This window comes from Adhaeribacter terreus (assembly GCF_042657365.1).
Lineage (GTDB): Bacteria > Bacteroidota > Bacteroidia > Cytophagales > Hymenobacteraceae > Adhaeribacter_A > Adhaeribacter_A terreus.
Map to the genome: position 1 here is coordinate 288358 of NZ_JBHSKT010000005.1, position 44622 is coordinate 332979.

A 44622-nucleotide genomic window follows, 5' to 3' on the forward strand; every position below is an offset into this window, starting at 1 on the left:
AATAAAAAGATTGCCTGAAATGTTCGTGAAGACTGCTTGTGTTTTTGACTTTATAGATCCCGGGAACGACATATTTTAAAGCAGACTTTTGAGTTTTTGGGGCTGAAAGTCTACCGTTTTTGGTGCAGCACTTCGGCCCAAAGCAGGTCTTCGGGCGTGGTAATTTTTATATTTTCGTAACTGCCTTCGGTTAAATTAATTTTCGTGCCCAGCTTTTCTACTACACTGGCATCGTCGGTAAAAGTGCTTTCTTCCGGCAATTCGTAGGCTTTTTTAAGCAATTCAGCCTGAAAACACTGCGGCGTTTGAATAAGCCGGAAACTGGTGCGATCTACAGCCTGGTTGGTTTCCCCTTGCACTTCTCTGATGGAATCTTTCAGGGCCACGCTTACCACCGCCGTGCCTTTTTCGCGCGCCACGTGAAACGCTTCGGCAATAATTCCGGCAGAAACGAACGGACGAACGCCATCGTGCACCGCTACCACGCCATTTTGTAAAACTGCTGCCAAACCATTTTTTACCGACTGAAAACGCGTAGCACCGCCCGCCACCACTTTATGCTGCATTTCAAAAGCATGCTGCGCGCAAAGTTCTTCCCAAAACGCTATCTGATTGTGCGGTAAAACTACGATCAGCTCCATTGCCGGATTATAAGCGTAAAACCGCCGGATGGTATGCATGAGAATTGGTTGGCCGGCGAGCGTTAGAAATTGCTTGGGCAGGTTGCTTTGCATGCGCGAGCCGGAGCCGCCCGCCACAATTATCGCCGTTTCGGGGTTTGCAGTCATGTGGTAAAGATAGGAGTTTTAAATTTTTATGGCGGGAATATAGATTTCCTTATTTCATTCTTATTTCATTTGTTATATTTGAAAAACAATACGTAGTGATTACCAGTTGGTAAAGTGTATTTCCGTAAAAGCGAATACCTTTATTAAATTCTTCAACTCTTACCCGATAGCATTATGAAGCGTTCTTTATTGATCCCGTTCCTGGCGCTGTGTTTGTTTTCTTGTGAAAAAGAGGAACCAAGACCCGTTGTAGAAGAGCCTGCACCCGTAGTAGAATTAAAATCTTCTATCAGCTGCGGCGATTCCTGGTCTGCCACTTGCCTGGATGCCAACTGGGATGTTTCAAAGACTTCGGCAGCCAGCCTTACTGTTGAGCAAGACGGTTATAATGGAAAGAATAGCCTGTATTTTTCTAATCCGCACGACCCTAATGAAGTTAATCCGCAGCCGCTGAGGATCAATACTTATATTAAGAACATTAAAAAAGATACGCCCTATAAGATCAGTTTCTATGCTAAAATAAAAGGGTATCCTGATATGCGGAGTAATCCGTCGCTGGCGGCTTATGTATTTACGAAAGATGCCTGGTACGGCGAAATGTATTATGGCAGCGAAGGGGGTGAATATCATACGAAAGATTGGAGCAAGTATAGTTTCACTATTATAGGCAAAGATGAGCCAACGGTAAACTTTGAGCTTTACTCGCTTTATGACAATACCTGGATCTCTGATCTGAAAATAGAGGCGATGTAATAGCTGGGTTTTGAAATGCTTGAAACAACAAAAAAGTCTGCTTCTTTCCAGAAGCAGACTTTTTTGGCTTAAAAGCATAGCGTTTTTTCTTACAGAATCAGCATGGTATCGCCGTAGCTGAAGAAGTTGTATTTCTCTTTAATGGCCATTTCGTACGCTTTCATTACCAGGTCGTAACCACCAAAAGCCGCTGTCATCATCAGTAACGTAGATTCTGGCATGTGGAAGTTGGTAAGCAGCGAGTTGGCAATTTTGAAATCGTAAGGCGGGAAAATGAATTTATCGGTCCAGCCTTCGTTCGGTTTCAAGCGATTGTGTGCCGATACCGAAGATTCCATGGCGCGCATGGTGGTAGTTCCGATCGCGCAAACGCGTTTTTTATTATCGAGCGCTTTGTTTACCATTTTCGCAGTTTCCTCATTAATAAAGAACTGCTCCGAATCCATTTTGTGCTTGGTCAGGTCTTCTACATCTACCGGACGGAAAGTGCCTAAACCTACGTGCAAGGTAATTGGCGTTACATCTACACCTTTAATCTCAAGGCGTTTCAGCACTTCTTTGGTAAAGTGAAGGCCAGCCGTTGGAGCTGCCACTGCGCCGGTATGTTTGGCATAAACGGTCTGGTAACGCTCTTTGTCTTCCGGTTCGGCTTCGCGCTTAATGTATTTCGGCAGCGGCGTTTCGCCCAGGTCGTGAATCGTTTTGTAGAATTCCTCGTCGGTGCCATCGAATAAGAATTTAATGGTACGGCCGCGGGAAGTGGTATTGTCAATTACTTCGGCTACCAGGTCGCTGTCGCCGAAATAAAGTTTATTGCCTACGCGGATCTTACGGGCCGGATCAACCAGCACATCCCACAGGTGAATATCTTTGTTTAGTTCGCGGAGCAGGAAAACTTCAATTTTAGCGCCGGTCTTTTCTTTGTTGCCGTACATGCGCGCCGGGAAAACTTTGGTATCGTTCACCACCATCACGTCGCCATCGTCGAAGTAATTCAGAATGTCGCGGAAGATCTTGTGTTCAATTTCGCCGGTTGCACGGTTAAGCACCATCATACGCGCTTCATCGCGTTGTTTAGCCGGGTGCGTAGCCATCAGGTCGGCCGGTAGCTCGAATTTAAATTCTGAGAGTTTCATTTAATAATTACGGTTATTAATGAGTGAATTAATAAGGAATAATTAACAACTAGTAATAAGATGTAAGACATCGGCAGCGCTATTTTGTTTATAAACTTACAGCAAGCGTGTATTGGTTTATAAATTGCGGGCTCCGGTTCTCAATGCTTAATTATTAATTCTTAATTAAAGAAACGGCTGCAAATTTACGCGTTTTTGCCCGGATTATTCTTACTTTTAGGCAATTTAGTTGCAAAGCCTTTATAAATACCCATGATCTACCTGCGTTTAGTTCTGGAAAGTTTCCGGTTTGCCGTAGAAGCGCTGCGCGCAAATGTTTTACGCACGTTGTTGTCTTTGCTGGGCGTTACCATTGGTATCTTCTCCATTATTTCGGTTTTTACCATTGTAGATTCGCTGGAGCGGAATGTGCGCAACAGCATGAGTTTTATTGGCGAAGGCGTAATCTACGTAGAAAAATGGCCCTGGATCTTCGATGGCAATTATCCGTGGTGGCGTTATTTTAAGCGGCCTGCCCCAAGTCTGCGCGAATTCCGGGCGCTGGAAAAGCGGCTTGCGCACCAGCAAGGCGTTTCTATTTTCTGGAATAAAGGTGGCGCAACGCTAAAAAACCGCTCAAACAGCATTTTCGATATTAATGTACAGGGCGTTTCGTTCGGCTTTAATAAGGTAAGCGATGTGCCGGTAGAAACCGGGCGGTATTTTACGCCGCAGGAAATTGAAGGCGGCCGCAACGTGGCCTTAATTGGTGCAGATATAGCCAGCGATCTTTTTCCCGGTCAGAATCCCATTGGCCACGATCTGAAACTGAAAGGCCTGCGGTTCCGGGTGGTGGGAATTATGGAGCGGCAGGGGGAGAATATGTTCGGCGCCAGCAACGATAAAAATGCCCTGATCCCTTACACTGCTTTTATGCGCATCTATCCGGTCGGCCCTAATCGTCTGGAACCTAGCATTGCGGTAAAAGGTCTGGAGTCGGATATTGGTTTGCTGGATCTGGAATACGAAATACGGGGCGTAATGCGCAGCCTGCGTAGTTTAAAGCCGCGCGATGAAGATAACTTTGCCTTGAACCGGCCCGAATTACTGGCAGATATGGTAACCGGCCTGTTCGATGTGGTTGGCATTGCAGGCTGGGTGATTGGTGGGTTCTCTATTTTGGTAGGTGGTTTTGGAATAGCCAATATTATGTTCGTTTCGGTGAAAGAGCGCACTAATATTATCGGTATTCAGAAATCGCTGGGCGCTAAAAATTTCTTTATCCTTTTTCAGTTCCTCTTCGAAGCAATTTTCCTGAGCCTGATCGGGGGAGGTGTGGGTATTTTGCTGGTGTTCCTGATTACGCTTATTCCGCAGGATGCGCTGGAGATTATGCTGAGCATTAAGAATATTGTGTTGGGCTTAAGCGTATCGGTGGTTATTGGTTTGCTTTCGGGAATTATTCCGGCGGTGCTGGCTTCTAACCTTGATCCGGTAATTGCTATTCGTTCCAAATAATCATCAGCACTTTTTCGGCCTGAAACTATAGCGTTTTTTTATTTCCACTTTTGCAGGTTAAAACCATAGCGTTTTGTCTGCGGGTTCCTTGTTCCCTTTGCTGTACTTTCATGTTCTGAAAGTATACCGTTTTCTCTTTTCCGCCTTTTCAGATTCTCTTTTTTCTGAGCCGTTCCGATATTCTGTTTCCTTCCTTTCTTCCTTATTTATAAGGTCTATTTTTTTAATCTTTCAAAAATTGTGATTTTAGAAGATGATTTTTGTGTCTTTATTTTCTAATTTCCATAATTTAAAAAATAGATTTTTCCCGATATATTATTTGTAATATAATCGATAAGTGCAAATAATTGTGCAAGATCGCGCTAAGTAAAAAATATAACGAAAACCTACATCTTTATGTAATGCACTTTTGTTGCATTATAGTTTTAAACTGCTGAAATTAGTATCAGAATTAAAGCAAAGGCCTGTTTTGTTTCAGTATTACTTTCTATTTCAGAAAGTAAAATAGCAGCGGGTCTTATTAATAAATTGAGTATTTGTGGCTGGAAAGCGACACGGATTGTTGTGTGTTTTGTAAGACCAGTACAGTTTTTAAAGTTTTATGTGCTCCACGGTTCCTTGTTTTAAAATTGCAACTATTTTAAGACAGGTGTATGAATGTTAATAGGATAATAACAGGAAATTAACCCGGTAACGCAAACTGATCTCATTATGCCCGATGAAACGCCTTTAATTACGCACCTGCTTGCCGCCCGCAAGCTTACAATTCTGATTCATCTGCCACAGGTTTATTCTAAAACCTGCCCGATCTAAAAAAACAGCATACTCTTTAGTAATACAATATCCATAAATAAAGCATCTTAACCCTTAACCTTAAATATATGAGAAATTTTATACCCAACTTTAGTCAGTTCAGATCACTGGCCATTGTGTTCAGTTTAATATGTAGTGCTGCCGTTTCTGCCTGGGCACAGATCAGTATCAGCAGTGTTTCGCCAAACAGCGGCCCGGTAGGAAGAACGGTAACGATAAATGGTGCCGGTATGGCTGGCGTGAATGACGTAAGATTTAATGGTGCCGTAGCTGCTATCACGTCAGTATCGGCAGGGCAGGTTGTAGTAACTGTTCCGGCAGCAGCAACCAGCGGTAAAATATCGGTTTCGAATGGCACAAATACCGTTCAAAGCAGTTCAGATTTTACAGTTTATGTAACCTGGGTAGGTGGTTTTAACGGCAATAGCTGGGACGATACCAGAAACTGGTCTAATGGTAAAGTGCCTGACGCTACTACCAACGTAATGATTGAAGGCGGCGGCAGCCCGGTTGTAAGCAATGCAGCAGAATGTAAAAAGCTTGAACTTATCAATTCTACACTTACGCTGAACCAGGCAACATCGCAACTGATGGTTTATGGCGATTTTACGAATGCGGGCGGTACGTATGCACACACTGCAGGCACCATCAATTTTGTTGGCGGCAACCAGTTAATTCCGGCCTTAGATTATCATAACGTTGTAATTGCAGGTACTGGCACAAAACAATTATTAGGTAGCGCCTCCGTAAACGATCTTACTTTCAGCGGCACAAACTCAAATCTGGTAGCTTCTAACCCTACAACTACTACGCTTACCCTTAACGGCGCAATTTCAGGCGAAACGGCTACCCGTAACTTTATTGGCCGCTTAGAGAAAACCCGCTTGGTAGATCAGAATACTTCTTCCGATGTATTTGGTAATATTGGTGTGCATTTTAACAATGCCGGTAATGGAAACTGGGGCAATGTAATTGTAACCCGCGTAACTGGTTCGGCTATTACAAACCCTGATAACCCTACTTACCACAGCATTAACCGCTATTGGGATATCGTTCCGCAAAACCCGAATACAAACACCTTGGTTTCGCTTACTTTAACCTGGTTAACTTCCGAAAACAATAACCTGGATTTCCTGAGCAACAAAGCGCAGGCATGGCGCAGCGAAGACAGCGGCACTTCCTGGACCCCGGTAGATGTACCGCAAACGATTTCTGCCACTACAGTTAATGGCGAACGCTCGATTACAGTTGCAACTAAAACTTTCTCTAAATGGGGTATTTCCGATGAAAACAATCCGCTGCCGGTAAGCTGGTTATCTTTTACCGCGAAAGCTACCGCAAATGGAAATGTGTTGTCTTGGGCAACGGCTTCTGAGAAAAACAGCGATAAATTTGTAGTAGAGCGTTCCGTAAATGGTAAAGCCTTTGAAGCCATTGGTGCTGTGAAAGCCGCCGGTAACAGCAGCCAGATCCTGACATACAACTTTACCGATGCTATGCCAGCTGGAGCTGAAAAAACTTACTACCGCTTAAAACAAACCGATTTTGATGGCGCTTTCACCTATTCTACCATTGTAGTAGTTGAAAAAACTGTCAAAGGCCGCTCTGTTGATGCTTCAGTTTATCCGAACCCGTTTGCCGGCACGCTGAACCTGAAATTACAGGCTGCTGATGGTGTAAGTGAAGTGAAACTGATCTCGCTTGATGGAAAAGAAGTTTACCGCAAGGCAATTGTTTCTGAAGCAAATGTAACGCTGAGCGATCTGCCTGTTCTGAAACCAGGTATGTACTTACTGCAACTGCACGGCGCAAACGGCATTACTACTTTAAAAGTAGCGCGCCAGTAATAAACGCTAGGTATTTATGCTTAAAAAGTCCGGGCTGCTAAGGTCCGGACTTTTTTTGTGTATTGGATTTTGTGACAGTTATTTTGTAAGTTGGGTTCCCGGGCAGAAATAGTGTTTGGCAGAACAAAACAAACAATGTATCTTGCAGGGTTTTGTGCTCGCGAAAATATAGCACTCCGGGTATTATTTAACCATTAACTTTTAATGCGCAAAAGGTTCACTATTTTGTAACCCTTACAGCACTTTAGCCGAATAGCGCATTCTGTATTCGATTTTTATTATGACCAAACTTAGAAAAACCAGCAAAACCAAGCTGCACGAAGAAGTTGCCAATGTGGGTAGCGGTAAAACCATTATTCAGCCAAACGTAAACGATAATAAAGCCACTACGCTAACCGACATAACCGGTGCTAAACCAGATATCAGCGAAGAAGATGTGCGCATCAGACAGGCTTTTGTAGATAAAGACTGGAACGAGATCAAGATCGCCGATTCGTGGCAGATCTTTAAAGTGATGGCCGAGTTTGTAGAAGGCTTCGAGAAACTTTCCAAAATTGGCCCTTGCGTTTCCATTTTCGGTTCGGCGCGTACCAAAGCCAATAATCCGTATTACCAGATGGCCGAAGAAATTGCTGCCAAACTGGTACGCCACGGTTACGGCGTAATTACGGGTGGGGGTCCGGGTATTATGGAAGCTGGTAATAAAGGCGCGCGTTCAGAAGGCGGTAAATCGGTTGGTTTGAACATTGAGCTGCCGTTCGAACAATTCAATAATATTTACATCGATTCCGATAAGCTCATCAACTTCGATTATTTCTTTGTGCGCAAAGTAATGTTTGTGAAATACGCGCAGGGTTTTGTGGTAATGCCGGGCGGTTTCGGAACGTTAGATGAATTATTCGAAGCGATCACCTTGATCCAGACCAAAAAAATTGGCCGTTTCCCTATCATTTTAGTGGGCCGCCACTACTGGCAAGGTCTTTTCGACTGGATCCATGATATTATGCTGACGGAAGAAAGCAATATCAGCCCGGAAGACCTGAACTTGGTGAGTATTGTAGATAACGCAACCGAAGCCGTAAAAGTGATCGACGATTTCTACAACAAATATCTGCTGTCGCCAAACTTCTAATTTCAGGTGTCTGGTTGCAATTACCAGTTATCAGAATTTGAAAAACGGTATAGGAAAAGCCTCCAAAAGTATTGGAGGCTTTTTTGTTTGTGTTGTATGCTGAATTGGTCTGAATTTGAAACGGTAGGGTAAAGGACTTAAAAACTCAAAACGCTGCCAGTGAAACAGAAATTTAGCTTTTTGATGCGGGCAACGTACCGTTTTCCTGCAGCATTTCCATGATCAGTTCAAACGAAGTTACATCTAAAGGCTTTGGCACGAAGTTAAGTACCAGTGGATATTGCGTAGAGCGGGAAATTTCGCGGCCATCTACGGCGGAACTCAGAATTACTACATGGCATTTGCCGTTCAGCGTTTCTTCGTAAGCCGAAAGTTTATCTAAAAAGTCCCAGCCCGACATAATCGGCATGTTCAGATCCAGGAAGATCAGGAAATGACCTTTGGTGCTTTGCAGCATCGTTTCCAGGATCTCAGAAAATGCTTTTACCGGGTCGAGGTAACTGGCTACGCAGTTCTGATAGCCGAGGCGTTCCAGAATTGCTTCGGTCAGAAACATGCTTATCTCGTCATCGTCCACTATAAAAATTTTCTCAAGCATGCCACTATAAGCTAAAAGTAAGAATAAAAGTAGTGCCTTCGCCAGGCTGGCTTTGTACGGAAATGCGACCTCCCATAGTTTCTGTCTGCGTTTTTACCAGGTATAAACCAATGCCGCGGCCTTCGGTGCCCGGGTGAAAACGTTTGTAAAGCTGAAAAAGCTGGTTATTTATTTGCGGCAGATCCATACCCATGCCATTATCGGTGAACAAAATACTTATTTTTTGGGATTCGGTTTGCTGGCTGATCGTTATTTTTAATTGAACCTCCGGGTTACGATATTTAATGGCGTTGGTTATCAGGTTATTGAAAATGCTGTAAAAATAAGCGGTGCTGCCGGGTAAAATAAGATCCGGCGAAAGCCTGTTTTCCAGGTGCGCATTTACGGCCTCGAGTTGTTCCTGCAGGCCGGCAGTAACGGCATTTACAACAGTATAAATATTTATCGGTTCGTGCAGGCTGTTGCCGGCATTTTTAAGCGGCGAAAGTATTTTATTCAGATCCGAAATTACCATGTCCAGGTGAGTTGCCGCCGCCGAAATTTTGGTCAGCGCTTTTTCAAATATTTCGGAATCGCGGTTTTCGGAATTTATTAAACGACTAAGACCTAGTAAGTTGGCTACGGGCGCGCGCAGGTTGTGCGAAACAATGTAGGTGAATTGCTGAAGGTCTTCGTTGCGGCGCATCAGGTTCTCGGTAAGCTTCACCATTTCAGCCTCTTTCTGTTTCAGCTCGGTAATATCGTTTTCAATGGCAATGTATTTTACCAGGTTGCCGTCTTCGTCAAAAACGGGCGTAACATCTATGTGGAACCAGATTATTTCGCCGTTCTTTTTATAGTTCAGCACTTCCTGCGAAAAAGGCACCTGCGAAGCATACAAATGGTAAATGCGCGCCGAAATTTCCGGACTGGTAGCGGAGCCCTGTAGTAATTTGCTGGGAACCTGACCAACGGCTTCTTCGCGGGAATAGCCCGTTAGGCGGCTGAAACCATCGTTTACCCATTCAATTTTTCCTTCGGCATTCATAATAACTACGCCGTTTGTAGTGCGGCTGGCTACCAGCGAAAGGTCCAGTAACTCCTGCTCTTTCTTTTTCTGCTCGGTTACATCGTCGAAATAAACGGTTAAACCACCCGAAAAAGGATAAATAGCAAACCGGAGCATGCGCTGCCGGCAAAACTCGTAAAAATGGGTTGTTTTATGATTTATAGCGGCTTGCTGGCTAAATTCATAAAAAAGGCTGTTGTTCATGTCCGGAATAAGCTGCCAGAGTTCCTGGTTTTTGAAAGGAGTAACCTGCAAGCCAAAAAAGGTAATGAAAAACGGATTGGCGTATTGGATGCGCCAGTTTTTATCTATTACAAAAAAGCCTTCGGTAATGCTGCTGAATACACTGGTCAGTAATTCGGCCTGTTCTTTTATCAGGTTTTGCGCATTCTTTATTTCGGTAATGTCTTTGGCAATGCCGTGCACGCCTACAACATGACCATTCAATATTACCGGAATGGCCGTAATGTGAAGCCAGATTGCCCCCCGCGTTTTATTAATGGCCCGCAGTTCCAGCGAGGTAGATTCACCGTTCAGGGCTTTTAAAAATGCCTGGTTCGCAATTGGGTTACTGTACCCGTCGGGAGCTACAAAATCTGTGTAAGGGTGGCCTATTATTTCATTTAACGGTAAACCCAGCACAGGTTCCAGGCCAAAATTGGCCGTTTCTATAATGCCTTGCGGGTTAAGCGCAAAGGCGCCGTCGGGGTGGTTTTTGAACAGCGAACTGTAATATGCTTCATGCATGGCCAGTTGCTGTTCGGCTTCCACTCTTTTCGTAATATCGCGGGCGTTGCTTACAATGCCTTTTATATTGGGGTCGGCGGTCATATCCTTGATTACACAATCCAGCCAGCGCCAACGGCCATTCTTATCGCGGAACCGGAAAGGCGGAAGGTGGATGCTTTGCCGGAACTGCATTTCACCTAAAGCTTCTGCGGCAACCGCTACATCTTCAGGGTGAACAAATTCCAGGGCGTTTTTACCGATGAATTCTTCCGGAGCAATGCCCAGAATGGAGGTGGAAGAATTACTTACGTATTTGTAAACACCGGTCGGCGAAAGAATAGAGATCAGATCGGAACTGTTAAAAACCAGCGAAGCATAAAAATCTGGATGAGCAATGATCGGGCTATTCATTTGTGCTGGCTAAAAAATAAAGTGCATGAAGGCAATTGTTCAGTTTCAGGCTGCTTTTAGGGCAATTGTCGTCTGTGCTGCGGAAGTTATATGGTTTGTAATGATATTTAACAGAAGCCGGGTCCGGAATTTGGTGAAACAGTAGGATTTCGGGGTGAAAAGTAAATTCAGTTAAATACAGATCGTGAGTTTTTGGGCGGAAAACCCTACCGTTTTTACGATGCCAGCAGGCCCAGCTCTTTTTGCAGCTTTTTTGTGAGTTTGCTTTTTACCAGTTCGTAAGATTGTTGCAAATAGGTAAGCCATTCGGATTCGGAAAGCTGGTTCGCATCTTCTACCAGCACCCAGTGATTGCGGGCCATATAAGGCGCGGGCACAATGCCGCCGCGGCTGGTTAATTCGCCGAATTGCTCGGGCGTAACTTTAAACGAAACCGTAAAAGGTCCTTCGATTCCGGTAACGGCAAACATTTTAGCGCCCACAGAAAAACAAAGGTCATGGCCCCATTTTATATCTTCGGTAACGGCCGGAAGGCTTAAACAAAAACTGCGTAATTTTTCGATATTCACGTTTAGATCGCTTTTAAGAAAACAGATTACAAGGTACAGATTTTATGCAAAATATGCGCGGACGGCAAAAAAACGCTATTACTTTTCCGGCAAAAAGTCGTACATTCGATGGTTATTTCTGAAGCACGTTGGTTTGTATATGAAGCGATCTTTACTTTTTCTCCTGATTTCCCTGGCGTTTTCTGTCTCGGTTTTTGCTCAAACGGCCGAAGAATATTTTAACCGCGGTAACCAGAAATTCCTGAAAAATGATTTCGCCGGCGCTTTGAAAGATTACACGTCCAGCATTTCCCTGAAACCCAACCAGGCGCAAACCTTTTACAACCGCGCCCACGCCCACGAAGCCCTGAAGAATTACGCCGCAGCAATGGAAGATTACGGTCAGGCAATTCTGTTAAACCCGAAATACGCTGAAGCATACCTGGAACGCGGCCTTTTGTATTTTAGCCGTACGCATTACAAAGCCGCCATCGCCGATTTCGATCTGGCCATTGCGTTAAACCCGAAATACGCCAAAGCTTACAACAATCGCGGCTTAGCCAAATATAATTTGAAAGATTACCGCAACGCGTTAGCCGATTACAACAAAGCGCTGGAGTTTCAACCGAATTTTGCCGATGCGTTATACAACCGCGGCGCGGCCAAATACAACTTACAAGACCGCAACGGCGCCTGCTCCGACTGGGAAAATGCGCAGAAACTCGGCAACGCCGAAGCCGGAAAAATGAAAGCGCAATACTGCCGAAAGAAGTAAGAAAAGTGAATTTCCTGAAAGTAAATTTGCTGGATTTATTAATGATGCAGTTTCCTTTTCATCATTAAGATCTGGAATTTGATATAGGCATATACCCAGCCCATTACCAGAATTCCTGCCGCTAATAGCAAACTCAGCATTCCCTGAAAGAAGTAAACCAGGCCGCCTACAATACAACCCGAAAAGAAAAACGCAATAATCGTCAGCCGCAGCTTAATGGAAGAAATGAGTTGCTTCTGCTCCGAATATTCACGCCGAAAAATCACTTTTGATAGCTCTATACCAAGATCAGTGAACAAGCCTGTTAAGTGTGTGGTTCGGACTACTGAATTCGATAAACTGGTAACCAAAGCATTCTGCAAACCCATGGCGTAAAGCAAGCCACAGGCAATTAAATTTCCATTGGCTTTCACCGTTTCCGGACCTAAAAACGCTATGGCAGTCAGAATAAAAACTTCGATGGAAATGGGCAAGGCTGCACCAAATTTAAAATCGTGGCGGGAAGTGAATTCGATGAAAAAGTTGGAACTGAATGCGCCGAACAAAAACGCTATGATGTAAAGCAGAAAAACCCAGGCTTGCGCAAAATGATTCTGAGCAATTTCATCGGCAAAATAAGCGAAATGACCAGTAACGTTGGTGGTTAAAGTCTGCAGCGCAAAAATGCCCGATACATTCACAATGCCCGCCACCAGACTCAGCAGCGAAGCCAGTTGTAAATTGTGCACCAGCGTACGGCCTTTCCCAACGTGCCTGAACATTTTTTCTTAGATTTTTCGTCTGCAATGTACTTTTTTCAAAGTTGTAATTCAATGCGCGAATACGTTGAAGAACAGGAAATTGTACAGTAATTTACGATTTAAAAATGCTATGGGTATCACGCTAAAAACTCACGAACTCAAAACCTACAAAACCCCCACAAAAACGTAGGGACAAGGCATTGCCTTGTCCCTACCAAACTCCACGATAAAAAAGCCCTCCCCTGATTTAGGGGAGGGTTGGGTGGGGTCAAACAGCAAAACCTTCGCCGTCGTGATCATAATCTACTTTTGGAATGCGGTTTTGCAGTTCCTCCAGTTTTTTCTTGCCGTACGCAAAGCGGGTAATGACCACAAACAGCACCGGAACCACGAAAATGGCCAGGAAGGTTGCGGCCAGCATCCCACCTACTACCGTCCAGCCGATGGTTTGGCGGGCTACGGCGCCGGCGCCTCCGGAGAATGCCAACGGTAACACGCCCAGAATAAAGGCCAGCGAGGTCATGATGATCGGGCGTAGACGAATCTTTACGGCATCTATCGTAGCTTCCAGTAGTTCCATGCCGTGGTCCACGCGTTCTTTGGCAAATTCTACGATCAGGATCGCGTTTTTCGCGGCCAGACCAATGAGCGTAATTAAACCAATTTGCGCGTAAATGTTATTCGAAAGTTTCGGCAAAAGTATAAGCGCTAAAATTGCCCCGAAAGCGCCCAACGGCACGGCTAATAAAACCGAAAACGGTACCGACCAGCTTTCATAAAGTGCGGCCAGAAACAGGAATACCATTAAAATGGACAACGCAAAAATAATTACGGTCATGTTGCCGGAGGAAAGTTCTTCGCGGCTGAGGCCGGAGAATTCGTAACCGTAACCGGCGGGCAGCGTTTTGGCGGCGACTTCTTCCAGGGCGGCAAGGGCTTGTCCGGAACTGTAGCCGGGTGCGGCGTTGCCGTTAATTTCGGTGCTCCGGAATAAGTTATAGTGCGAAATTACCGGCGCATTTTCAATTACTTTGTGCGTTACCAACGCGCTTAAAGGCACCGGTTCGCCCTGGCGGTTATTCACGTAGAACTGGCCCAGATCGGAAATATCGTTGCGGTACATGGTATCGGCTTGCGCTACCACCCGGAAATTCCGGCCGTAAATGGTGAAATCGTTGATGTACTGCGAACCCATGTACGCGCTCATGGTCGAGAAAACTTCGGATAAATTCACGCCCAGTTTCTTTACTTTTTCGCGGTCCACTTCTACCTGGTAACCCGGCGTACTGGCGGTGAAGAAACTGAAAGCACCCGTTATTTCCGGACGTTTTCGTACTTCTGCAAGGAAATTCTGTACCGTTTTTTCGAAGGCTTTGATGTCGTCGGTGCTTTCGCGCTGTTGCAGCATGAAACTGAAACCGCCCGTTTGTCCCAGACCCGGAATTGCCGGTGGCGGCACAATTACCACGTTCGCATCTTTTATGGCCGCAAATTTACCGCGCAGGGTTCCCATAATTCCTTCGAGTTGCTGTTCTTTGGCTTTGCGGTCGGCCCACGGTTTCAGCTGCACGAAGAACGTACCGCTGTTCGATTTAATAGAAAAGTTTATAACGTTCAAGCCGGCGATGGCCGAAATATTATTCACGCCTTCGGTGGTCCTAAGCATTTCGTTCATAGTCCGTAATACTTCGGCGGTGCGGTTGCTGGAAGCGGCTTGCGGCAGTTCGAAGGAAATAAACAGACGACCTTCGTCTTCCGTCGGGATAAAACCAGTTGGCTTGGAGCTGAATAACCCGAACGTTCCGGCGTAAATACAGGCCAGTAAAATGAGCACCAGCGGCGCCGCTTTTATGCTTTTCCGAACGCCAACCGAATAATTTTCGGTGGTGCGCGCAAACCATTGGTTGAATTTGTAGAACAACTTATTCAGGCCTTTCGAACTGGCGTCGAGCTTCATTGGCTTCAGCATCATGGAGCAAAGCGCCGGCGTTAAAGTAAGCGCAATAAAGGCCGAAAGCAGTACGGAAATGGCGATGGTGATCGCAAATTGCTGATACAAACGCCCCACAATTCCCGGAATAAAACCTACCGGAATGAACACGGCTGCCAGAATTAACGCAATGGCAATAACTGGCGCGGTAATGTCTTTCATGGCTTTGCGGGTGGCTTCTTTCGCCGAAATTCCTTCGTGGTCGATATAATGCTGCACGGCTTCCACCACCACGATCGCATCGTCCACCACAATACCAATGGCCAGCACGAAACCGAATAAGGTGAGCGTGTTAATGGTGAAATCTAAAGGAATGAAAAAGATGAACGTACCGATAATGGAAACCGGAATGGCCAGAATTGGAATTAAGGTGGCGCGCCAGTTCTGCAGGAAAAGGTACACCACAATTACCACCAGCAAGAGCGCTTCCATAAAGGTTTTCAGTACTTCTTTTATAGAAACTTCCACCACCGAAACTGACTCGAAGGAAACCTTATAATCCATATCGGCGGGCAGCGTTTTTTTGATCTGTTCCAGCGATTTGTAAACCCCTTCGGCCGTTTCTAAGGCGTTACTTCCCGGTGCCTGGTAAACCAGCAAAAACGTAGCCGGCTTGCCATTCACAAACGATTGACGCGTATAGCTGAACTTGCCTAATTCCAGCCGCGCAATGTCTTTTAAATAAACAATCGACCCATCTTCCGGCCGCGTGCGCACAATTATATTCTCGAATTCTTCTTCGGAAGTAAGTTTGCCATTTACCGTAATCGGGTATTCAAAAGCCTGCGAATTATACTGCGGCGCACCACCCACGGAACCGGCGGCAACCTGCACGTTCTGCTCGCGCAAAGCGACCGCAACTTCCGCCGGCGTAATGCCCAACTGCGACATTCTATCCGGTTTCATCCAGATCCGCATACTAAATTCTTCGCCCACGGTATTGATATCGCCTACGCCGGGAACCCTTAATAAAGCGTCGCGGATGTAGATGTTGGTGTAGTTATCCAGGAATTTAATGTCGTGCGAGCCGTTCGGCGAATAAAAAGTCACCACCATCATAATGGTCGGGTTTCTTTTCCGAACCGTTAAACCTAAGCGGCGAACTTCTTCGGGCAAACGCGGTTCGGCAATGCTTACGCGGTTCTGCACGTCCAAAGTCGCAATGTCAATATCGGTTCCTACCTCAAAATTCACGTTCATGGACATCTGCCCGGTACTGGTGGAATTGGAAGTAAGGTAGGTCATGCCGGGCGTTCCGTTTACCTGCGTTTCCACAGGCGTAGCCACGGTTTGCTCCACGGTTTGCGCGTCGGCGCCGGTATAATTACCCACAATGGAAACCACCGGCGGCGTAATGTTCGGGTACTGGCTCACCGGCAAATTCAGGATGGCCAACACCCCGCAGATCACCAGTACCAGCGAAATTACGATGGAGGTGACCGGCCGTCTTATAAATACATCTGATATCATTTGTTTTTCTGTCGCTTCTTTGTTTGTTCCCCTGGTTTTTAATCAGAGGCAATTCAATTCTTTATTCTGGCACTTTTTAGGCTTAAAAGCCTAGCATTTTTGTTTGCTCTTTCGGATTTATTAATCCGGAAGCTTTCTGTGCGGGGATGTATATATCCCCGGCAGGTTGGTTCGGGATTGATAAATCCCGAACAGCGGTTTGTTTTATTGTCATTCCGAACGAAGTTGAGGAATTTTATCAGGCCGATTTCTGATGCTGGCTTTATAATTTCCCTCGGCAAGCGGTCGGGATGACGCAATAATTTTGTTTGTTTTCAGTAGCTCAGCCCGGCACTTTTTCGGGCTGAAAGCATAGCGTTTTTTAGTTTATCTGAATTAATTATCTGCCTGAATCTCCACGATGTCATCTCGACGTTAGGAGAGTCTCTTCAAATTTGCAGTAGCTTTTATTCTGGCTTCTCTACCTTCCTCCGGAGATATCTCCTTTCGTCGAGATGACCGAGTAAATGTGGAAGAACGTGAGAATCTTTCCGTAGCGCATTTTATAATTCTGCGCTACGAAAAACCAGCAAATCTTCTACTTCCCTGCCGGCGGACCTTGCGGTTGCCCCAGCGAAATCTTCGCATTCGGGCGAAGTTTTTGCGTGCCTTCTACCACAATATTATCGCCGGCTTTCAGGCCTTCGCGGATCACGATCTTATCTTGTACTTTGGTACCTAAACCGATCTTTTGCTGTACCACCGAATCGCCCTGGATTTTGTAAGCGTAATATTCGCCCATTTGCTCCGTGATGGCTTTGTGCGGAATTACCAACTGTTTCCCGATGTCAGCATTTCTGACGCGCAACACTACACTCATGCCGGCAATTAAGGCGCGGTTCGGGTTCGGGAAACTGATGCGTACGGTTATGGTTCCGGTCTGGCGGTTTACGGCGCGGTCTATGGCTTCAATTTTGCCGGGAAGAGGATAAAATGAGCCTTCGGAAAACTGGATGGTGAAAGTGGAATCTGCGGCGGAAGTTTGGCTTTGCAGTTTGGTAAAGCGCGGAATTTCCTTTTCGTTGATCACAATATCTACGGCAATCGGATCTTCAGCGGAAATGGTGTTTAAAAGCGTAGTTCCCGGCGAAACCTGCGCCCCGACTTTTACCTGCGAAATCCCTACCGTTCCACTCATGGGCGCCGTAATTACCGAATAACTAAGTTCATTGGCCGCGCTGGAAACCCCGGCTTGTGCCGAAGCAACCTGCGCTTTCGCGGACTGCAGATCGGCTAAGGCATAATCTACGCGTTGCCTGGCAATGGCGTCTTGCTTGGCCAGGTTTTCGTAGCGTTCGGCATCTTTTCTTACTTTTTCTAAATTCGCCTGCGCACTTCTTAACGTGGCTTGCGCCTGGTTGTAATTGGCCTGGTAACGGGTGCGGTCTATTTCGTAAAGCTTCTGCCCTTTGGTTACTTTCTGGCCGTCCTGCACAAAGATCTGCGTGATGTAGCCGGAAACCTGGGCGCGCAATTCCACTTCCTGCAGCGGCACTACGGTTCCGGGGTACGTATCTACGCCCACCACATTTTCTTCGGAAACGGTGTAGGCATTTACCGGAACGGGCGCGTTCATGGGGTTCTGGCCTTGCTGGGCGTCTTTTTTGCCGCAGCCGAAAAGCAGGGAAAAACTTAAAATTCCGGCGGAAAGGTTGTAAAAATTTATCTTCATTTAGCTAATTATTTCTGTTCGTAGGCAGCTACGTTTATGGTTCCGGTTACGCGTTCCACTTCCAGTTTGCTGGTGAGTACGCGGTATAGTGCGTTGTAATAATTTAGTTGGGTGGCTCTGATTTCGGCTTCCGCCAGAATCAGGTCGAGGTAAGGTTTTATGCCTTCGTCGTATTGCAGCTTAATGACGCGGTACACTTCTTCGGCCATTTCTACGTTGTGCTGCACAGTTTTCAGTTCGTAAAGATCGCTCCGATAAGTGGCCAGAGCCGTTTCGTATTCGGTGCTGATGCGGTTCTTCACGTTGGCAATATCGAGGTCGAGGCGTTTTTCGCGCAGTTGTTCGCGCTTCAGGTTTTGTAGGCGGCGTGTGCCCGTAAACAGTGGTACCGACATCCGTAAACCGATCGGCGAGTTAGGATATGACTGGTTATAAAGCTGCTGAAAATCGTTGTTCTGGTACACGAGGTTGTAGTTGAAATACGCCGAAAAAGTGGGCATAAAACTCCATTTGTAGTAATTCACCGAAAGCTCCTGGATCTGTTTCTGGGTTTGCAGTTGCTGGAATTCGATGCGATTGGTGTAGTTCAGCGTTTGCAGCGTATCGGTAAACATGCTCTGCCGCATTTTCACCGGATCGAAGGTAATGTTCAGCTCTTTTTCCGCCGGATAACCGATCAATTCTTTCAGGAAAACATACTTGGGTTTTATGGCTTCCTGCACGCGTTTGCGGGTGCTGCGCACGTTGGTAAGCGAAATATCGGCGCGCTGCCAGTCGGTTTTATCTACCAGACCCTGTTCGTATTGCGCTTTTGCATCTTTCAGCTGCTTTTCCTGCCGGATAATATCCTGGTCCAGAATTTTTAACTGTTCCTGGCTTAAAAGCACATCGTAAAACGCGCGGCTAACGGCTACAATGGTGCTGATCTTTTCGTTGTAAATTTCCTGTTCGCTTTGCAAACGCACGTACCGGCTGCCGCGGGAAGCAAAAAACAGATCGTTGCTGAAAATTGCCTGGTTGGCGGTAAGCGAAAGGTTTGAGCTGTTTATCGTTCCGATCTGGCGTGGCACCAACACGCCGGCTTCGTTCGGGAAAATAGTAACCGGCATTTTGAGGTAATGCTGCACGTTAGCATCGAGGCCCAGTTGCGGCAACCAGCCGGCCAGCGCGGCTTTAATTTCCCGGTCGGCAATTTGCTCATCTATATAAGCCTGTTGCACCGAAGGTTTGTTTTGCAGTGCGTAGGCAATGCATTGTTCCAGCGTCAGGCTATCGGCGGAAACGGTCTGGTTTTGATTTCCCTGCGCAGCTAATTCCAGCGGCAAAAACGCGACGGAAATAAGCAGGGAAAATATTCGTATCAGTAATCTCATATTCAGTTATTCAGAATAAAATAAGTTTGTTATGCGGTTTTCGTTTGGAAGTGTTTAAGCGGAGAGTTTTACGTTGTTAATTAATTATCAGCTAATTCCTGTGTCCTCCCCCTACCCCCTCCAAAGGGGGGCTTTGATCGTTGTGGCGTAAAAAAGCGATATGGTTTCGGGCTAAAAAAGTGCTTATGTTTATTTACTAATCACTATTCATTAATCACTATCACTCTCTAAAACGCTAGGGTATTACTCCAAAAAAGTCTAATGGTTTTTAATGCCGTCCCAGACCAATTGGGCTACCTGGTGAAGCTCGGCGTCGCCGATGTCTACTTTTTTGGTGAGGTAAATTTTAGCGGTAGTAACCACGCTGCTGTGCACCAGAATGCTCATCAGTTTCAGGTTCATTTGTTTCAGGGTTCCGTCGTCGATGCCGGTTTTTACGAAGTTAGAAATGATGTTCTGGCAACGGTCGTTCTCCTTTTCGGGGCAACGTTCGTAGTAAGGCGAATTCACGAATTGCTCGATAAAGTAAAGCGCGTTCGGGTTTTGGACGTAAAACTGATAATGTTTTTTCCAGAAGGCGAAAAACCGGCTTTTGTAATCCTGCTGTTCATCGTCGCTTTCTACCATTACCTTGAACATCTGGCTGCGTAAATACCCGTGCAGCGCTATAATAAGGGCATCTTTGCTTTCGAAATAATGGTAAATAGTACCAGCCGCCACGCCGGCTTTTTTAGCCACCAAACTCATAGGTGTACCATGAAAACCGTTTTCGCGCACCAACTCCAGTGTGCCTTCAAAAATGGCCTTTTTCTTCTCCGCAATAATTTCTTCCTGACTCATAATTTCACCAATTGAATGTTCATTCGGTTTGCAAAGGTAAGGGAGTTTTCTGGAAAAGGTCTATAGAAGTAGTTTGTTAGTTGGTATCATGGAGGAAACCAAAGCTTTGTTGGCCTGCTAAAATGGTAGGTTTTTGGGGTAAAAAAGTGCTTTGATAGGTATTTAAGCTAAAGCCATTTTCTTCTATTGTTCCCCTGGCTGAAGCCCATGAAGGCTTTTGAATTAGAAAGTTGAGTTTACAATTTTCAAAGTAGCGTAGGGTTTAAACCCAACGCTACGAAAGGCTATTATTTAAATAGATGCCGGAAAGAAAATTCATTGCCGTCTGCTTTAGCTGATGGAATTTTGTAGCTTCGTTTTCTCTTATGCGCGCTTTAAACACCTCCGCTAAATATTTCCTGGTCCAGAAACTGCGCCTTTCCAACAAAGAAGCTACAGCTATAATTTTAGCGAAACGCCTTTTGGTAAACGGCCTGCCCGCGCAGCTAAACCAGCCTTTAAAACCCGAAGATGAAGTAACCTTAGACTGCAAAATCCTGAAGCCTGCGCAGCAATTTCATTACCTGGCCTACTACAAACCCCGCGGCATCGAAACTACGTTGAATGAGGCCATTCCCGATAATTTAACCCAAGCCCTGAACTTCCCGGAACGCGTGTACCCCATCGGCCGCCTCGATAAAGAATCGGAAGGCCTGCTGCTACTCACCAACGACGGCTCTATTTTCGACAGGATCCTGCACAGCGAACAAAAGCAGGAAAAGGAATACGTGGTGCGGGTAGATAAATCTTTGACTTCAGAAGTTATTGCTGCCTTAGCTTCCGGTGTGGAAATCATGGGGAAGAAAACCCGTCCGGCGCAGGTAAAGCCGCTGGATGCATTTACTTTTAATATTGTGCTTACGCAGGGCTTGAACCGGCAGATCAGGAGAATGTGCTATAAGCTGGGGTATGAAGTTTTGGAATTGAAGCGGGTTCGCATCGTGAATGTGAAGTTGGGAGATTTGCAGGTTGGGGAATGGCGGGAGTTAGGGAAGAATGAGGTTGAAGAATTGAAGAAGCTGGTTAGGTAAAGTAATGCTATCATGGACTATGGATTTTTATAGTCCACGTTAAGGGATTATCTTTGACTATGGCAGATAAAAACAATTCAAAAACCCATAAGGAAGTTACCCAGGAACTTCTGGCTGCTGGCAAAATCTCAGAAAAAGGATTGGAGAAAGCTCGTCAGCAATTAGAAGAAGATCCAGAATGGCAGGCTTTCCTGGCTTCGCAACCCAAGCGGAAACAAGCTTAGTAATATTCCCAAGTCGCTTTCATATCCAGCCCCAATTTATGATCAAAGAGTTCGAAAGAGTGGTTTTAACCGAAGATATTTCCGGTACCGCGTTACGCAAAGACGACGTTGGCGTGGTAGTTATGATCTACGAAGCCTACGAAGTAGAATTTCTGGCTTTAGATGGCTCAACCATTGCGGTTGAAACTGTAAAAGCAAATCAGGTACGTCCGGTAAGAAACACCGAAATCCTGCACGTACGCGATGTAAAAGCGGCGTAGCTATTTCTTTCCCTTCAACAATTCCCCTTTTCATTGGTTATAAACTTCTAATCCAGAAGCTATAACTATGAAAAACCTAACCCAAACCGATCAGGATTTCAAAGCCGGAAAAGGCGTAATTAAAGCAGTAGCCATCGGCGCATTTTCCGCAGGCGCTTTTGCAGCCGGCGCGATGGCAGTTGGTGCTTTAGCTGTTGGTGCGTTGGCAATTGGCAGTATGGTTATTGCCCGGATGGGAATTAACCAGGCGCGCATCCGGAAACTTGAAATTGATGAACTGACGGTTAAGCGGTTGCGGGTTGAGGAGGAGTTGGTGAGGCCGAAGGAGTAGTTTCGTTGTTAATTAAGAAATCCTATATTAGAGGCTTATACTCTAAAGATGTATTCCAGAGCCAATCTTACCCTTCTATTTCTCCTCACGCTACTGCAAAGTTGCACCTTAAGCCAAAATCCGAATTCTTCGCATCCTGCCGACCGCAGTTTTTTAACTGATGCCAGGTACAATCAATCTGAAAGAAGCTTCTTGATCTTTAAATACCGGGGTTACGAAGAAAATAAGGTATTAAAATTCACAATAAAGCAGCTAAAGCCAGGAAAGGACTTTCCGGATGGAATTCAGCAACTAGAGAATATACGAAATCTTACAAAGGAAAAAAGTCCTGACCTGGTCGGGATTCCATTATACCAGAATGTACCTGGAAGTGTCTTTATTACCCGCAATCTTCACTGCGATGAAATTGAAGTATCAAATATTCATTGGCTGGAATATTTGCATTATCTTAAAAAGGATTCATCAGAAAGTGTGGCTTTAAAAATGCAGCCCAAGGCAAACTTAATCAAATTGGTACCACAGGACTTTTATGCCATGGATATTACCGGTATGATTCCGGAGTTTCCGGCAAATGAAAAGAAAGAATGGCGCTTCGATACGTATCTTGACCATCCCGGCTATCGCTTTTTTCCAGTTATTGGGGTATCGCAGGAACAGGCCAAAGCCTATTGTAAATGGCGCTCTAAATTTGTTACTGCTCAAATGCATAAACAATTCCCTCAAACAAGTAGCCTGAACTATAATTACCGCTTACCTACTGAGGCTGAATGGGAAATGATTGCTTCGACGGGGTTCGATAAGGAGAAATATCCTCATGCCTTATATCCTGAAAATATTATTAATATTAAGTTAAAAGTAAACCCCGGTGCAGCCGGATATCTCGCCACAAAACTTCCGAATCCACCGCCAGCATCGCAGATAAAAGCGGACATCAAGAAATTTAATAAAACAAACAGCTTAACAAATCCAGAAGCTGCTTTTAATACGCACCGCAACCTCCCTTATTTTTTAAATCTTAGTACTCCTTTTTATGTATATGCCTATCCGCCAAATGATTTTGGTATTTACAATATGATAGGCAACGTTGCTGAAATGGTAGCCGAAGAAGGCATTGCAAAAGGCGGAAGCTGGCTGGAGCCGCTTACAAATTCTAAAATTACAGACCGAAAACTTTACGATAAACCAGCTGCCGATATTGGTTTTCGGTGTGTTTGCGAAGTTGAAAAATTGAAATAGGGTTTAACTTTAATTTCCATTCTCCAAAACGCTACCCCTCCCACCCCAAAAACTCCCAACCAACTTTCTCCCAAATCACCTCCCTCCCCTGCAACCTAAACCCCTTCAAATCTGTTAGGAAGAGTTATCTGAACCACCTGCAAACCTGCGTAATTCTGCGTACCTTTGCAGATTAATTCTTCCCTGAAAAATGGCTGACAAAAAGCTTGATCCGGTTGCTGCTACGGCCTTAGACGTGCCTTTTATTGAGGTTTACGGCGCCCGTGAGCACAACTTAAAAAATATATCCTTAACCATTCCGCGTAACAAACTGGTGGTGTTTACCGGCATCAGCGGCAGCGGCAAATCTTCCCTGGCCTTCGATACCATTTACGCCGAAGGGCAGCGCCGCTATATGGAAACTTTTTCCGCCTATGCGCGCTCGTTTTTGGGCGGTATGGACCGGCCTAACGTCGATAAGATCGAAGGGCTTTCGCCGGTAATTTCCATCGAGCAGAAAACCACGAGCCGCAACCCGCGCTCCACGGTGGGCACCATCACAGAAATTTACGATTTTATGCGCCTGCTTTTTGCACGTACCGGCGAAGCCTTCAGCTACGTTACGGGCAAGCTGATGATCCGGCAGAGCGATGAGCAGATCGTGAACCACATCCTGGAAAACCTGAACGGCAAAAAACTGATCGTGCTGGCGCCGGTGGTAAAAGGCCGGAAAGGCCACTACCGCGAACTGTTCGAGCAGATCCGGAAGATGGGTTTTGTGCGCGTGCGCGTAGACGGCGAACTGCTGGAACTGGTCCCTAAAATGCAGCTCGACCGCTACAAGATCCACGACATTGAGATCGTGATCGATAAAATTGTGGTGAACGCCGAAGACCGTTATCGCTTATCGAATTCGGTACAGAATGCGCTCACGCACGGCAAAGGCACCATCTTGATTCAGGACGCCGAAACGAACGAAACGCAGTTCTTTTCCCGGTTTTTAATGGACCCGGAAAGCGGCATCGCCTACGACGATCCGGCCCCGAACACCTTTTCTTTCAATTCCCCGTACGGCGCCTGCCCCAACTGCAACGGCCTGGGCGAAATTCAGGAACTGACCGAAGACGCCATTATTCCTGACAAAAGTAAAACGATCCGCCAGGGCGCTATTGCCCCGCTCGGCGAGTACCGCGACCTCTGGATCTTTCACCAGGTAGAAGCGCTGCTGAAGGAATTCAAAGCCAAACTCACCACGCCCATCAAAGACCTGCCGGAAGATGCTTACAAAATTCTGCTGTATGGCCTGGACGAAGAGCTTGAAGTTAAAACCAAGAAAGGAACCTACGCGGTAGAGTTCGAAGGCATCGTAAATTTCCTGCGCAAGCAAATGGAATCCGATTCGGAGAACATCCGCGAATGGATCTCGGAATATACCCGCAAAGTTACCTGTCCGGAATGCAACGGTTTGCGTCTGAAAAAAGAATCGCTGCACTTCAAGATCGACCAGAAAAACATCGGCGAACTTTCCATCATCACAATAGATAAACTGGCCGCCTGGTTCGAAAATCTGGAAGACCGGATGAGTGAACGCCAGAATGTAATTGCCCGCGAACTTTTAAAAGAGATCCGCAAACGCATTGGTTTCCTGCTGGATGTTGGCCTGGATTACCTGAGTTTGCACCGTTCGGTTCGTACCCTTTCCGGCGGCGAAAGTCAGCGGATCAGGTTGGCTACGCAGATCGGAACGCAGCTCGTAGGCGTGCTTTACATTATGGATGAACCGAGCATCGGCCTGCACCAGCGCGACAACGAAAAACTGATCAAAGCCCTGCAAAACCTCCGCGATTTAGGCAACTCAGTAATTGTGGTGGAGCACGACAAAGATATGATCCTGAATGCGGATTATGTGTTAGACGTTGGTCCGGGCGCCGGCGTGCACGGCGGACAAATTGTAACGGCCGGAACCCCAACCGAAATGATGGCCTCCGGCAGCTTAACCGCCGATTTTTTAAGCGGAAGAAAAGGCATTGAAGTAGACAAAACCAAACGCGAAGGCACGGGCAAAGAACTGAAGCTTTTCGGGGCAACCGGCAACAATTTGAAGAACGTAACGGTAGCGTTCCCGCTCGGAAAATTCATTGCGGTTACGGGTGTTTCGGGCAGCGGGAAATCCACGCTTATTCACGACACGCTTTACCCGATCCTGAACCAGTTCTTCTTCAACGCCAAACGCGATCCGCTGCCATACAAAAAAATAGAAGGCCTGGAATTCATCGATAAAGTAATTGAAGTAGACCAGTCGCCAATCGGCCGTACGCCGCGTTCCAACCCGGCAACTTACACCGGTATGTTCACCGATATCCGGAACCTGTACGCGCAATTACCGGAGTCGAAGATCAGAGGGTATACCGCCGGCAGATTCTCCTTCAACGTAAAAGGCGGCCGCTGCGAAGTCTGCGAAGGCGCCGGTATGCGTACCATCGAAATGAACTTTATGCCGGATGTGTATGTGCCGTGCGATGCCTGCAAAGGCAAGCGTTACAACCGCGAAACGCTGGAAGTAAGATTCAAAGGCAAATCCATTACAGACGTACTGGAAATGACGGTAGAAAAAGCCGTAGAATTCTTCGAGAACCAACCAAGAATTCAGCGCAAAGTAAAAGTGCTAAGCGAAGTTGGTTTAGGTTACATAACGTTGGGCCAGCAAGCAACAACCTTATCAGGTGGCGAAGCGCAACGGGTAAAACTTTCAACCGAGCTTTCGAAAAAAGATACCGGCCGCACATTTTACATTTTAGACGAACCGACAACGGGATTGCATTTCCAGGATATTCAGCATTTAAGCGAAGTGCTGCGGAAGCTGGTAGATAAAGGCAATACCGTTCTTGTCATTGAGCATAACTTAGACCTGATAAAAGTAGCTGACCACATCATTGATATCGGGCCGGAAGGCGGCGATGCGGGTGGAACGGTGGTGGCACAAGGCACGCCGGAAGAAGTTGCGAAAACTAAAAAAGGCTATACACCGCGGTTCATTAAAGAGGAACTGGCTACGAGTATTTACCGGGAGAAAGTTGCGAAATAGTAGTATAGCTTGCAAAGAAAAGTCCCCCTTCGGAGGAGGTAGGGGGAGGACTCACGCATTCCTGATCAATTCATGTAAAATCAGATAACGTGAAAATCCTCCCCCTACCCCCTCCAAAGGGGGACCTCGCAATATTGTATTTTCTGCAATTCAAAACGCTATGCTTTCAGCCTTAAAAACTAAATACAGCCGCTACCGCTATTGGGAGCGGCTGTCCTGTTTAAAAACGGTAGGGTTGCGGGCATAAAAAGTCAATAACTTTTGTAAAAAACAGCTTAAACATCAGGGTTTATTAAACCTGAATTGTCTTACCGGAAAGCAACAAAATACGGTCTACCGCAGTCTGTTAGTAAACTTGTTAATTAAACCGTAACTTAGAAACGCATATGAAAAAAATATTTACCCTTCTGAGTTTATTCATAGCTGGCAATGCGCTAGCGCAGGATAAATACCTGGTTACTTTTAAAGATAAAGGACCGGAAGCGGTTTATTTACAACAGCATCCAGAGCGGGTTCTGAGCGAAAAAGCGTTGGCGCGCCGGGCGAAAAATAATATTCCGCTGAAGGAGGATGATCTGCCGGTAAGTCAGAAATACCTGGAGCAATTGCAGAAAAACGGTATCAGAATTGAGCAAAAAAGTAAGTGGCTGAATACCGTTTTAATTGAAACCAACCTTAGCGAAAAAACTTTACAGCAGAAATTTCCGGCTATCCGGTCGGTAAAAAAACTGGCGGTAACTGCGGCGCAGGCAACTAATAAACTTCCGGAAACAAAAACTGAGAACAACCAGAATAGCCGGCTGAGTTATGGTGCTTCCGAACAGCAAATTGAGCAACTGAACCTGGATTGTTTACACGATAAAGGTTACCAGGGTAAAGGCGTTTTGGTGGCAATTTTAGATTCGGGTTTTCCGGGCGTAAATACGGGAAGCGTTTTCGATTCTTTGCATTTGCAGAACCGCATTTTAGCCACCCGCAATTTTGTAAACAAAGGCAATACCGTATATGGCACCCACGATCACGGCACCGCGGTGTTCTCTATAATTGCGGCTAACAGCCCCGGCACTTACGTAGGCGGAGCGGCGCAGGCTACTTTTGCATTGGCACTCACCGAAAATACAACTTCCGAAACGCACCAGGAAGAACTGAACTGGGTAGCCGCTGCCGAATGGGCCGATTCTCTGGGCGCCGATATCATTCAGACTTCGCTTGGCTACAAAAATTTCGATCCGGGACAAGGCGATTATTCCAATGCGATGATTGACGGCGATACGCCGATCATAACCAATGCGGCCGATAAAGCTGCACAGAAAGGCATTTTAGTGGTAATTGCGGCAGGCAACGATGGCAATTTTCCGGCTACGGGCAACCTTACTTCGCGCGTAAACCCGCCTTGCGACGGCGATTCGGTGCTTTGCGTGGGCAGCGTTACGCTACAAAACCAATACAGCAGTTTTTCCTCCGTTGGCCCGACCGCCGATAACCGTATAAAACCCGATGTAGTAGCTTTTGGCCACGGCACGGCATTCATAAATCCGGCGAACATGGTGGGTTATACTACCGGAACTTCGCTGGCAGCGCCTTTAATTACTTCGGTAGCGGCCTGCCTTCTGCAAGCTAACCCAAGCGCAAGCAACATGCAGGTTTATCAGGCTATTATTCAAAGCGCCGATAAATATGTTAACCCGGATAATTTTTATGGCTACGGCTTGCCGGATGCCTGCAAAGCCGATTCGCTGTTGCGTACTATTGCGGGTATGGGTGAGAACAAGGCGCAGGCTCCATTTAAAGTGTATCCAACCGTTTTTCAGGACCAGATCACGATCGAGGCGCCGGCAGCAACAGCGTTTTCAGATATCTCGCTTTATTCCGTAACCGGGCAAAAGATACGCACCAGGCAAACGCAGCATTCCGGAAAGCAGGTTTTGAGCGTGGAAAGCAGCTTGCCGGTGGGTTTGTATTTGCTACAGATAAATGCGAAAAATGGCCGCCATTTTCAGTATAAAGTTGTGAAGCAGTAAGCCGCTAAAAAAAGCATAAAAAAGCCGTTCCGGAATATTTTCAGGAACGGCTTTTGGGTTTAAAAACGGTAGGGTTTCGGGCTGAAAAACTACTTTTTGCTTACGCTGGAATTAATGTTGCGGGCCATGTCGAGGTGTGCGCGTAGGGTAGGCACCGTTTTGCTGGTCCAGGCTTTCAGATCGGTATCGGTGGCTTTTTGCGTGGCCTGCTCGAACATGGCTACGTCGGTTTCGTGGTCCAGCACCATTTCTGCCATATAATCGCGGTCGAAATCTGCACCACTCAGTTGCGAGATGCGGTCGTAGGTTTTCTGATGATCGGGTAACATGCTGGCCGGTCTTACCCAACCCTTTTTTGAAGCCAGATCTTTCAGTTCGGTATTGGCTTTGCTGTGGTCGGTACTCATAAGTTTTCCGAACTTTTTAACGTCGGCATGCGTGCCTTTTTCGGCGGCTACTTTGCCCAGTTCAACTTCCAGCATGCCTCCACTGGCTGCCATGGCAACAAAATCAGCATCGGAAACATAAACCGGAACGCCGGGTTTACCGGTTACAATACTGGTAGTATCCTGCGGCATTTCCATTCCTACATTTTCGTCGGTAGCCATTCCATTTTCGGTGGTAGTTGTAGTTTCTTCGGTGGTTTCACGTTTGGTTTCACAAGCCGATACCAGGCCAATAAATAATGCCAGGGCAACATTCAGGGTAATTTTTTTCATAGTTTAACAGATTAATTAAAGTAATAAATAAAAGAAAAACAGCTGTTTATACGCTTCGCGCCTGCCGAAGTTAAATCCGGGCAAAGCCAGGCGTTCGGGGTATAAAAAAACAAAAATTCCGGTAACCGAAAAAATATAGTTATTTTGGTTAAACTTTTGCAGATCAGCAAAATCAAAGCGCAATATTCTATTTCCTAAAAGCATCTTTAAACCTTAACCAAATCATGAAAAAAATGAGCTTATCTAAATTGAGTTTGCTGGCGCTGGCGGGTATGCTGGCGTTCACGTCCTGCAAAAAAGACGAAGATATGAAGCCTGAAGAGGCCATTGTTTCGGCGGAAGATAATGCGCGCATGGAAACAGAAATGGAATCTGTGCAGGATTTTGTAGATGCTGAAGCGGCCGATCCGGACTTGAAAACCGGAAACCCGAGCAAAAGCGGCAACTTGGCCAACTGCGCCACCCGCACCTGGAATGCTTCTACCAACACGCTTACCATAGATTTTGGCGCTACAAACTGCCTGTGTAAAGATGGTAAATACCGCCGTGGCCAGATTGTTGCGGTTTTTAATGGTGCCTGGCGCGCAGCGGGCTCTTCGGTAATCATCAGCCTGAACAACTATTTTGTGAACGATAATCAGCACACCGGCACTAAAACTATTACAAGTCTGGGCAACGAAAACGGTACGGCTAACTACAAATATTCGGTGCACGTGCAAAATGCCAGCATTGTTTTTACCAACGGAACCTCGCGAAACTGGAATGCGCATCGTGAGGTAGAGCGCGTTGCCGGCCAGGGAACCTTAACGCTTTTCGACGATGAGTATCTGGTAACAGGAACCTCTTCGGGAACGAACCGCCGCGGCAAAAATTACTCTACGATTATTGGCACGCCACTTAAAAAAGTATTCCGTTTGGGTTGTGCCCGTACCTTTATTGCCGGCACCATAGATATTACCAACGGCCGGCAAAAAAGCATGACTTTAAACTACGACCCGACCGGTACCGAAGCCTGCGATAAAACGGCATCGGTAACTTACAACGGTACAACCCGCATCATTACGTTGCGCTAGTTTTTTCAAAGAATTTCAATAAAATAAAAAATCCGCTCCCGGAAACTGGCAGCGGATTTTTTATTTGATTGTTAATTGCTGATTGATTAGTGCTGATTGAAAAAACGGCAGGATTATTCACTAAAAAAGTGCTCAACCTGTTCTGAATTCCTGAGAGATTGCATAGAAGCATTACTTTACAACCTATACAGATTTATAAAAAACTCAATCAGCAATCAACAATTCAATTTACTCGCCGGTAAAAGCGGGTTTGCGTTTTTCGTTGAAAGCGGTTACGCCTTCTTTGTAGTCTTTGGAGTTGCCGGCAATTTTCTGGCAGTGGGCTTCGTAATCGAGCATTTCGTCTAAAGAAGAATTGAAGCTTTTGTTCAGCATTTTCTTCATTAAACCGATTGCTTTGGTTGGAGCGGTGGCGTAGCGTTGGGCCAGTTCGTTTACGGCATTATCCAGTTCTTCCGGCGCAACTACTTTGTTTACCATACCTAAAGCCAGTGCTTCTTCGGCTTTTACTTTGCTGCCTAAAGTGCTCAATTCAAAGGCTTTCATAGAACCAACAATGCGCGGCAGGAAATACGAAGAACCGGAATCCAGCACCAAACCTACGTTCACGAACACTTCAATTAAGCTGGCTTCGGTGGAAGCAACGATCAAGTCGGAAGCAAGCGCTAACGAGCAACCGGCACCGGCTGCTACACCGTTCAGTTTGCAGATAATTGGTTTTGGCAGGTTGCGCATCGCGCGGATGATCGGGTTGTAGCGTTTTTCCAGGCTTTCGGAAAGGTCGCGTTTATCGGCACTGGCAATGGCTTTTAAGTCTTGGCCGGAGCAGAAGGCTTTGCCGGCGCCGGTTAAAATGACCACGCGCACGTTGGCATCGCGGGTAACCTGTTTCAGGGCATCCTGAAGTTCGTAGCTTTGCTTGTCGTTAAAGGCGTTGAAAACATCCGGGCGGTTGAGCGTGATGGTAGCAATCCCGTTTTCGACGGTATATAAAAGGCATTCGTACATGGTTTCAGATTTAAGTTAGCAGCTTCAAAAATAGAAGTTTAAGCTTGCTTACACAAACGGAGTTTTTCAGGCTAAAACCATAGCGTTTTGGGGCGTTTTAAAGGCTCAGAATTGGTAACCGGCCGAAATTTGCAGGTTGCGGTTGCGGAGTATGGCGTTTTGGCGTTCGGTAAAGTTATTGTTGATATTCTGCAGGCCTAAATTAAAGCGCGCACCGATAAATGTTTTGTCTAAAGGTCTGAATCTGAGGCCGACCAACAAACCGTAATCGGTGGTCTGGAAATTATCGGTAAGGTCTTTTTTTTCCTGGCCTATTTTAGCCGTTGCCATAAAGAGCAACGCGCCGTAGCCGCCACCCTGAAACGTAACTTTGCCGTGGTACAGGTTTATGAACACCGGAACGCTGAGGTAGCTCAAACCAAAATCGATATTGCTGGCCGTTACACCCTGTTTCGAATACATTACTTCGCCGCCGTAACCAAAGCTCTCGCGCGGTTGCACTTCGCCAAAAAAGCCGCCATGCACGCCCATAAAAGCACTTGAATTTGCCAGGTTAGAAATAGAAGCCACGTTTACGCCGCCTTTTACGCCCGCTTTCTGCACCGGAACCCAATCTTCTTTTATAGCTTTTGAAGTTTGCGCATACGTGTTTTGCAGCCCGAAAAACGCCAGGAAAAAGAAGGTAAAAAGTGCTTTCACGGGAAGAGGATTTTAATTGGAACGCCTGTTTAATGACGTGTTAAGCATTGCAAACGCTGCTTGGTAATTCACAAATTATTTGCAGGAAAAGCCGGAAGAGCTTTAGCAGTTTTTGGGGTTTGGGGATAGTGTTTTTTATTGGCAGTTGTAAGTAAAAGTACTTACAGCAGGAGGCAAGGGAACATGGCTATATGTTACAGCCTGCTGAATAGGATAATCAGCAGCATTATAAATATAAGTGTAAGTATAAATTAAAGTTGTGCCTTGGCTATGATTTGTAATCTTGAAGGATAAAAGGTTATTTGAAGAGATAATCGGCTTAAAAACAGCATCGAAAGGTGCATGAGGCGATTTCTTATTATCGTATTGTTTTTCGTACGTAGAGTTTAGAAGCACATTCCCCAAAGCATCATATGAATAAAGCATTTCTTTGGTTTGGTTAGGTGCGGGGTAAGTAACTTCAGTATAGTGCGAGGGCGTTACTTTAGAACCACTAAAGTTACTCCACTTTGTTAACTGTCCGGCAGCATTGTATTCATAGGTGTTAAAAGTGCCAGTCTGGAAACTATAAATGGAATAAATAGTGTCGGGCAGGTTTTGAGAGTTGTAAGAAAAGATCTCCTGCAAATATGTCGCATTTTTATTGTTGAAGTGCTTTATTTCCGCAATGTTTCCGCCAGCGTTATAGGTTATTTCCATATGAGAACTGATGGTTGAGTCTTGCCTAGTATCGTTAATCCGAATAACCTTTCCGGCACTATTATATATTAAATCGTAAGTAGTTTCCGGACTTACTATTTTAGTTAATAAACAATTTTTCTGAACCTGATCTTCCGGTATCGGATCATCTTTCTTTTCATCACCACTACAACCAAAAGCCAGCAAAACCGCCAAGCCTAAAATCAATACATTTACTTTTTTCATCAAAATCTATAGCGTTTTATAACAAAAAACCCGGGCAAGCTACAAAGCCTGTTCGGGATTTACAATTTATGTTGCACAAATTACTAAAAGCAGTTTTTCCTGTTTTTAGGATAGCGTTTTTATTGGCAATTATAAGTGTAATCAGCATGTAAAACAGAAGGGCTGCCGTTAAAAGATCGCATGACTTGCGTAGGAAAGCCATCGGCATTATATTGGTAAGTATAATTTTCTATGTTAATAGTAGTGCCCGGTCCGTTATCGTAGGTTTGTTTTTCAGAAAGGATATTCTGGTTCGTTAGCAATTCCATTTTATCTAAAGAGCTGCCGGTTGTAAGTGGTCTTTTATGTCCATCGAGTATATATTCTATAGAATCCTGCCAGGTAGGTGTTCCGGACTTAATGATATACAAGGCTTCTGTGATTTTATTCGCCGCCGGGTAAGCATAATTCCGGAAAGCCATCGGAGCATTAGGACTCCCTGAAGCAAAATCACTCCATTTAATTAATCTATTGCTGGTATCATACTCATAAAAATACCATCCGTTCAGCGTTAGCGGCGAAGTGCTAGAACCCCGGTAAAAATTCGTCCTTTTTTCTAACTGGCCGGCGGCATTGTATTCGAAGGTGAAATATTCAATAATAAAGTTACCGTCTTTGCGCTCTGCTTTTATTTTTCGGCCCAAATTATCGTACTCATAAACAGATTCATACCGGTACGAACCATTTGTATAGCTGGTAGATTTCAGAACCTTGTTTTGCGCGTTCAACTCGTAGGTTGTAGTATAAACAGTTGGAGAGTCGTGAATTCTCCTTGTAATTAGACATTTTACAGTATTAGAATTATCTGGATTATTATTTGAATCCGGATTTACCGGTTCCGGTTCATCGCCACCACAACCAAAAGCCAGCAAAACCGCCAGCCCCAAAACCAAAGCATTTACTTTTTTCATCGAGAACTATAGCATTTTATAACAAAAATTCCGGACAAGTTAAGCAATCTACCCAGGATTTACAAGATTTGTTATTTGTAAAAAAGCCGGAAGAACTTTGGCAGTTTTTCCGGCTTTAAGGATAGCGTTTTTACTGGCAATGATATTTATAGGCGTTGCCTCCTGTAGGATAATTGTTGCGGACCACCGTTCTATTAACCGGATAGTCGTCGGCGTTGTATTGGTAGGTTATAAAGAATTCGTTGGTAACGTTGGTAGTGTGGTGAACAGATCTTTTGTAGGTAGTATTATGGCTAGTATAAAGCTCATCTCCGATTAAGGTCAATTGCGTGGGGGTTGGATTCTTTTTGGTATCAAAACCGTATTCGGTAGTGTTGGTAAGCATTGGTATGCCATTGCCATCTGTGTAGCGTTTTACCACAATGTTGCCGGTGGGTAGGTACGTGTAACGATCCTGATAGGACCAGGTAGTAAAGGGCGGGTAAAATGACGTTCGCTGCTTTACCCGCTGGAGCGAATCGTAGGTGAAGAGCATATAAAGATCTAAGGCAAACTGGCCGGAGCCTTTTGGCTGGTTATTGATGTCGATCCGGGAAATGAGGTTGTTTGCGTTGTATTGATAGCTCAGGTAACCGGCCCCCTCCTGGGGGTTGGAATAACTAAACGTTACAATATTCCCGTCTGGTTTGTAAGTAAATTGTTCTGTGGTAGTATCGGTGCGGGTAAAATACTTCAATTCCGTTATCTGGCCTTTTGCATTGTGCTTATAATTAATCTTATACGATCCGCTAAAGCTGCTGTCCTGGGTTAAAATGCAACCTTTAAAAGTTGCTTCTGCCGGTTGCGGCGTTTCCGGGGCCGGGTCATCTTTTTTCTCTTTTTCACAACTAAAAGCCAGCAAAACTGCCAATCCTAAAACTAAAGCATTTACTTTTTTCATCGAAATCGATAGCGTTTTATAACAAAAATCCCGGCCAAGCTACATAACCTGACCGGGATTTACAAAGTTTGTTATTCATAAAAGGTCGAATCGGGAATGCGTTAAGACAAGGCACTGCCTTGTCTCTACAGGCCACGAACCGGAATTCCAAAAAAAAGCCCTCCCCTGATTTAGGGGAGGGTTGGGTGGGGGCGTGGGGTTAAAACTCCGCGCTCTTCGGGAAACGTGGGAAAGGAATTACGTCTCTAATATTTCCCATACCGGTTACGAACAGCATTAAACGCTCGAAACCAAGCCCGAAACCAGCGTGCGGCGCGGTACCGAATTTACGCAGTTCCATATACCACCAAACCTGCTCTTCGTGAATGCCCATTTCTTTTACGCGGGTCAGCAGTTTTTCGTAGCTTTCTTCGCGCTCCGAACCACCAATAATTTCACCGATTCCCGGGAACAGCACGTCCATCGCGCGAACGGTTTTGCCGTCTTCGTTCAGCTTCATGTAAAACGCTTTGATGTCTTTCGGGTAGTTGATCAGGATAACCGGTTTGTTGAAGTGCTTTTCTACCAGGTAACGTTCGTGTTCGCTTTGCAGATCGGTGCCCCATTCTACCGGATATTCGAATTTCGCTTTTTTGGCGTTCTTCAGAATTTCAACGGCATCGGTGTAGGTTACGCGCTCAAATTTATTGTTTACCACAAAGTTCAGGCGGTTCAGCAGTTCATTGTCGTACATGTCGTTCAGGAATTGCAGGTCGTCTTTACAGTTTTCTAACGCATAGCTTACCAGGTATTGCAGGAAATCTTCGGCCAGGTCCATGTTGTCTTCCAGCTCGTTGAAAGCCACTTCCGGCTCGATCATCCAGAACTCGGCCAGGTGGCGCGAAGTATTGGAGTTTTCCGCCCGGAACGTTGGTCCGAAGGTATAGATCTGCCCTAAAGCCATGGCCGCCACTTCGCCTTCCAGCTGTCCGGAAACGGTTAAGTTGGTGTTTTTGCCGAAGAAATCCTGGGAGTAATCTACTTCGCCGGTTTCGGTTTTTGGCGGGTTGATCGGGTCTAAGGTTGTAACGCGGAACATCTGGCCGGCGCCTTCGGCATCGGAACCGGTAATGATGGGCGTATGCACGTTAAAGAAACCGCGGTCGTTAAAGAATTTATGCACCGCAAAGGTCATGGCGTGGCGCATTCTTAAAACGGCCCCAAACGTATTCGTTCTAGGGCGTAAGTGCGCAATTTCCCGCAGGAATTCCAGCGAGTGGCCTTTTTTCTGCAGCGGATAGGTTTCTACATCGGCGGTTCCTAAAACTTCTACGTTGGAGGCCTGGATCTCTACCGTCTGACCTTTGCCCTGGCTTTCCACCAGTTTTCCGGTTACGGCCACGCACGCGCCGGTGGTAACTTCCTTCAGGCTTTCCTCCGGAAATTTCTCTGCATCGGCTACAACCTGGATATTATTTATGGTAGAACCGTCGTTAACGGCAATGAAGCTTACAAATTTGTTTCCGCGCTTGGTGCGCACCCAGCCTTTTACCAGCACTTCCTGGCCCACCAGATCGGTAGCGCTCAGCAGTTTTTTTACGTTCGTCCGTGACATATCTTTCTTCAATTAGAAATTCAAAATTAGAAATTAGAAATTCAGAAAGGAAATCAATCCGGGCAATATTTGTGAAGTTGCCAATAATAAAAGTAAAGCATGTTCCGGATATCTTTTTTCACCTGAAGATTTCAAACCTGAAAGAGCATTTCTAATTATTAATTTTTAATTTCTAATTAGTTGCGCCTTGCGCAACCTATTATTTAACCTTTTATTTCAAAGAAGAGTAAAAAAAGCTAAATTTGAACAGCTATGCCGCTTTTCTGGCCCGATTATTATGCAGCGACTCGACCTTAAACAATTACTTTCGCAGAAACTTTCTCCGCAGCAGATTCAGTTTATTAAGCTGTTACAAATTCCTACGGCCGAACTCGAAACCCGCATCAAGGAAGAAATGGAGATAAACCCGGCGCTGGAAGAAGGCGACGAAGACGAACCCGAACGCTCCGACGACGAAGATCTTTTAAACGACGACGATGCTGATTTCGACGAAAACGAAGGCCTGGACGATGATTTCGAAGGCGAAATAACATCCGATGCTACCGACGATCTGCGCCAGGAAGAAGAAGTACGCGCCGAAGAAAACAACGACCTCGACCTGGACGATTACCTGCAGGACGACGATATTGCCGGCTACAAAATGCAGGGCGATACCGGCGGCGACACCGAAGACGACCGCGAAATGCCGCTGGCCGGTTCTTCAACCTTGATCGATGCGCTTATCGACCAACTTGGATTTTTAGACCTGGACGAAAAACAACAAGCCATTGGCATGCAGCTGATCGGCTCCATCGATACGGACGGTTACATTCGTCGCGATCTGCAGGCAATTTCCAACGATCTGGCATTCAGCCAAAATATAGAAGCTACTGAAGAAGAAATTGAGCAGGTGCTGCACCTGATCCAGCAGTTCGACCCGGCCGGCATTGCTGCCCGTGATCTGCAGGAATGTTTGCTGCTACAACTCGAACGCCGCGAACAGGACGAAGCCACCGAAATTGCCGAAAACATTATCCGGGACTTTTACGAGGAATTCACCAAGAAACATTATTCCAAGATCGAAGCCAAGCTCAACATCGACGAAGATGATCTGAAGGATGCTATAAACGTAATTGTAAAACTGAACCCAAAACCCGGCGGTTCCGGAGCTACTTCCGGTCGCGCGCAATACGTAATACCAGACTTCATTCTGACCAACGACAATGGCAACCTGAACTTAAGTTTAAATTCCCGCAATGCGCCGGACCTCCGCATCAGCAGGAGCTACGCCGAAATGTTCGATGCGTATGAAAAAAGCTCCAAAACTGATAAGAAACTAAAGGAAACGGTAACCTTCGTGAAGCAAAAACTCGATGCCGCCAAATGGTTTATAGATGCCATCAAGCAGCGCCAGAACACGCTTTTGCGCACCATGGAAGCCATTATAAAATACCAGCGCGATTTCTTCCTGGAAGGCGATGAAAGTAAACTCCGCCCGATGATCCTGAAGGACATTGCCGAAGAGATTGGGATGGATATTTCCACGGTTTCGCGCGTTGCCAATTCCAAATCCATACAGACCGAGTTCGGTATTTATCCGCTGAAATATTTCTTCTCCGAAGGCATCGCCACCGATTCCGGCGAAGACGCCAGCTCCAGAGAAGTAAAGCACATTCTGAAAGAGATCATCGACAAGGAAAGCAAGAAAAAGCCGCTTTCCGATGAGAAGATCGAGCAAATGCTGAATGAGAAAGGCTACAATATTGCCCGGAGAACTGTGGCCAAATACCGGGAACAGCTGAATATTCCTGTGGCGCGGTTGCGGAAGGAGTTGTAACCCCACCCAACCCTCCCCTTAAAACAGGGGAGGGCTTTTTTTTTGTAGTTTAGGGAATGCATTTTCATACTTCCATTCAAATAATCGCAATTAACCCAAATGGATTTTAAGGGCTTTGTGCCGGCACCGGAAAACCAGATTATTTTCATTAAAAGGACAGCAAGCTTTTTCTTTCTTATCGGCATGTTGCTTTCCTTTAATTTGTGGCGTTCTGATAGGTTATTTCCGGTAGCTCCGGCTCTGGATCTTTTCCCAAAAATCCCTTCCCCACTCGATCTCATCTTGCCGGGACTTTTGCTTTTAGCGCTGGCCGTAAATTGTTTTAGCCGGAAAAAGATCATTAACCATCTGGCTTTGCTGCTGGTATTTTTATTGGCCATACAGGATCAGAATCGCTGGCAGCCTTGGGTTTATATTTACACGCTTTGCCAGCTGCCGTTTTCATTTTTCAGGCCAGATGAAATTTCTAAGGCTAAAACCCTTGCGTACTTTCATTTACTGCTGGAGCGGCATACATAAACTGAACGAGAACTTTATTCAATTCACCTTTCAGGATATACTAAGCAAACTGTTCGGGATTCAGGATCCGGAACTTTTAAACACGTTAAAACCGTGGGGCTATGGCATTGGCCTGCTGGAAATCTTAACCGGCCTGTTTCTTTTTATACCCCGCACCCGAAAGGCCGGGGTTTTACTGGCCATTGGCACCCATGTATTTATCCTGATATACCTCAGCCCGCTCGGGGTAAACCGAAATTACATTGTTTTCCCCTGGAACCTGGCCATGATTATGCTGGTGTATGTGGCTTTCTGGGAGGTAAGAAATAACGCACTCCGTTGGGATTTTAATTTTGTAAAAACTACTTTTTTAAACGGTTTCGCGTTGATAGTAGCCTGGCTTCTGCCCGCGCTGAATTTTGCAGGTTATTGGGATAACTACCTGGCTTTTAGTTTATATTCCGAAAAGGTAAACGATTATTACATTATTGTAGCAGAAACAGCGCTGCCCCAAATAGATAATGAATTAAGCGCATATTTCTTAAAAAGCGACCAACTGCAAGGCGGGCAGATCATAGACGTAAATAAATGGGCCTACACAGAAATGAACGTTCCTTTTTATCCGGAAACGCGGGTTTTTAGGCAAATATGCCTACCGTTTTGCCACTTAAATATTCCGGAAGGGGAACTGTATTTTCTGGAACTTGAAAAACCGGCCGCCAAAGGAAAGTTCTACCGGTTTACGTGCCAGGATTTAAGACCTTAACGTTAATTTCTGAAGTTCACATTCAACCTGAAATTGAATTAGCTTTAAATAAAACGGTATCAGAAACCACCAAAAAAACTCCCGAAAAGCTACGCCGACAACCCGGCAACCAATTCTCTTTCTAAGGTTGGAGAAACTAATGTCAGTAAATATTCGAGCATGCTCGGGTTTTCTATGGTGCTGTCATTTAGCAATACAATCAGGCCAATAGATTCGCCGGTATAGTTTTTCAGGGCTGCGCCCATATAACTGTTTACGCCCATAATCACGAGGTCAGCATCTTCCGGAAATTCCTCCTGCACGCCGTAAGGGTAGTAGCATACATGTTGCTGAAATACGTGGTAGCAGGGTGTATTTTTCAGGTTGTAGGTAATATTAGCCAGTTGCTGTCCCTGGCTAAAAAAGCAGATTGTTTCGACCTTTTCATTTTCCGGGGACACAAACTTGCCAATTAACAGGTATTTTACGCCGGTTACTTTAGAGAGGTATCGGCCTATTTCGGTTACCGGGTCACCAGCGATCGGGTTACTGATAAATGAAATCGTATCGCTAATTACCTTCTGCTCCTCAAAGCTCCAGTCGCCTGTTATTTTATGAGCAAACTCGTATCTCATGATAATTCGGAATAAAAACAAACCTGCTCTTTTGGGCGAAAAACTGGATTATCAGGCTTTAGCTAAAGGCGCGGTTATTAATATATTACGAGAAAATATAAGATAGGTGCAGTTTTAAAAGGTGTTCCGAAAAATAAAAACAGCTTAAAAAAACGCTATCTTTCCGGGCTTAAAAACTGCTGATGCTTCACCTTTTAAAACAACCATTCCCGGCACATTCACTTTTCAGTTCCATCCGGATGGCGGCCATTATCGGGTTGTTCGTGGCGGTTTTTCTGCTGGTTTTTCAGCCGTTTGGTATGCGCGAAGCAACGGGTGGCTATGAAAAGATACTGGTAATTCTGGGTTATGGCTTGCTTACATTTTGCTGCATCAGTTTAAGCGCGATCTTTCTTTCTAAAACGTTTCCGAAGTGGTTTATAGCCGAAAACTGGACCGTAGGTAAGGAAATTCAAATCACGCTTTTTAATTTCCTGCTTATTGGGTTCTTTAATACGCTTTATACCTTTTTCATTTTCCGGCAACCTTTCAGTTTAAGCCATTTATTGTATTTCGAAGGCATTACACTTGCGGTGGGCATTTTACCGGTTTCGCTTATCGTGCTTTTCCGGTATAACCGTTTGCTGCAAACCAACCTGAAACTGGCCCAAACCATGAATTCTGAGCTGAAGCCACCGGTAAATTATCCGCTCCCGGAAACGCCTCATGTTCAGGCTGCTGAAATTCCGGTAACCGCGGCGCCGCAAACTTTTACGTTTACTTCCGAATCGGGCACAGAACAAATAACGCTCACAGTGTCGCAATTTCTCTTCGCTATGGCTGCCGATAATTATATAGAATTGCATTACCTTGAAAACGGACAAACCAGGAAAAATCTTATTCGTAGCAGCCTGACCCGGCTGGAAGAAACGATAAAAGCAAATCCGAAACTGGTGCGTTGCCACCGGGCATATTTGGTAAATTTAGAGCAGGTCACCAATTTTTCGGGTAATGCTCAAGGCCTGAAACTGGAATTGTTTAACACGCCCGAGTCAATTCCTGTTTCCCGCAAAATGGTGCTTGAAATTAAAGGCTTGCTGCACGGCTAAAAATCTTGTAGTTCGTCCCAAACCTTTGTCATTCGCCCCGGAAGCTTGTTTTTCATCCCTTTGCCCTTGCTGTCGCTTTGGCCTTGCCGTAAGTTTGAAGAAAAAAAACACGGTCATGTACAAAGCAATTCTCTTCTTTCACATTCTTGCCGGCACCGTAGCATTAGGCAGCGGACTGGTAGCCATTTTTGCGACTAAAGGCAGAAATAACCATAGACGCTCCGGCCGCATTTACGAATTTTCCATGTACGCAGTAGCGGTTTCGGCTATACTGATGTGCTTGTTAAAGTTCAATCCGTTTTTGCTGGCCATCGCTGTTTTTTCGCTTTATTTAACCTACACCGGTAAACGTGCGCTTTTCTATTTCCGGCTCCGTGAAAAATACCAGCCCGGATTTCCCGATAAACTTCCCGCCTTTGCAGGTTTGCTTACCGGAATGTTCATGATCGGATTTCCAGTTTGGCAAATGTTGCAGTCAGGAACATTTTTTGTGCCGGTGCTGGCGGTTTTCGGGTCGGGTTTGCTGGGTAGTAGTATCGGCGATCTGTTTACTTTCAGGAAACCAGAATTATTTGGGCCGAACAATAAAGCCTGGCTACTGAAACACATTGGCATGATGGGCGGCGCGTATATTGCTACGGTTACAGCTTTTCTGGTGAATAATGTACACATGCAGCAGCAGTGGCTCGTCTGGATCGGACCTACGGTTGTGGGCACCGTGCTGATCTCGCGGGCAATAAGAACCTGGCGCGGGAAACTGAAACTGCAGGCAAGTAAAAAAACGGTAGGGTTTTCGGGCGAAAAACTATAAATGAGTTTTCGGGCTACAAATTTTCAGGAACCGGCTGCAATGCCTATTTTTGGAAAATCATTTAGCATCAACAGGTTTCGTGAATTTAGCATTGGCCCGGTTTCTATCCGTTTTGTTTCACCCGCTGCTGATGCCTACCTGTTTGTTTGGGCTCATCCTATACTTCCTGCCCGAATCGCTGATCACTTTTCCGATGGATAAACGCTGGATCATTCTGGCTGCTGTTTTTTTTCTGACGTTCGTAATTCCGGCGGTGGGGGCTTATTTTATGGTGCGGGCTGGTGTGGTGCAAAACATGCAGATGCAGGAACGTGAACAGCGCCGCCTGCCGTTTCTTTTCACTACCATTTGCTACGCCAGCACCACGTATATTTTCGGCAGGGAAAACCTCTTCGGCGATCTCTTTTATTACATCATGTTGCTGATCACGCTGTCGGTTTTTGCGGCTTACGTGGTTTCGCTTTTCTGGAAAATAAGTGCGCACAGCATTGGCATGGGCGGCACTTTAGGAGTTCTGGTTTTTTTGCACACGCTATTGCCCGATGCTGCGCTACTGAACCTGATCGTGCTTTTTATCTTGCTGACCGGTGCGGTTATGTCGGCGCGATTGGCATTGCAGGAACATACGCCGGCCCAGGTTTATGCGGGTTTACTAACCGGTTTTGCCATTGGCGCCGGGCTCGTTCTTTTTCTCTAAGCACTTTTTCGGGCTGAAAGCATAGCGTTTTTTCCGGGTTTCTTGGGTAAGGAAGACCGTAGCGTTTTTAACCGGAAGCTGTTTTTGCTTTTCAAAGCGTACCGTTTTTAGGGTTTCTCTCATACTTTTTTGCACCAAAACCCTACCGTTTTTCCGGCAGATTTGGCACTTCCGGCGGAAACCTGTATTTTCAACGGTTCTAAAACGCATTACTACTCTTTTTTACCATTTATGGCTACTACGCAAACTGAAAAAAACTCCAAACACCCGAAAGGGCTTTATTACCTCTTCTTCTCCGAAATGTGGGAGCGTTTCGGCTTTTATTTAATGCTGGCAATTTTCTTCCTGTACATGATCGATGCGCAGAAAGGTGGTTTAGCCTTACCAAAAGCCGCTGCTTCAGATATCTTCGGTACGTTCATCGCGCTGGTTTACTTAACGCCTTTCCTGGGTGGTTTGCTCGCCGACAGAGTTATGGGTTACCGCAAAGCCATTTCGCTGGGTGGTATTTTAATGGGTATTGGTTACTGTTTGCTGGCTGTAAAAGGCGATCTGGCTTTGTATTCGGCGTTGGGTCTGGTAATTATTGGTAACGGCTTTTTTAAACCGAATATCTCCACGCTTTTAGGCAATCTTTATTCCGAACCGCAATACGCCGAAAACAAAGATTCGGGCTACAATATTTTTTACATGGGCATTAACATCGGGGCTTTTGCGGCGCCGTTTGTGGCTTCTTATATGCGCAACACCTGGGGTTGGGGCTATGCGTTTGCGGCTGCCGGTATTGGTATGTTCCTGGGTGTGCTTATTTTCTGGCTCGGCAACAAGCATTACAAACACGTAGATGTGCTGAAACCAGTAGAAGCCAACGATATGAGCATTAGCAAGATCCTGGGTATTGTAATTCTGCCGGCCATGCTTACGGGTATTGCCGCCTGGTTCTTTATTCCGGGCAGCATTTTCGGTTCCGATTCTACCGATGCTTTCCTTTTTGGTTCTTTGCCGATCGTATTTTTCTACGTGAGTTTATGGGCCAAAGCTTCAGCGAAGGATAAAAAACCAATCGCTGCTATGCTGGCAATTTTTGGCGTGGTTATCATTTTCTGGGCTATTTTCAAGCAGAACGGTACCGCATTAACTACCTGGGCGCAATATTACACCGACCGCAGCCTGCCGGAAACCCTTGAAAAACCAGCTCAGGCTTTGGGTATGGTGCAGTACGTAAATACCTCGCCGCGCACTGTAGAAGACTACGACCAGAACTTCCGTACCAAAACCGATGCCGAAGGAAAAGTAATTACCAAAGAAGGCGTAGACCCATATCTGAACAATTTACCGCAGGAAAAATGGCCGGCCGAAGGCGAAGATCGTCCGCTTATTTCGCCGGAATTATTCCAATCGATCAACCCGTTTTTCGTGGTGCTTTTAACGCCGGTAGTGGTAGCGTTTTTTGCCATGCTGCGCCGCAATAAAAAAGAACCTTCAACGCCTGCTAAAATTGGCCTGGGCTTGTTAATTACGGCTGCTTCTACGCTGGTAATGGTAGGTGCCGTTTTTGCTGCGAATAACGGTTTAGAGAAAAGCTCGGCCATGTGGCTGGTAGGTTCTTACGCCGTAATTACGGTGGGTGAACTTTGCCTCAGCCCAATGGGATTATCGCTGGTTTCAAAACTGAGTCCGCCGCGTTTAACCGCTTTGATGATGGGTGGTTGGTTCCTTTCTACATCTATCGGTAACAAACTTTCGGGCGTACTAGCCAGTCTCTGGGATGTTTACGACCACAAGCAATACTTCTTCCTGGTAAACTGTGCCGGTGCGTTGCTGGCGGCTCTGGCAATTTTTGCGATGCTGAAATGGCTGCGGAACATTGTAATTGCGCACACCGGTAAACACTAAGAAACTGTTTTAAAAGTGAATTAGCGGGATAAAAAAAGTACCCACTTTGGTTAAGAAAGTTATTCGACCAACTATTCAAAACCTCGGTGAGTACCCATCAAAAGAAAGAAAAACGGAAGAGATA

Annotated in this window: 38 protein-coding genes; 20 read left to right on the forward strand and 18 right to left on the reverse strand. The window is 45.7% G+C overall.

Annotated features, from left to right (window positions below; translation table 11 throughout):
* Window positions 1–110: 110 nt before the first annotated feature.
* Window positions 111–788 (reverse strand): 2-C-methyl-D-erythritol 4-phosphate cytidylyltransferase, encoded by a 678-nt coding sequence (locus tag ACFPIB_RS10735; RefSeq protein WP_378017454.1) that lies wholly within the window; start codon window positions 786–788, stop codon window positions 111–113.
* A gap of 174 nt (window positions 789–962) precedes the next feature.
* Here ACFPIB_RS10735 and ACFPIB_RS10740 point away from each other — a divergent pair, with 174 nt between their 5' ends.
* Complete coding sequence (locus tag ACFPIB_RS10740; RefSeq protein ID WP_378017455.1) at window positions 963–1541, forward strand: carbohydrate binding domain-containing protein; 579 nt, start codon at window positions 963–965, stop codon at window positions 1539–1541.
* A gap of 89 nt (window positions 1542–1630) precedes the next feature.
* On the opposite strand, the gene queA is transcribed toward ACFPIB_RS10740, so the two are convergent.
* Window positions 1631–2677: a tRNA preQ1(34) S-adenosylmethionine ribosyltransferase-isomerase QueA gene (queA, locus tag ACFPIB_RS10745; protein ID WP_378017456.1), complete on the reverse strand. Its 1047-nt coding sequence runs from the start codon at window positions 2675–2677 to the stop codon at window positions 1631–1633.
* A 252-nt stretch (window positions 2678–2929) separates the two neighbouring features.
* Between queA and ACFPIB_RS10750 the strand changes: the two genes are divergently transcribed.
* The 3 genes from ACFPIB_RS10750 to ACFPIB_RS10760 all read left to right on the forward strand — a co-directional run bounded on the left by ACFPIB_RS10750 (window position 2930) and on the right by ACFPIB_RS10760 (window position 7966).
* The gene (locus ACFPIB_RS10750) at window positions 2930–4174 is read left to right on the forward strand and encodes an ABC transporter permease (RefSeq protein ID WP_378017457.1); all 1245 of its coding nucleotides are present in this window, start codon (window positions 2930–2932) and stop codon (window positions 4172–4174) included.
* A gap of 881 nt (window positions 4175–5055) precedes the next feature.
* Complete coding sequence (locus tag ACFPIB_RS10755; RefSeq protein ID WP_378017458.1) at window positions 5056–6834, forward strand: T9SS type A sorting domain-containing protein; 1779 nt, start codon at window positions 5056–5058, stop codon at window positions 6832–6834.
* A 280-nt stretch (window positions 6835–7114) separates the two neighbouring features.
* On the forward strand, window positions 7115–7966 hold the full coding sequence (locus tag ACFPIB_RS10760; RefSeq protein ID WP_378017459.1) for an LOG family protein: 852 nt from the start codon (window positions 7115–7117) through the stop codon (window positions 7964–7966).
* A gap of 172 nt (window positions 7967–8138) precedes the next feature.
* Here ACFPIB_RS10760 and ACFPIB_RS10765 read toward each other — a convergent pair whose 3' ends face one another.
* The 3 genes from ACFPIB_RS10765 to ACFPIB_RS10775 form a co-directional block, all read right to left on the reverse strand.
* Window positions 8139–8564, reverse strand: coding sequence for a response regulator (locus ACFPIB_RS10765; protein ID WP_378017460.1), 426 nt, complete (start codon window positions 8562–8564; stop codon window positions 8139–8141).
* 4 nt (window positions 8565–8568) lie between these two features.
* Window positions 8569–10752, reverse strand: coding sequence for a PAS domain S-box protein (locus ACFPIB_RS10770; RefSeq protein WP_378017461.1), 2184 nt, complete (start codon window positions 10750–10752; stop codon window positions 8569–8571).
* 215 nt (window positions 10753–10967) lie between these two features.
* Complete coding sequence (locus ACFPIB_RS10775; RefSeq protein WP_378017462.1) at window positions 10968–11321, reverse strand: MmcQ/YjbR family DNA-binding protein; 354 nt, start codon at window positions 11319–11321, stop codon at window positions 10968–10970.
* A 139-nt stretch (window positions 11322–11460) separates the two neighbouring features.
* Here ACFPIB_RS10775 and ACFPIB_RS10780 point away from each other — a divergent pair, with 139 nt between their 5' ends.
* A complete protein-coding gene (locus tag ACFPIB_RS10780; protein WP_378017463.1) occupies window positions 11461–12075 on the forward strand; it encodes a tetratricopeptide repeat protein in 615 nt (204 codons plus the stop codon).
* A 38-nt stretch (window positions 12076–12113) separates the two neighbouring features.
* On the opposite strand, the gene ACFPIB_RS10785 is transcribed toward ACFPIB_RS10780, so the two are convergent.
* The 5 genes from ACFPIB_RS10785 to ACFPIB_RS10805 all read right to left on the reverse strand — a co-directional run bounded on the left by ACFPIB_RS10785 (window position 12114) and on the right by ACFPIB_RS10805 (window position 20199).
* A complete protein-coding gene (locus ACFPIB_RS10785; RefSeq protein ID WP_378017464.1) occupies window positions 12114–12836 on the reverse strand; it encodes a YoaK family protein in 723 nt (240 codons plus the stop codon).
* Window positions 12837–13083: 247 nt separating this feature from the next.
* On the reverse strand, window positions 13084–16275 hold the full coding sequence (locus ACFPIB_RS10790; RefSeq protein ID WP_378017465.1) for an efflux RND transporter permease subunit: 3192 nt from the start codon (window positions 16273–16275) through the stop codon (window positions 13084–13086).
* A 577-nt stretch (window positions 16276–16852) separates the two neighbouring features.
* Window positions 16853–17986 carry an efflux RND transporter periplasmic adaptor subunit gene (locus tag ACFPIB_RS10795; RefSeq protein ID WP_378017466.1) on the reverse strand — a complete coding sequence of 378 codons (1134 nt, stop codon included), beginning with the start codon at window positions 17984–17986 and terminating at the stop codon, window positions 16853–16855.
* 8 nt (window positions 17987–17994) lie between these two features.
* The gene (locus ACFPIB_RS10800) at window positions 17995–19359 is read right to left on the reverse strand and encodes a TolC family protein (RefSeq protein ID WP_378017467.1); all 1365 of its coding nucleotides are present in this window, start codon (window positions 19357–19359) and stop codon (window positions 17995–17997) included.
* Window positions 19360–19617: 258 nt separating this feature from the next.
* Complete coding sequence (locus ACFPIB_RS10805; protein WP_378017468.1) at window positions 19618–20199, reverse strand: TetR/AcrR family transcriptional regulator; 582 nt, start codon at window positions 20197–20199, stop codon at window positions 19618–19620.
* Window positions 20200–20564: 365 nt separating this feature from the next.
* Here ACFPIB_RS10805 and ACFPIB_RS10810 point away from each other — a divergent pair, with 365 nt between their 5' ends.
* The 7 genes from ACFPIB_RS10810 (at window position 20565) to ACFPIB_RS10840 (ending at window position 28405) form a co-directional block, all read left to right on the forward strand.
* Complete coding sequence (locus tag ACFPIB_RS10810) at window positions 20565–21269, forward strand: pseudouridine synthase (RefSeq protein WP_378017469.1); 705 nt, start codon at window positions 20565–20567, stop codon at window positions 21267–21269.
* Window positions 21270–21328: 59 nt separating this feature from the next.
* The gene (locus tag ACFPIB_RS10815; protein WP_378017470.1) at window positions 21329–21493 is read left to right on the forward strand and encodes a hypothetical protein; all 165 of its coding nucleotides are present in this window, start codon (window positions 21329–21331) and stop codon (window positions 21491–21493) included.
* 38 nt (window positions 21494–21531) lie between these two features.
* Complete coding sequence (locus ACFPIB_RS10820) at window positions 21532–21753, forward strand: DUF4926 domain-containing protein (protein ID WP_378017471.1); 222 nt, start codon at window positions 21532–21534, stop codon at window positions 21751–21753.
* Between the two features lie 67 nt (window positions 21754–21820).
* Window positions 21821–22084: a hypothetical protein gene (locus tag ACFPIB_RS10825; RefSeq protein WP_378017472.1), complete on the forward strand. Its 264-nt coding sequence runs from the start codon at window positions 21821–21823 to the stop codon at window positions 22082–22084.
* A 48-nt stretch (window positions 22085–22132) separates the two neighbouring features.
* Complete coding sequence (locus tag ACFPIB_RS10830) at window positions 22133–23320, forward strand: formylglycine-generating enzyme family protein (protein WP_378017473.1); 1188 nt, start codon at window positions 22133–22135, stop codon at window positions 23318–23320.
* Window positions 23321–23510: 190 nt separating this feature from the next.
* Window positions 23511–26384, forward strand: coding sequence for an excinuclease ABC subunit UvrA (uvrA, locus tag ACFPIB_RS10835; RefSeq protein WP_378017474.1), 2874 nt, complete (start codon window positions 23511–23513; stop codon window positions 26382–26384).
* A gap of 386 nt (window positions 26385–26770) precedes the next feature.
* Window positions 26771–28405 carry a S8 family peptidase gene (locus ACFPIB_RS10840; protein ID WP_378017475.1) on the forward strand — a complete coding sequence of 545 codons (1635 nt, stop codon included), beginning with the start codon at window positions 26771–26773 and terminating at the stop codon, window positions 28403–28405.
* Between the two features lie 89 nt (window positions 28406–28494).
* On the opposite strand, the gene ACFPIB_RS10845 is transcribed toward ACFPIB_RS10840, so the two are convergent.
* Window positions 28495–29124: a DUF4142 domain-containing protein gene (locus ACFPIB_RS10845; RefSeq protein ID WP_378017476.1), complete on the reverse strand. Its 630-nt coding sequence runs from the start codon at window positions 29122–29124 to the stop codon at window positions 28495–28497.
* Window positions 29125–29357: 233 nt separating this feature from the next.
* Between ACFPIB_RS10845 and ACFPIB_RS10850 the strand changes: the two genes are divergently transcribed.
* A complete protein-coding gene (locus tag ACFPIB_RS10850) occupies window positions 29358–30197 on the forward strand; it encodes a hypothetical protein (RefSeq protein ID WP_378017477.1) in 840 nt (279 codons plus the stop codon).
* Window positions 30198–30425: 228 nt separating this feature from the next.
* Here the strand turns inward: ACFPIB_RS10850 and ACFPIB_RS10855 are convergent, their stop codons facing one another.
* The 6 genes from ACFPIB_RS10855 to asnS all read right to left on the reverse strand — a co-directional run bounded on the left by ACFPIB_RS10855 (window position 30426) and on the right by asnS (window position 36312).
* Window positions 30426–31205, reverse strand: coding sequence for an enoyl-CoA hydratase-related protein (locus ACFPIB_RS10855; RefSeq protein WP_378017478.1), 780 nt, complete (start codon window positions 31203–31205; stop codon window positions 30426–30428).
* A 105-nt stretch (window positions 31206–31310) separates the two neighbouring features.
* Window positions 31311–31904 (reverse strand): outer membrane beta-barrel protein, encoded by a 594-nt coding sequence (locus ACFPIB_RS10860; protein WP_378017479.1) that lies wholly within the window; start codon window positions 31902–31904, stop codon window positions 31311–31313.
* Window positions 31905–32039: 135 nt separating this feature from the next.
* Window positions 32040–32828 (reverse strand): hypothetical protein, encoded by a 789-nt coding sequence (locus ACFPIB_RS10865; RefSeq protein ID WP_378017480.1) that lies wholly within the window; start codon window positions 32826–32828, stop codon window positions 32040–32042.
* Between the two features lie 119 nt (window positions 32829–32947).
* Window positions 32948–33778: a hypothetical protein gene (locus ACFPIB_RS10870; protein WP_378017481.1), complete on the reverse strand. Its 831-nt coding sequence runs from the start codon at window positions 33776–33778 to the stop codon at window positions 32948–32950.
* Between the two features lie 130 nt (window positions 33779–33908).
* On the reverse strand, window positions 33909–34718 hold the full coding sequence (locus ACFPIB_RS10875) for a hypothetical protein (protein ID WP_378017482.1): 810 nt from the start codon (window positions 34716–34718) through the stop codon (window positions 33909–33911).
* 199 nt (window positions 34719–34917) lie between these two features.
* The gene (gene asnS, locus ACFPIB_RS10880) at window positions 34918–36312 is read right to left on the reverse strand and encodes an asparagine--tRNA ligase (protein ID WP_378017483.1); all 1395 of its coding nucleotides are present in this window, start codon (window positions 36310–36312) and stop codon (window positions 34918–34920) included.
* 277 nt (window positions 36313–36589) lie between these two features.
* On the opposite strand from asnS, the gene rpoN reads away from it, so the two are divergent.
* From rpoN to ACFPIB_RS10895, 3 genes are all read left to right on the forward strand, one after another.
* Window positions 36590–38128 carry an RNA polymerase factor sigma-54 gene (gene rpoN / locus ACFPIB_RS10885; protein WP_378017484.1) on the forward strand — a complete coding sequence of 513 codons (1539 nt, stop codon included), beginning with the start codon at window positions 36590–36592 and terminating at the stop codon, window positions 38126–38128.
* Between the two features lie 99 nt (window positions 38129–38227).
* Entirely contained in the window at window positions 38228–38647 is a 420-nt protein-coding gene (locus ACFPIB_RS10890; protein WP_378017485.1) for a hypothetical protein, read from the forward strand.
* Window positions 38610–39392: a hypothetical protein gene (locus ACFPIB_RS10895; RefSeq protein WP_378017486.1), complete on the forward strand. Its 783-nt coding sequence runs from the start codon at window positions 38610–38612 to the stop codon at window positions 39390–39392. Before ACFPIB_RS10890 ends, ACFPIB_RS10895 begins: the two co-directional genes overlap by 38 nt.
* A gap of 89 nt (window positions 39393–39481) precedes the next feature.
* Here the strand turns inward: ACFPIB_RS10895 and ACFPIB_RS10900 are convergent, their stop codons facing one another.
* Window positions 39482–40006, reverse strand: a complete 525-nt coding sequence (locus tag ACFPIB_RS10900) for a hypothetical protein (protein ID WP_378017487.1) — start codon at window positions 40004–40006, stop codon at window positions 39482–39484.
* Window positions 40007–40188: 182 nt separating this feature from the next.
* Between ACFPIB_RS10900 and ACFPIB_RS10905 the strand changes: the two genes are divergently transcribed.
* The 4 genes from ACFPIB_RS10905 to ACFPIB_RS10920 all read left to right on the forward strand — a co-directional run bounded on the left by ACFPIB_RS10905 (window position 40189) and on the right by ACFPIB_RS10920 (window position 44498).
* Window positions 40189–41094 carry a LytTR family transcriptional regulator DNA-binding domain-containing protein gene (locus ACFPIB_RS10905; RefSeq protein ID WP_378017488.1) on the forward strand — a complete coding sequence of 302 codons (906 nt, stop codon included), beginning with the start codon at window positions 40189–40191 and terminating at the stop codon, window positions 41092–41094.
* 115 nt (window positions 41095–41209) lie between these two features.
* Complete coding sequence (locus tag ACFPIB_RS10910; RefSeq protein WP_378017489.1) at window positions 41210–41905, forward strand: DUF2306 domain-containing protein; 696 nt, start codon at window positions 41210–41212, stop codon at window positions 41903–41905.
* A 130-nt stretch (window positions 41906–42035) separates the two neighbouring features.
* Complete coding sequence (locus ACFPIB_RS10915) at window positions 42036–42602, forward strand: hypothetical protein (protein ID WP_378017490.1); 567 nt, start codon at window positions 42036–42038, stop codon at window positions 42600–42602.
* Window positions 42603–42833: 231 nt separating this feature from the next.
* Window positions 42834–44498, forward strand: a complete 1665-nt coding sequence (locus ACFPIB_RS10920) for a peptide MFS transporter (RefSeq protein WP_378017491.1) — start codon at window positions 42834–42836, stop codon at window positions 44496–44498.
* Window positions 44499–44622: the final 124 nt, after the last annotated feature.

Coding starts and splice junctions, on each gene's coding strand:
- ACFPIB_RS10735 (WP_378017454.1), bottom strand. CDS start 788: ATGACTGCAAACCCCGAAACGGCGATAATTGTGGCGGGCGGCTCCGGC.
- ACFPIB_RS10825 (WP_378017472.1), top strand. CDS start 21,821: ATGAAAAACCTAACCCAAACCGATCAGGATTTCAAAGCCGGAAAAGGC.
- ACFPIB_RS10905 (WP_378017488.1), top strand. CDS start 40,189: ATGCTTCACCTTTTAAAACAACCATTCCCGGCACATTCACTTTTCAGT.
- ACFPIB_RS10915 (WP_378017490.1), top strand. CDS start 42,036: ATGCCTACCTGTTTGTTTGGGCTCATCCTATACTTCCTGCCCGAATCG.
- ACFPIB_RS10790 (WP_378017465.1), bottom strand. CDS start 16,275: ATGATATCAGATGTATTTATAAGACGGCCGGTCACCTCCATCGTAATT.
- ACFPIB_RS10910 (WP_378017489.1), top strand. CDS start 41,210: ATGTACAAAGCAATTCTCTTCTTTCACATTCTTGCCGGCACCGTAGCA.
- ACFPIB_RS10840 (WP_378017475.1), top strand. CDS start 26,771: ATGAAAAAAATATTTACCCTTCTGAGTTTATTCATAGCTGGCAATGCG.
- ACFPIB_RS10865 (WP_378017480.1), bottom strand. CDS start 32,828: ATGAAAAAAGTAAATGTATTGATTTTAGGCTTGGCGGTTTTGCTGGCT.
- ACFPIB_RS10830 (WP_378017473.1), top strand. CDS start 22,133: ATGTATTCCAGAGCCAATCTTACCCTTCTATTTCTCCTCACGCTACTG.
- ACFPIB_RS10815 (WP_378017470.1), top strand. CDS start 21,329: ATGGCAGATAAAAACAATTCAAAAACCCATAAGGAAGTTACCCAGGAA.
- ACFPIB_RS10900 (WP_378017487.1), bottom strand. CDS start 40,006: ATGAGATACGAGTTTGCTCATAAAATAACAGGCGACTGGAGCTTTGAG.
- ACFPIB_RS10750 (WP_378017457.1), top strand. CDS start 2,930: ATGATCTACCTGCGTTTAGTTCTGGAAAGTTTCCGGTTTGCCGTAGAA.
- ACFPIB_RS10785 (WP_378017464.1), bottom strand. CDS start 12,836: ATGTTCAGGCACGTTGGGAAAGGCCGTACGCTGGTGCACAATTTACAA.
- ACFPIB_RS10890 (WP_378017485.1), top strand. CDS start 38,228: ATGGATTTTAAGGGCTTTGTGCCGGCACCGGAAAACCAGATTATTTTC.
- uvrA (WP_378017474.1), top strand. CDS start 23,511: ATGGCTGACAAAAAGCTTGATCCGGTTGCTGCTACGGCCTTAGACGTG.
- ACFPIB_RS10765 (WP_378017460.1), bottom strand. CDS start 8,564: ATGCTTGAGAAAATTTTTATAGTGGACGATGACGAGATAAGCATGTTT.
- rpoN (WP_378017484.1), top strand. CDS start 36,590: ATGCAGCGACTCGACCTTAAACAATTACTTTCGCAGAAACTTTCTCCG.
- ACFPIB_RS10780 (WP_378017463.1), top strand. CDS start 11,461: ATGAAGCGATCTTTACTTTTTCTCCTGATTTCCCTGGCGTTTTCTGTC.
- queA (WP_378017456.1), bottom strand. CDS start 2,677: ATGAAACTCTCAGAATTTAAATTCGAGCTACCGGCCGACCTGATGGCT.
- asnS (WP_378017483.1), bottom strand. CDS start 36,312: ATGTCACGGACGAACGTAAAAAAACTGCTGAGCGCTACCGATCTGGTG.
- ACFPIB_RS10740 (WP_378017455.1), top strand. CDS start 963: ATGAAGCGTTCTTTATTGATCCCGTTCCTGGCGCTGTGTTTGTTTTCT.
- ACFPIB_RS10795 (WP_378017466.1), bottom strand. CDS start 17,986: ATGAAGATAAATTTTTACAACCTTTCCGCCGGAATTTTAAGTTTTTCC.
- ACFPIB_RS10850 (WP_378017477.1), top strand. CDS start 29,358: ATGAGCTTATCTAAATTGAGTTTGCTGGCGCTGGCGGGTATGCTGGCG.
- ACFPIB_RS10920 (WP_378017491.1), top strand. CDS start 42,834: ATGGCTACTACGCAAACTGAAAAAAACTCCAAACACCCGAAAGGGCTT.
- ACFPIB_RS10820 (WP_378017471.1), top strand. CDS start 21,532: ATGATCAAAGAGTTCGAAAGAGTGGTTTTAACCGAAGATATTTCCGGT.
- ACFPIB_RS10800 (WP_378017467.1), bottom strand. CDS start 19,359: ATGAGATTACTGATACGAATATTTTCCCTGCTTATTTCCGTCGCGTTT.
- ACFPIB_RS10810 (WP_378017469.1), top strand. CDS start 20,565: ATGCGCGCTTTAAACACCTCCGCTAAATATTTCCTGGTCCAGAAACTG.
- ACFPIB_RS10770 (WP_378017461.1), bottom strand. CDS start 10,752: ATGAATAGCCCGATCATTGCTCATCCAGATTTTTATGCTTCGCTGGTT.
- ACFPIB_RS10805 (WP_378017468.1), bottom strand. CDS start 20,199: ATGAGTCAGGAAGAAATTATTGCGGAGAAGAAAAAGGCCATTTTTGAA.
- ACFPIB_RS10755 (WP_378017458.1), top strand. CDS start 5,056: ATGAGAAATTTTATACCCAACTTTAGTCAGTTCAGATCACTGGCCATT.
- ACFPIB_RS10870 (WP_378017481.1), bottom strand. CDS start 33,778: ATGAAAAAAGTAAATGCTTTGGTTTTGGGGCTGGCGGTTTTGCTGGCT.
- ACFPIB_RS10855 (WP_378017478.1), bottom strand. CDS start 31,205: ATGTACGAATGCCTTTTATATACCGTCGAAAACGGGATTGCTACCATC.
- ACFPIB_RS10760 (WP_378017459.1), top strand. CDS start 7,115: ATGACCAAACTTAGAAAAACCAGCAAAACCAAGCTGCACGAAGAAGTT.
- ACFPIB_RS10875 (WP_378017482.1), bottom strand. CDS start 34,718: ATGAAAAAAGTAAATGCTTTAGTTTTAGGATTGGCAGTTTTGCTGGCT.
- ACFPIB_RS10845 (WP_378017476.1), bottom strand. CDS start 29,124: ATGAAAAAAATTACCCTGAATGTTGCCCTGGCATTATTTATTGGCCTG.